Annotated in this window: 49 protein-coding genes and 1 tRNA gene (2 of these 50 cut by a window edge); 22 read left to right on the forward strand and 28 right to left on the reverse strand. The window is 66.0% G+C overall.

Going from position 1 to position 57,671, the window contains the following annotated elements; translation table 11 throughout:
* The 4 genes from VT03_RS08470 to VT03_RS08485 form a co-directional block, all read right to left on the reverse strand.
* On the reverse strand, nt 1-171 hold the start of the coding sequence (locus VT03_RS08470; RefSeq protein WP_075092585.1) for a single-stranded DNA-binding protein. Its footprint begins 351 nt before the window's first position; the window shows 171 of its 522 coding nt (coding positions 1-171); the start codon lies at nt 169-171; its stop codon lies off the left edge, out of view.
* A gap of 90 nt (nt 172-261) precedes the next feature.
* Nucleotides 262-636: a 30S ribosomal protein S6 gene (gene rpsF / locus VT03_RS08475; protein WP_075092586.1), complete on the reverse strand. Its 375-nt coding sequence runs from the start codon at nt 634-636 to the stop codon at nt 262-264.
* A gap of 108 nt (nt 637-744) precedes the next feature.
* A complete protein-coding gene (gene pth / locus VT03_RS08480; RefSeq protein ID WP_075097004.1) occupies nt 745-1,323 on the reverse strand; it encodes an aminoacyl-tRNA hydrolase in 579 nt (192 codons plus the stop codon).
* Nucleotides 1,324-1,346: 23 nt separating this feature from the next.
* Nucleotides 1,347-1,976 carry a 50S ribosomal protein L25 gene (locus tag VT03_RS08485; RefSeq protein WP_075092587.1) on the reverse strand — a complete coding sequence of 210 codons (630 nt, stop codon included), beginning with the start codon at nt 1,974-1,976 and terminating at the stop codon, nt 1,347-1,349.
* Nucleotides 1,977-2,498: 522 nt separating this feature from the next.
* Between VT03_RS08485 and rpsL the strand changes: the two genes are divergently transcribed.
* From rpsL to VT03_RS08515, 6 genes are all read left to right on the forward strand, one after another.
* Nucleotides 2,499-2,876: a 30S ribosomal protein S12 gene (gene rpsL, locus VT03_RS08490; protein ID WP_075092588.1), complete on the forward strand. Its 378-nt coding sequence runs from the start codon at nt 2,499-2,501 to the stop codon at nt 2,874-2,876.
* Between the two features lie 84 nt (nt 2,877-2,960).
* A complete protein-coding gene (gene rpsG, locus VT03_RS08495; RefSeq protein ID WP_075092589.1) occupies nt 2,961-3,434 on the forward strand; it encodes a 30S ribosomal protein S7 in 474 nt (157 codons plus the stop codon).
* Nucleotides 3,435-3,595: 161 nt separating this feature from the next.
* On the forward strand, nt 3,596-5,671 hold the full coding sequence (fusA, locus tag VT03_RS08500) for an elongation factor G (RefSeq protein WP_075097005.1): 2,076 nt from the start codon (nt 3,596-3,598) through the stop codon (nt 5,669-5,671).
* Nucleotides 5,672-5,749: 78 nt separating this feature from the next.
* Complete coding sequence (locus VT03_RS08505; RefSeq protein WP_075092590.1) at nt 5,750-7,129, forward strand: hypothetical protein; 1,380 nt, start codon at nt 5,750-5,752, stop codon at nt 7,127-7,129.
* Nucleotides 7,130-7,843: 714 nt separating this feature from the next.
* Nucleotides 7,844-8,386 (forward strand): peroxiredoxin, encoded by a 543-nt coding sequence (locus tag VT03_RS08510; protein ID WP_075092591.1) that lies wholly within the window; start codon nt 7,844-7,846, stop codon nt 8,384-8,386.
* Between the two features lie 146 nt (nt 8,387-8,532).
* Nucleotides 8,533-9,153 (forward strand): carboxymuconolactone decarboxylase family protein, encoded by a 621-nt coding sequence (locus tag VT03_RS08515; protein ID WP_075092592.1) that lies wholly within the window; start codon nt 8,533-8,535, stop codon nt 9,151-9,153.
* A 38-nt stretch (nt 9,154-9,191) separates the two neighbouring features.
* Here the strand turns inward: VT03_RS08515 and VT03_RS08520 are convergent, their stop codons facing one another.
* Complete coding sequence (locus VT03_RS08520) at nt 9,192-9,692, reverse strand: DUF421 domain-containing protein (protein ID WP_075092593.1); 501 nt, start codon at nt 9,690-9,692, stop codon at nt 9,192-9,194.
* 489 nt (nt 9,693-10,181) lie between these two features.
* Here VT03_RS08520 and VT03_RS08525 point away from each other — a divergent pair, with 489 nt between their 5' ends.
* Entirely contained in the window at nt 10,182-10,952 is a 771-nt protein-coding gene (locus tag VT03_RS08525; protein WP_075092594.1) for a hypothetical protein, read from the forward strand.
* Nucleotides 10,953-11,108: 156 nt separating this feature from the next.
* Here VT03_RS08525 and VT03_RS08530 read toward each other — a convergent pair whose 3' ends face one another.
* Nucleotides 11,109-11,396, reverse strand: a complete 288-nt coding sequence (locus VT03_RS08530; protein ID WP_231870630.1) for a Rieske (2Fe-2S) protein — start codon at nt 11,394-11,396, stop codon at nt 11,109-11,111.
* Between the two features lie 67 nt (nt 11,397-11,463).
* Nucleotides 11,464-12,465, reverse strand: a complete 1,002-nt coding sequence (gluQRS, locus tag VT03_RS08535; protein WP_075097007.1) for a tRNA glutamyl-Q(34) synthetase GluQRS — start codon at nt 12,463-12,465, stop codon at nt 11,464-11,466.
* 137 nt (nt 12,466-12,602) lie between these two features.
* Between gluQRS and VT03_RS33290 the strand changes: the two genes are divergently transcribed.
* Nucleotides 12,603-12,791: a hypothetical protein gene (locus tag VT03_RS33290; RefSeq protein ID WP_156514358.1), complete on the forward strand. Its 189-nt coding sequence runs from the start codon at nt 12,603-12,605 to the stop codon at nt 12,789-12,791.
* Between the two features lie 348 nt (nt 12,792-13,139).
* Nucleotides 13,140-14,399: a glucose-1-phosphate adenylyltransferase gene (gene glgC / locus VT03_RS08540; protein WP_075092595.1), complete on the forward strand. Its 1,260-nt coding sequence runs from the start codon at nt 13,140-13,142 to the stop codon at nt 14,397-14,399.
* Nucleotides 14,400-14,508: 109 nt separating this feature from the next.
* On the opposite strand, the gene VT03_RS08545 is transcribed toward glgC, so the two are convergent.
* The 3 genes from VT03_RS08545 to VT03_RS08555 form a co-directional block, all read right to left on the reverse strand.
* Nucleotides 14,509-14,838, reverse strand: a complete 330-nt coding sequence (locus VT03_RS08545; RefSeq protein ID WP_075092596.1) for a HesB/IscA family protein — start codon at nt 14,836-14,838, stop codon at nt 14,509-14,511.
* A gap of 146 nt (nt 14,839-14,984) precedes the next feature.
* Nucleotides 14,985-16,271: an aminopeptidase P family protein gene (locus tag VT03_RS08550; protein ID WP_075092597.1), complete on the reverse strand. Its 1,287-nt coding sequence runs from the start codon at nt 16,269-16,271 to the stop codon at nt 14,985-14,987.
* A gap of 49 nt (nt 16,272-16,320) precedes the next feature.
* A complete protein-coding gene (locus VT03_RS08555) occupies nt 16,321-16,884 on the reverse strand; it encodes an NfeD family protein (RefSeq protein ID WP_075092598.1) in 564 nt (187 codons plus the stop codon).
* A gap of 657 nt (nt 16,885-17,541) precedes the next feature.
* On the opposite strand from VT03_RS08555, the gene VT03_RS08560 reads away from it, so the two are divergent.
* Both VT03_RS08560 and VT03_RS08565 read left to right on the forward strand, forming a co-directional pair.
* Entirely contained in the window at nt 17,542-18,936 is a 1,395-nt protein-coding gene (locus tag VT03_RS08560) for an MBL fold metallo-hydrolase (RefSeq protein WP_075092599.1), read from the forward strand.
* A gap of 651 nt (nt 18,937-19,587) precedes the next feature.
* A complete protein-coding gene (locus tag VT03_RS08565) occupies nt 19,588-20,601 on the forward strand; it encodes a DUF1559 domain-containing protein (protein WP_075092600.1) in 1,014 nt (337 codons plus the stop codon).
* A gap of 30 nt (nt 20,602-20,631) precedes the next feature.
* Here the strand turns inward: VT03_RS08565 and VT03_RS08570 are convergent, their stop codons facing one another.
* The 5 genes from VT03_RS08570 to VT03_RS34125 all read right to left on the reverse strand — a co-directional run bounded on the left by VT03_RS08570 (nt 20,632) and on the right by VT03_RS34125 (nt 26,246).
* Nucleotides 20,632-22,059, reverse strand: coding sequence for a UTP--glucose-1-phosphate uridylyltransferase (locus VT03_RS08570; protein WP_075092601.1), 1,428 nt, complete (start codon nt 22,057-22,059; stop codon nt 20,632-20,634).
* Between the two features lie 186 nt (nt 22,060-22,245).
* Entirely contained in the window at nt 22,246-22,554 is a 309-nt protein-coding gene (locus VT03_RS08575; protein WP_075092602.1) for an FmdB family zinc ribbon protein, read from the reverse strand.
* A 393-nt stretch (nt 22,555-22,947) separates the two neighbouring features.
* On the reverse strand, nt 22,948-24,303 hold the full coding sequence (locus tag VT03_RS08580; protein WP_156514359.1) for a hypothetical protein: 1,356 nt from the start codon (nt 24,301-24,303) through the stop codon (nt 22,948-22,950).
* A 91-nt stretch (nt 24,304-24,394) separates the two neighbouring features.
* Nucleotides 24,395-25,351, reverse strand: a complete 957-nt coding sequence (locus VT03_RS08585; RefSeq protein WP_075092604.1) for an SGNH/GDSL hydrolase family protein — start codon at nt 25,349-25,351, stop codon at nt 24,395-24,397.
* Nucleotides 25,352-25,814: 463 nt separating this feature from the next.
* Nucleotides 25,815-26,246, reverse strand: a complete 432-nt coding sequence (locus VT03_RS34125; RefSeq protein ID WP_082846045.1) for a hypothetical protein — start codon at nt 26,244-26,246, stop codon at nt 25,815-25,817.
* 279 nt (nt 26,247-26,525) lie between these two features.
* Here VT03_RS34125 and VT03_RS08590 point away from each other — a divergent pair, with 279 nt between their 5' ends.
* The 7 genes from VT03_RS08590 (at nt 26,526) to VT03_RS08620 (ending at nt 34,219) form a co-directional block, all read left to right on the forward strand.
* On the forward strand, nt 26,526-27,464 hold the full coding sequence (locus VT03_RS08590) for a hypothetical protein (protein WP_075092605.1): 939 nt from the start codon (nt 26,526-26,528) through the stop codon (nt 27,462-27,464).
* Between the two features lie 175 nt (nt 27,465-27,639).
* The gene (locus VT03_RS08595; RefSeq protein WP_075092606.1) at nt 27,640-28,149 is read left to right on the forward strand and encodes a hypothetical protein; all 510 of its coding nucleotides are present in this window, start codon (nt 27,640-27,642) and stop codon (nt 28,147-28,149) included.
* Between the two features lie 6 nt (nt 28,150-28,155).
* The gene (locus VT03_RS08600; protein ID WP_075092607.1) at nt 28,156-28,542 is read left to right on the forward strand and encodes a hypothetical protein; all 387 of its coding nucleotides are present in this window, start codon (nt 28,156-28,158) and stop codon (nt 28,540-28,542) included.
* A gap of 450 nt (nt 28,543-28,992) precedes the next feature.
* The gene (locus VT03_RS08605; protein WP_197489256.1) at nt 28,993-30,813 is read left to right on the forward strand and encodes an ArnT family glycosyltransferase; all 1,821 of its coding nucleotides are present in this window, start codon (nt 28,993-28,995) and stop codon (nt 30,811-30,813) included.
* Between the two features lie 404 nt (nt 30,814-31,217).
* Nucleotides 31,218-32,411 (forward strand): EAL domain-containing protein, encoded by a 1,194-nt coding sequence (locus VT03_RS08610; protein WP_075092609.1) that lies wholly within the window; start codon nt 31,218-31,220, stop codon nt 32,409-32,411.
* Between the two features lie 609 nt (nt 32,412-33,020).
* A complete protein-coding gene (locus VT03_RS08615; protein WP_075097008.1) occupies nt 33,021-34,004 on the forward strand; it encodes an NAD-dependent epimerase/dehydratase family protein in 984 nt (327 codons plus the stop codon).
* 32 nt (nt 34,005-34,036) lie between these two features.
* On the forward strand, nt 34,037-34,219 hold the full coding sequence (locus VT03_RS08620; protein ID WP_075092610.1) for a hypothetical protein: 183 nt from the start codon (nt 34,037-34,039) through the stop codon (nt 34,217-34,219).
* A gap of 625 nt (nt 34,220-34,844) precedes the next feature.
* Here VT03_RS08620 and tilS read toward each other — a convergent pair.
* From tilS to VT03_RS08635, 3 genes are all read right to left on the reverse strand, one after another.
* Nucleotides 34,845-35,954: a tRNA lysidine(34) synthetase TilS gene (gene tilS / locus VT03_RS35060; protein ID WP_197489257.1), complete on the reverse strand. Its 1,110-nt coding sequence runs from the start codon at nt 35,952-35,954 to the stop codon at nt 34,845-34,847.
* Nucleotides 35,955-35,971: 17 nt separating this feature from the next.
* Entirely contained in the window at nt 35,972-36,925 is a 954-nt protein-coding gene (locus tag VT03_RS08630; protein WP_082846047.1) for a DMT family transporter, read from the reverse strand.
* A 173-nt stretch (nt 36,926-37,098) separates the two neighbouring features.
* Complete coding sequence (locus VT03_RS08635) at nt 37,099-39,723, reverse strand: hypothetical protein (protein ID WP_075092613.1); 2,625 nt, start codon at nt 39,721-39,723, stop codon at nt 37,099-37,101.
* Nucleotides 39,724-40,114: 391 nt separating this feature from the next.
* Between VT03_RS08635 and topA the strand changes: the two genes are divergently transcribed.
* The 3 genes from topA (at nt 40,115) to VT03_RS08650 (ending at nt 45,173) form a co-directional block, all read left to right on the forward strand.
* Nucleotides 40,115-42,754, forward strand: coding sequence for a type I DNA topoisomerase (gene topA, locus VT03_RS08640; protein WP_082846048.1), 2,640 nt, complete (start codon nt 40,115-40,117; stop codon nt 42,752-42,754).
* A 634-nt stretch (nt 42,755-43,388) separates the two neighbouring features.
* Nucleotides 43,389-44,678 (forward strand): DUF1570 domain-containing protein, encoded by a 1,290-nt coding sequence (locus tag VT03_RS08645; protein ID WP_075092614.1) that lies wholly within the window; start codon nt 43,389-43,391, stop codon nt 44,676-44,678.
* A 421-nt stretch (nt 44,679-45,099) separates the two neighbouring features.
* Nucleotides 45,100-45,173 (forward strand) — tRNA-Met (locus tag VT03_RS08650).
* 97 nt (nt 45,174-45,270) lie between these two features.
* Here the strand turns inward: VT03_RS08650 and recQ are convergent.
* On the reverse strand, nt 45,271-47,541 hold the full coding sequence (gene recQ / locus VT03_RS08655; RefSeq protein WP_075092615.1) for a DNA helicase RecQ: 2,271 nt from the start codon (nt 47,539-47,541) through the stop codon (nt 45,271-45,273).
* 652 nt (nt 47,542-48,193) lie between these two features.
* Between recQ and VT03_RS08660 the strand changes: the two genes are divergently transcribed.
* A complete protein-coding gene (locus VT03_RS08660; RefSeq protein ID WP_075092616.1) occupies nt 48,194-48,838 on the forward strand; it encodes a DUF4291 domain-containing protein in 645 nt (214 codons plus the stop codon).
* Nucleotides 48,839-48,914: 76 nt separating this feature from the next.
* Here VT03_RS08660 and VT03_RS08665 read toward each other — a convergent pair whose 3' ends face one another.
* The 9 genes from VT03_RS08665 to VT03_RS08705 form a co-directional block, all read right to left on the reverse strand.
* A complete protein-coding gene (locus VT03_RS08665) occupies nt 48,915-49,988 on the reverse strand; it encodes a Gfo/Idh/MocA family protein (RefSeq protein WP_075097010.1) in 1,074 nt (357 codons plus the stop codon).
* A 201-nt stretch (nt 49,989-50,189) separates the two neighbouring features.
* Complete coding sequence (gene lpxA, locus VT03_RS08670; RefSeq protein ID WP_075092617.1) at nt 50,190-51,038, reverse strand: acyl-ACP--UDP-N-acetylglucosamine O-acyltransferase; 849 nt, start codon at nt 51,036-51,038, stop codon at nt 50,190-50,192.
* 188 nt (nt 51,039-51,226) lie between these two features.
* Nucleotides 51,227-52,117 (reverse strand): UDP-3-O-acyl-N-acetylglucosamine deacetylase, encoded by an 891-nt coding sequence (locus VT03_RS08675; protein WP_075092618.1) that lies wholly within the window; start codon nt 52,115-52,117, stop codon nt 51,227-51,229.
* A 225-nt stretch (nt 52,118-52,342) separates the two neighbouring features.
* On the reverse strand, nt 52,343-53,026 hold the full coding sequence (locus VT03_RS08680) for an OmpH family outer membrane protein (protein ID WP_082846050.1): 684 nt from the start codon (nt 53,024-53,026) through the stop codon (nt 52,343-52,345).
* A 743-nt stretch (nt 53,027-53,769) separates the two neighbouring features.
* On the reverse strand, nt 53,770-54,759 hold the full coding sequence (gene plsX / locus VT03_RS08685; RefSeq protein ID WP_075092619.1) for a phosphate acyltransferase PlsX: 990 nt from the start codon (nt 54,757-54,759) through the stop codon (nt 53,770-53,772).
* Between the two features lie 5 nt (nt 54,760-54,764).
* Nucleotides 54,765-54,944, reverse strand: coding sequence for a 50S ribosomal protein L32 (gene rpmF, locus VT03_RS08690; protein WP_075092620.1), 180 nt, complete (start codon nt 54,942-54,944; stop codon nt 54,765-54,767).
* 276 nt (nt 54,945-55,220) lie between these two features.
* Nucleotides 55,221-55,940 (reverse strand): fatty acid desaturase, encoded by a 720-nt coding sequence (locus VT03_RS08695; RefSeq protein ID WP_082846051.1) that lies wholly within the window; start codon nt 55,938-55,940, stop codon nt 55,221-55,223.
* A gap of 173 nt (nt 55,941-56,113) precedes the next feature.
* Nucleotides 56,114-56,956 carry a hypothetical protein gene (locus tag VT03_RS08700; protein ID WP_075092621.1) on the reverse strand — a complete coding sequence of 281 codons (843 nt, stop codon included), beginning with the start codon at nt 56,954-56,956 and terminating at the stop codon, nt 56,114-56,116.
* Nucleotides 56,957-57,076: 120 nt separating this feature from the next.
* Nucleotides 57,077-57,671: the 3' end of an alpha-2-macroglobulin family protein gene (locus VT03_RS08705; protein ID WP_082846751.1), read on the reverse strand. The gene runs 5,699 nt beyond the window's last position; only the last 595 of its 6,294 coding nucleotides appear in the window; its start codon lies beyond the right edge, outside the window; its stop codon occupies nt 57,077-57,079.

Here is a 57,671-nt window from a genome sequence, read left to right on the forward strand (position 1 = left end):
GGTCACGTCGACGAAGGTCACCTCTTCCTTGCGCTCGTTCGCCTTCTGGTCAAACCACGTCCGATTAACGGCAAGTCCGACTTCCGCAACCGCCTGTCCGCCGGCGGTGTACTTGACTTCCGGATCCCGCGTCAGATTCCCGACCAGGATCACCTTGTTGAAGCTCGCCATCTCTCGCTCCCAGTTCTCGCCAGGGTCAAATGTTCACCGAGGCCAAGCCCCAGCACTGAACAGGATAACACCTGTCGTCGGGACTCTCTACTAGAACACCGCCGGAGCTTCGGCAGCGGGGGTTCCGCCCGCATGGTGCTCGCGGCAGGCTTCGACCATCGCGTTGAAGATCTGCGACGGGTGCTGAATCAGCAACTGGCGAATGACGACTTCGCTGAGCTTGCAGAGGCGATTCAGCTCGGTGACCTGGCCGCCATCCATCGTGAACAGCGTCAGATAATGCAGGCCCTTCTTGTGCCCGTCGACAGGGTAGGCCAGCTTCCCTTCCTGCCACGGCATCTTGAGGATGACTTCCGCGCCGCAGCGGTTCAGGATCTCGCCGATCGCCTCTTCGGTCCCGCGGGCATCCACGGCAAAACGGCCGCTGTCCACGAGAAACATGCACTCATAGTTCTTCAGAGCCAACTTCCCTCTCCCTCAATCGCGCGGGTTCAAGGTTCAGAGCCTTGCGGCTCGATCAGCGAACTGGCCGGCACCACAACGGCGCCACAACCACTCCGCCGGCAGTACGGATCAGACCGAGCCTTCCGGTGCCGCGTTGACGCGATTCATCGCGGCGGTCACCCCTTGCTCGACCCAGAGCCGAACGGCATCCACCGCTCGACCCACTGCCAGGTCCACATCGTCGGTTTCCGCCTTGGCGAACCGCCCCAGGACATAGTCCGTGGCGGCCATCTGCCCCGGCGGGCGACCGACTCCAAATCTCAGCCGGGCGAACTGATTCGACCCGAACTGATCAATTGCATTCTGCAGGCCCTTCTGCCCCCCGGCCGAGCCAGCCGCCCGCAGGCGAAGCTTTCCGACCGGAAGGTTCATGTCGTCACAGACGACCAGCAGGTCCACCAGCGGCACCTTGTGAAACCCGACCATCTGCCGGATCGCGTTGCCGCTCAGGTTCATGAACGTTTGCGGACAGGCGAGAAGAACCGTCTCACTTCCCATCCGGACTTCACAGCACTGGCTGCTGAACTTGAGTCGCCATCCGGCGGCCGGGTCCAACTTCGCACAGGCCTCAACAACCACAAACCCAATATTGTGACGGGTCCCCAGATACTGCCGGCCAGGATTCCCGAGACCGACCACCACCTTCACGGGAACCTCCCCAGGCCCGACCACTAGGCCGAAGCCGCACCTTCCTTAGGCTTCCCAGCCGCGTCCGCCTCGGGGGCCGCACCGCCGCCCGAACCCGGATCCGCCTTCGGCTTCGCAATGTGAACGACGACAAGGTCCGGAGCGTTCTTGATCACGACACCGGCAGGCAGATCGGTCAAATCCTTGACATGCAGGGACTGGTCGAGCTCCAGAGCGGCAATCTTGACGATAATCTGATCCGGAACCTCGAGGGCCGGACACTCGACATGCAGCGAGTGCAGCGGCTGCTCGACGTGGCCGCCGGCCACAACGCCGGGGGCCGTACCGCGGAGCTGGATCGGCACTTCGACCAGAACCCGCTGCGTGGCGTCGACCCGCTGGAAGTCGACGTGGTAAACGTGATTCGAAAACGTGTCCCACTGGACATCGCGGACAAGGACGCTTTCGACCTTGCCGTCCACGTCCAGGTCGACAACCTTCACGCCGGCATTGATCAGCGGGCGGACCTTGTCGGCAGCCACCTTGACGGGGACCGGATCCTGGCCGTGACCATAGACGTTACAGGGGACGATCCCCTGAATGCGGAGATTCCGGCAAGCCCGGGTCCCCTCTTCCGTCCGCTTCGACACGCTCAGCTTGACCGCTGTGGACATGACCAATCCTGCAACAACACAAACCGACAGATCCGCAACCGCCCGCCAGAACCGCCACCGGAATCGCAACTTGCGGCAAACATCGCGCCGACAAATCGAGACACCGGTCCCGCGGTCCAAAAACGGGAAGCGGAACAAGATATCGGTGCGGTCCCGTTGTTGCAACTCCGCCAGCGAAAAAAGCCGGTCGAAGCATTGCGCCATCGCGGCCTCGGGCTATAAACTGCCGCCCGCAGACCGGAAGACCCGCCGCCAAGGGACCAAGGCGCACCGCGAACTCCACCTTGGACTGCGCCGACACGGGAACCGCCCGTCCCCGAAGAAGAAGACGGCACGCCAGGGGCAGCGACGCGAAGCGCCGTGCCCGCTGACTGGAAATTCGCTGCAAACAGGATCGTACGCGATACAACTCCGAATGCCGCGCCAGTTCCTTGACGCGTTTTTTCCGGACCGCTACAGTTCGCGTTTCCCCTTCGGACTCCCAGGGGATTTTGTCGGCTTTTGCTCCTGATATTTCAGTCCATGCCCACGATCAATCAGCTGATTCGCAAGCCCCGGAAGAAGCAGGGGAACCGCACCAAGACTCCCCTCCTCGAAGGGTGTCCGTTCAAGCGGGGCGTCTGTCTGATCGTGCGAACGATGACCCCGAAGAAGCCGAACTCGGCTCTCCGGAAGATCGCCCGCGTTCGGCTCTCGAACGGCAAGGAACTGACTGCTTACGTTCCCGGTGAAGGCCACAACCTTCAGGAACACAGCATCGTCCTCGTCCGCGGCGGTCGTGTTCGCGACCTTCCGGGGGTGCGGTACAAGATCGTCCGCGGGGTGCTCGATACCCTCGGCGTCCAGAACCGGAAGCAGGCCCGCAGCCGCTACGGTGCCAAGCGCCCCAAGGGCAAGTAATTCTCGCTCGCAGCATTCGGCTTCGTGTTGTCTCTGAGTCGATCGTTTTCGCACATTTCCTTTTGAAGGCCTCCTGAGTTAACCATGGCGAAGAGCTTTACCGCCAGCGCAACGCAACTGAAGCCGGATCCCCGTTACGGCTCGCTCCTGATCTCGAAGTTCATCAACTGCCTGATGTACGACGGTAAGAAGGGCGTGGCGATGGGGGCGTTTTACGAAGCCATGGACATGATTGCCAAGAAGCTGCCCGACGTGGAGCCGTCGGAAGTCTTCACCCGGGCCGTGGAAAACGTCCGCCCGAGCATCGAAGTCCGCTCGAAGCGCGTCGGTGGTGCGACGTACCAGGTCCCGACTCCGGTCGGTCCGAAGCGTCAGCAGACCCTCGCCATCCGCTGGATCCTCGCTGCCGCCCGCGGCCGCAAGGGACGCGGCATCGCCTTCTCGCTGGCCGACGAGTTCATGGCCGCCTTCAAGCGGGAAGGAACCGCGATGACGACTCGCGAGAACGTCCACCGCATGGCCGACGCGAACAAGGCGTTTGCTCACTTCGCATGGTGAACCGCAAGGTTCACTTCGAAGATCAACCGAGATTTCCGAACGAGAGGTTTTCCCATACGGGAAGACCTCTCGTTTTTCGTTGAACACCGTTCTTTGTTGAACGAATGCCGGAGGGGATTCACTCCGGCCCCGCGCATCCCATCCAGCCGTCTGGCGATCCCATGACACCCATCGAAACGCTTCGCAATATCGGCATCGTGGCCCACATCGATGCCGGCAAGACGACGACGACGGAACGGATCCTGTTCTACACCCATGCCATCCACCGGATGGGGAACGTCGACGACGGCAACACGACGACCGACTTCGACCCCGAAGAGGCGAAGCGGGGGATCACGATCTACTCCGCGGCGATCACCTGCCGCTGGAAAGACGTGACGATCAACATCATCGACACCCCCGGCCACGTCGACTTCACGGCCGAAGTCGAGCGCAGCCTGCGGGTCCTCGACGGCGCGGTGGTCGTGTTCAGCGCCATGGAAGGGGTCGAGGCCCAGAGCGAGACCGTCTGGCGGCAGGCGAACCGGTACGGCGTCCCGCGGATGTGCTTCATCAACAAGATGGACCGCATCGGCGCCAGTTTCGAGCGGGTTCTCGATCAGATGCGGAAGCGGCTGGGGGCCGATCCCTGCCCGCTGTTCATCCCCATCGGGGCGGGGCAGGCCTTCGAAGGGATCATCGACCTCCTGGACATGAAGGCGATGTACTTCGACTTCGAGTCCAAGGGGGAGAAGATCGACATCCGCGACATCCCCGAGGAGCACCTCGAATCGGCGAAGCAGTGGCGGGACAAGCTCGTCGAGACGGTCGCCGTCATCGACGACGCGGCGATGGAGACCTACCTCAACGACGGCGACCTCCCGATCGAGACGATCCACCAGCTTCTCCGCCGGGGAACGATCGAGCGGCGATTCCAGCCCCTCTTCTGCGGAACGTCGCTGAAGTACTGCGGCGTCCAGCCGCTCCTCGACGGCGTCGCCCGCTACCTCCCGAGCCCGCTCGACCGTCCGCCGGTCAAGGGGATCAACCCGAAGCCGAAGAAGAACGAGCCGGCCGAGACCGAGCGGAAGCCGTCGGTCGACGATCCGGTCGCGGCGCTCGTCTTCAAAATCCAGGCGGACAAGCACGCCGACCTGTGCTTCGCCCGCGTTTACTCCGGCGTCCTCAAGAGCGGCTCGCGGATGCTGAACCCGCGGACGGGGAAGATGGAGCTCATCAGCCAGCTCTGGCACATCCAGGCGGACCAGCGGGAGAAGCTCGAGACCGACCAGGTGCTGGCCGGGGACATCATCGGGATCGTCGGCCCGAAGGAAGTCGTCACCGGGGATACGCTGTGCGACCAGCGGAACCCGGTCCTGCTGGAGTCGATCACGTTCCCCGAGACCGTCATCTCGATGGCGGTCGAGCCGGAGACGAGCGGCGACCGCAAGAAGCTCGAAGACGCTCTCGGACGGCTGGGGCGGCAGGATCCGACGTTCAAGGCCAAGGTGAGCGAAGAGACCGGCCAGACGCTCATCAGCGGGATGGGCGAGCTCCACCTGGAGATCATCCGCGAGCGGCTGCACCGCGACTTCAACCTGAACGTGCGGGTCCACAAGCCCCGCGTCAGCTACCGCGAGACGGTCACCAAGATGGTCCGCGGGGAAGGGGAGTACAGCCGGGTCAACGGCGGCGAGACGAACTACTGCAAGGTCCGCATCCGGATCGAGCCGACCGACGGGGCCGAGACGATCGCGGTGAAGAGCGAGCTCAAGTTCGACGCCCTGCCGGCGGAAGTCGACCGCCTCATCAACCAGGCGGTCCAGGAGGCGGCCCAGTCGGGCGGTCTCGTCGGTTACCCGCTGCTGCATGTCCGCTTCGTCATCGAAGCGGTCGATTACGTCCAGGGGCAGTCGACCGAGGAGGCGATCCGGGCGGCGTCCGCGATCGCGGTCCAGAACGCCCTCAACGGCGGCCAGATCGCGCTTCTCGAGCCGATCATGAAGCTCGAAGTCGTGACCCCGCCGGAGTTCCTCGGCAACATCCAGGCGGACCTCAACCAGCGGCACGCCCGGATCGTCGGCAGCGAGCCCCGCGATCACCTGACAGTCCTGTCCGCCGAAGCCCCGCTGGCGAAGATGTTCGGCTACTCGACCCACGTCCGCAGCCTCTCGACCGGCCGCGCGTCGTACTCGATGGAGCCGCTCAAGTACGATCTGGCGCCGAAGGACGTCCTCGACGAAATGCTCGGGCGGTAGTTTTGCGATCGGCGGTCAGCAGACGTCGAAGGAAGCGGTCGGTTCCCTGAGGCCGGTTGTGCGCCTGTTCCGCGGAGCATGATGTCGACCGTGACGCCCCCGCCGAAAGCTGAAGCCCGCCGCCCCGCGACCGACGGGTGGCTGTGGGGGATCGTCGTCCTGGCGATCGCGCTGCGGATCGCCGCGGTCTGCACGTTCTCCGGCGAGCTGAACAAGGATCGCGACGCCTACCTCGGCATCGCCCGGGCTGTCGCGGCGGGAGACGGGTTTTCGACGCCAGGATCGACGCGTCCGACCGCCTATCGTCCTCCGCTCTACCCGCTGCTCCTCGCGCCGATCTCGGGGACCGACCAGCTCTGGCTGCGGGCCGGCTTGCAGGTCGCCCTGGGGGCGGGGACGGTCCTGCTGACCTGGGTCGCCGCACGGCGGCTGACGGAGCCGGCGTGCTCCCCTTCTCGTCACTCTGCCGCCTGGACGCACCGGATCGCCGCCGGGATCGTGGCGATCGATCCAATGCTGCTGCTCTACACGCCGCAGATGATGACGGAGACGCTCGCGACGTTCCTGGCCGCGGCGGTCCTCGCGCTCGGCATGTCCCCGCCCGTGAGCTGGTCGCGGTCCCGGCAGATCGCGATCGGCGCCGGCCTGGGACTGGCCTGCCTCTGCCGCCCGACCTTTCTTCCCGGCGCCGCGCTGTGGGCCCTGTGGATTGCCTGGACGGGCCTGCGGCCATCGCGTCGAGAAGCCGCCAGTTCGCCGCTCGCCAATGCCCCCGCCGCCGAGCGGCTCCGCCGGCTGCCGTGGCTCGCGCTTCTCGCCCTCGGGCTGACGATCGCCCCCTGGCCGATCCGCAATCAGCTCCGGTTCGGCCGTCCGATCGTGACGACGACCCACGGCGGCTACACGCTGCTGCTCTCGAACAATCCCGTCTACTACGCCGAGGTCGTCCGCGCTCCCTGGGGGACCGTCTGGGCCGCCGACAGCCTGGATCGCTGGCAACGGGAGCAGACGGAGCTGGCCGCCGCCGCGGGCGCCCGGGGAGAGATCGCCGAAGACCGCTGGTATTCCGATCAGGCCCGAGCCTGGATCGGAACTCACCCCCGGGAGTTTCTCGAAGCCTCCCTGCATCGCGTGCGGAGTTTCTGGAAGCTCGCTCCCTCGGGAGAAGGGGCGGGGCAGGGGAATGCGGTGCGGAACCGGATCATTGCGGTCTACTACGGCCTGCAGTTCGGCGTCGCGCTGTGCGGACTGGTGGGAGTGCTCAGGCGGCGAGACGGGCGGTTCGCGCTGCCGCTCCTCCTGATCCTGTCTCTCACGGCCCTGCACGCCGTCTATTTCAGCAACGCCCGGATGCGGGCACCGCTCGTCCCGGCCCTGGCCCTGCTCGCCTCCGGATGCGGTCTCTTCCGCCGATCCGAGAGCGCCGCCGCCCCTTCGGACGAAGCGCGAAACACCTGAAAGCGGTCTGCTGCAGCGGTCCGCCGGCGTTGCTCTGGTGTGTGTATCCCGAAAGTCGGTGGAACATTCCGACAGGCGGATCGGGGGGACGACATCGGGAGGGCGAGGCTCCAGCCGAGCCGCGGCGGTGGAGTACGTCTCCAGTCTCGCCCGATGAGAACCGTGCCGTTCCCGGAAGATGGGGCGGGAGGTCGAGGCGGCAGAGGGAGGGCGTTTGCGAACCTTCGCGGCTCAGCAGGAGCTTGGCCCTCCTGAGGGCTTTCCCTGTTCATCGGTGGACTCCTCGTCCCCTGTTCTCCGTGCCCTCTGTGCCTCTGTGTTTCCTTCTCCCCGAAGAGTTTTGAAACGCAGAGAAACGGAGAACACAGAGAAGACGAGGAGGAGAGGGCGGGGATACAGATCGGGTACGGGGTCAACGCTGCGGGTCAGCTGGCGCTTCGCCCTCCCAGTCCCCGACGATCAGGCCTCTCCCACTCGAGCGACGCCACCGACTTTCCAGGCGCACACACTCGCTGTACCGCGCGATTCCCACCGCTCGTTCGATCATCAAAACCGTGTAGCCACTCACCCGATCCATTGCAATCGCTTATGGGTCGCATTCGCCTCCCCGCCTCTTTGATTCGCGCGGGGCGCCTCATATACTCCTCGCAGATTTGCTCGCGGCGCTGGGACATCACCCTCGCCCTACCGTTTCTGAGGACAGGTTCACCGCACATGAGCGCACAGGTTGGCAAGCCGGCACCGAACTTCTCCGTGCTCGCATACGATCGCACCAAGAACAACAGCGACCAGCAGTTCCGCACCATCAACCTTTCCGATCTCCGCGGAAAGTGGGTTCTCCTCTTCTTCTACCCGCTCGACTTCACCTTCGTCTGCCCGACGGAAATCGTCTCCTTCAACAAGGCCCTCGGCGACTTCCGCGACCGCAACTGCGAAGTCCTGACCGCCAGCACCGACAGCGTCTACTCCCACAAGGGCTGGTGCGACGCTCACGGCGACCTCGCGGGCCTCAAGTACCCGATGCTCGCCGACACGACGCACGAGCTGTCGAAGGCCTACGGCGTCCTCAAGGAAGACATGGGAATCGCCTACCGCGGCACGTTCCTGATCGATCCGAACGGCGTCGTCCGCTGGACCTCGGTCAACGACCTCTCGGTCGGCCGCAGCGTGGAAGAGTGCCTCCGGATCCTGGACGCCCTCCAGACCGACAAGCTCTGCCCGTGCAACTGGAAGGCCGGCGAGAAGACCCTCAGCTAGTTTCAAGCTCGGGACCGCCGACGAGCTGGCTACTCGTCGGCGGCTCCTCTTCCGGGCTCCATTCCTCTCTTCCTGTTCTCTGCACGCCGCCGACACTCGCTCGGATCGGTCAGCGCTCTCCACTCCTTTCCGAGTCCGTCGCTCCCATGGCCCGTCTCGCTCCGCTTCCCAAGTCCGACGCTCCGGAAAACGTCGTCGCCACCTACGAACGCCTCGAAGAGCTCTTCGAGGGGCAGATTCCCGACATGTTCCTGCGGATGGGCCGGGTCGAGCCGTTCCTCAAGGACTTCTACATGAACTTCAAGAAGTTCGTGTACAACCCGGGCACGCTCGATGCGAAGACGAAGGCGATGCTCGGCCTGGCGGTCAGTCTGCACGCCAAGTGCGATGTCTGGATCGACTACTTTTCGAAGCGCTGCCAGGCCCTCGGTTGTCCGGAGCAGCAGGTCAATGAAGTGCTGGCGATCATCGCCATCAACTACACGTACAACACGTTCTTCAAGTTCCGCGACCTGAGCGGGAGCGCCCTGTTCGAGGGGATGGCGGTCGGCCTGCGGGCCCACACGTTCTCGAACACGTCGCTCGACGACAAGACGGTCGAGCTGCTGAACATCGCGATCAGCGACATCAACGCCTGCAAGCCCTGCACGAGCGGCCATGTCGAGAAAGCCCGGGCTCTCGGCCTTTCGGACGAGCAACTGCTTGAGTGCATCCAGTGTGCGGCGACTGTGTATGCCGGGGCCCAGTTCGAGAACTTCGGTTCGTAGCCGAATCCGATCATCGCCGACGATGCGACGCGCCCCGGTCAGCCGGGGCGTTTTCGTTCGATGACGCTGATGTGGCCGTCGGATTCGAGGCTGCAGAGTTTGACTTCGGCGATGTCTTCGATGCCGTGCTGTCGGAGGTGGCTCATCAGTTCGTCCTCGGAGATGAGTTCTTTCCGCATGTTCCGCCGCTGCATTTCGCCGTCTTTGACGAGGGGGAGGGTTGGTGGCTGCAGGATCGGGCGGAGGCGGGGGTAGCGGGCGCCGAGCCAGTCGAAGAAGTAGTCCCAGCCGACGATCGTGGAGATCAGGACGACCCCTTCGGTGATGGATTTGTACTCGCTGGCCATCGCGTTCTGTGCGGCGTCGGCAATGAGGGTCACGACGAGCAGGTCGCCGAGGCTGAGGGCGCCCGCTTCGCGGCGGAGCATGCGGAAGATGACGAACAGGAAGAGGTAGATGAGTGTCCCGCGGAGGACGATCTCGCCGAGGTGGATGGTAGGGACGAAGGTGGAGTTCCAGTCGAATGCGACCGCGAGCATGAGTGCCCCCGTGGGAACCGGGAATTCAAACCAGAGGCTTCATCATACAGGTGAGTGGGCACCATCGCTGGGCGGTGATCGAACCCCGTCCTCGCCGGCACGACTCCCATAGCTCAAACCCATCGTGCTACGGCAGCCTGGGGTCAAGGGGGCCACGCCCCCTTGCCGCCGGAGGCATTTCGGTGAGGAACCGTGGTACACAACGGACGTCCGTTGTGTGGTACCCGCTATGAGGACTCCCTCAACCTGTCCCGCTGGCTTTGCAATCCCCGCGGGTTGGTGAGGGGGCATCCGGCACGTTGTCCTCGCTTGGAGACGTGCTCCTTCAGACAGCTCTCGACGAGAGGGCCTCCGGCGGGCAAAGGGGATTCTCCCCTCTGCACTCCCCGACCAGGGTGCCCCTGGACCCAGTCAGGTGTCGCGTTTCGCGATGACAGACGCGATGATCGCCCCGTCCCCCATCGCTCTTCCCGCTGACCGGAGTCTCCCGTGTCGAGCCGCCATCTGCTGCCCCTGCTCCTCGGACTCGCGCTGCTGTCCCCCAACACAGCCATCGCCAACGATCCCCCCATCCCCACCGCCCACACCCGAAAAACGATCGAAGGCTGGACCGTCGAGGTCGACAACCGCCTCCTCACCGGCGAACACCACGAACTCGGCACACGGGCCCTCCACCTCCTCGAAGACCGCCTCTTCGAGATCGCCCTCATCCTCCCCGCCGACAAGGTCGAGCGGCTCCGACAAGTCCCGATCTGGCTCGACGCCACCCACGGCTCGCTGAAGTCAATGCAGTACCACCCCAGCGCCGGCTGGCTGAAGAGCCACGGCTTCACGGAAGCCCTCGAGAAGTGCGTCCACATTCCCGACGCCGCCCAGTTCGCAAGCGCCCGCCACCACCACCAGCAGCCCTGGGCCGTCCTCCACGAGCTCGCCCACGCCTACCACGACCAGGTCCTCGACTTCGACCACGCCGGGATCCGCGCCACCTGGGAACAGGTCCGCGAAGGGAAACGGTTCGAGAAGGTCCGGCACATCGACGGACACGACACCAGGCATTACGCCCTGACAGATCAGAAGGAGTTCTTCGCCGAAATGACCGAGGCCTACTTCGGCCTGAACGACTTCTTCCCCTTCCATCGAGCGGACCTGAAACAGTCCGAGCCCGAAGTCTTCGCCCTCATGAAGTCGATCTGGGGCGACATCCCGCACGACCGCCGCGAACCCCAAGGAGCAACGCCGGAGAAGGTCGCGGCCCCATGAGTCCGCTCACCCCCCACGCCCCAATGGACCTATTAGGCTCTGTTTGAATACGAACCTCGGAGGCGTTCCGCCCACACCAGCCCGAAGCGCGAGCGAGGGAATTTCCGCGTCGTCCCTCGCTTGCGCGTCGGGCTGGTGTGCGTTTCCAAACAGGACCTAAACCTCCACCTCGACCGCGTCGTCGACCACCCGGACCGGAAACCTGTCGAGGGCCAGCCGCGGCGTGAGGCAATGCTTCCCCGTCGTGACGTCGTATTGCCAGCCGTGCCAGGGGCACGTCACCACGCAGCCCGTCACCTTCCCCTGGGCCACCGGGCCTCCGGCGTGCAGACAGATCCCGTCAACGGCGTGGAACGCCCCGTCGAGATTGAACACCGCCACGATCCGGTCCCCCACGGTGAACTCCCGCCCTTCGCCGACGGGAACCTCGGAGACGCTCGCCACTCGCTTCCACTCCGCCATCATCAACCTCACTGACTCGATCTCACCATCCTCATCGCCGGGGCCCGATCTACGTCTCCGCCGCCGGCCGCAGTAACCACTTCCAGTCCGCATCGGCCATGACGAACGGCTCCGCCGGGACCGTTCGGATGTCGAAGTCCGGAAGGAGACGCCGGGCCGCGATCGGCTCGCGCGTCGGCCGCAGTCCGCAGGACCACGCGAGGAATCCGATGAGCCGCTCGGCCGGAACGCCTCGCTCGCGAAGCAACGCAATCCGCGTGTCCCCGTGCCGCTTCGCCAGCCGCCGCCCGTCCGGGCCGACAACGAGCGGGACATGAACGAACTCCGGCGGCGTCCATCCGAAGGCCCGATACAGGAGCCGCTGCCGATGGGCGCTCGGCAACAGGTCATCCCCCCGGCAGACCTCGGTGACTCCCATCGCCTGATCGTCGAGGACCACCGCCAACTGGTACGCCGGACCGCCGTCGGTTTTCCAGACGACGAAATCCCCCAGATCCCGCCCCACATCACACACCCGGTCACCCAGAATCCCGTCGGCGAACTCGTCGACCGTCCCCGCCGTCCGGAAGCGCCAGCAGTACGGTTGGCCGGCCAGGTCCCGAGCGTCGTTCGCGGTCCGCCCGGCACACGTTCCGGGATACACCGGCCCCTCCTGGCCAACGTGCGGCGCGCTCGCCGCTGCCGCGACATCGGCCCGGGTGCAGCGGCAGGGATACACCGCCTCCATCGCCTGGAGACGCTGCAAAGCCTCCGTATAGGAGGCTAGCCGCTCCGTCTGGATGTATGGCCCATGAGGTCCGCCGAGATCCGGTCCTTCATCCCAGTCCAGACCGAGCCACGCCAGATCGTCGATCGCCTGTTGAGTCGCCCACGGCTTGATGCGGGGGGAATCGATGTCCTCGATCCGCAGCAGCACGCGCCCGCCGCGCGAGCGGATCGACAGCCAGGCGAGCAGATAGGTCCGCGCGTTCCCGACATGCTGAGCCCCGGTCGGCGACGGCGCCAGCCGGCCGACAGGGACCGTACGGGGGTAAGCCGGTGTCGCCATCATGCCGGGCATCTTGAGGAACCGCCTGGACTCCGACAAACGAGACCGGAGGCTTTCCCTCCCGCGGCTTGCCACCCCCAACGCACGTTGTCACAGTCTCGGCGGCCATCTTCCAACCCTCTCCCCTCGATCGTCCGCCCGTGAGTCAAAACGCTCCGTCGCCGATTCCGTCCCTCCTCCCGGCTTCACGTCCGGCCGCCGCTGCGCCGCAGAACTGTCAGCGGGCCTGCCCGGTCTGCGGCGGGTCGCTTTACGAGATCCGCCACAAGCTGCACTGCCAGCGGTGCCATACGATTGTGGAGACGTGCTGCGAAGGGGGCCGCGGCTAGAGGCGGACCTGCGCCGTGTTGCGAACCGGCGACGAGGACTCCCTCAGGACACACCGCTCGCTTTGCAATCCCAGCGGGTTATGTGGGGGGGGCATACGGCACATTGTCCGCGTCTGGACACACACTCCTTCAGACAGTTCTCGACGGCCAGGCCTCCGGCGGGCAAGAGGGCGTCGCCCCCTTGCATCCCCTACCAGGGGTACCCCCTGGACCCCGGTTCTGTTGCTCGGGGGATGGCCTACGAACGCCCCCGGAGCCCCCGTTCTTCATCTTCGGTTGCCATCCGACCTCCATCCGGTTCAACTGCCACATGAGACCGATCGGACCGGACTCAAAGAGGAGTGCCGCATGCGCGACGTGCTGACGCTGGTTCTCGCCGGCGGAAAAGGGACACGCCTGGAACCACTCACCATCGAGCGTTCCAAACCCGCCGTCCCCTTCGGCGGGGTCTACCGGATCATCGACTTCACCCTCTCCAACGCCGTCAACAGCGGCCTGCGGCGGATCCTCGTCCTCACGCAGTACAAGGCGGCCAGCCTCGACCGCCATCTGCAGCGGACCTGGAAATTCCTCTGCCGCGAGTTCGGCGAGTTCATCGACGTCCTCCCCCCGGAACAGCGGCTCGGCGAGCAGTGGTATCAGGGAACCGCCGACGCCGTCTACCAGAACATCTTCAACCTGGAACGGGTGCCGGCCGAACACATCCTGATCCTCTCGGGCGATCACATCTACAAGATGGATTACAGCGAGATGATCGCGGCCCACGTCGAGTCCGGAGCCGATGCCACCATCGGCTGCCTCCCGGTCTCGCTCCCCGAAGGCCGCAGCTTCGGGATCATGGGGATCGACGACCAGCACTGGGTCCGCCGCTTCGCCGAAAAACCCGCCGAGCCCTTCCCGATCCCCGGCGACCCGGACCGCTGCCTGGCGTCGATGGGAATCTACGTCTTCAACGCTCGGTACCTCTTCGACCGGCTCTGCTCCGACGGGGCCCGCCGGGACAGCTCGCACGACTTCGGCAAGGACATCATCCCGTCGATCATCCAGAACGACAAAGTCCTCGCCTTCCCCTTCCACGACAAGAACACCGGCCGCACGCAGTACTGGCGGGACGTCGGGACGCTGGACGCCTACTTCGCGGCAAACATGGACCTCGTGGCGGTCCACCCGGAGCTGAACCTGTACGACCAGAACTGGCCCGTCCGCGCCTACGCGCCGCCGCTCCCGCCCCCCAAGTTCGTCTTCGCCGACCAGACCAGCGTCCCTCCCCGCTGCGGACACGCCATCGACAGCATGGTGTCCCCGGGCTGCATCATCTCCGGCGGACGGGTGAATCACTCCGTCCTCGGCTTCAACGTCCGGGTCAACAGCTACGCCGACGTCGACGAGTCGATCCTGTTCGAAGGGGTGTCGGTCGGCCGGTCGAGCCGGCTGCGGCGGGTCATCATCGACAAGGGGGTCCAGATCCCCGAACGGACGGAGATCGGCTTCGACCGCGACGCGGACCTCGCCCGCGGCTACACCGTGACCGACTGGGGAGTGACGGTCGTTCCGCAGTCCCACGCCGGAGTCTCGAACTCGGTCGCGTTCGGTGATCCCGACACGTAGGGCCGACGGCCAACACGGCCTGTCAAAAGCAAAACGGACGGTCGTTTCCGAGGAAACGCCGTCCGCTTGTGAATCAGTCGTCCGCGAGTCGCTCTGACGCGAGCGGAGATCAGACCGAAAAGCTGCTGCCGCAGCCGCAGCTCTTGGTCACGTTCGGGTTGTTGAACTCGAACCCGCGACGGTCAAGGCCGTCGTGGTAGTCGATCGTCGTGCCGTCGAGGTACAGGTCGCTCTTCTTGTCGACCACGACCTTGAGGCCGTGCTGATCGGACACATGGTCCTTGGCGGCGTCGAAGTTCGTATCGAAGCCGAGCTTGTAAGAGAAACCGCTGCAGCCGCCGCCGGCAACCGCCACGCGGAGGACCGTCGAATCCGCCATCTTGTTGTCGGCAATCACCCGCTTCACTTCGAGGGCGGCCTTTTCCGTCACATTGACCATCGCGTCAAAACTCCTCAATCTGGAAAGGACGAGTTGCCATAAGTATAGCAGTCGCAGCCCTGCCGCAAGGGCCAGATTTCGGCGGGACGACGGCCGCCCGTCGACGGGGCAGCTGCGGCACCCAGGACACTGTTCACACGAACAGGTCAGCGACGCATCAGGCTCTCGATTTCGTCTCCCTCAATGGGAATGTCCGCCATCAGGTCGACCGGACCATCTTCCGTGACCAGGATGTCGTTCTCCAGCCGGATCCCGAACTTCTCCTCGGCCACGTAAATCGCCGGCTCGCAGGTCAGAACCCAGCCCGGCTGCACCGGCCGGCTCGCCGCGCCGACGTCGTGAACGTCCAGCCCCAGCGAGTGGGCGACCCCGTGCATGAAGTACTTCTTGAAGAGCAGCTTGTCCGGATCCTGCTTCTCGACTTCCTCGGACTTGAGGATTCCGAGCGACAGGAGCTCCTGCTCGACGAGCTTCTCCGTGAGGGTCCGCAGGTCCCTGAGCAGCACCCCCGGCACCATCGCCGACGCGACCTGCCGGAACACCCGCAGCACGGCGTCGTAAACGCTCCGCTGCCGCGGCGTGAAACGGCCGTCGACGGGAATTGTGCGGGTCATGTCGGACATGTACTGCCCGTAGCCTGCCCCCACGTCCATCAGCAGCAGTTCGCCGCTGCGGCACTCCTGGTCGTTCTCGTTGTAGTGCAGGACGCAGTTGTTCTCGCCGGAGCAGATGATCGGCGGATAGGCGAAGACCCCCTTGTTGCGGATGAACTCATGGGCAAACTCGGCCTCGACCTCGGCCTCGTTCACCCCCGGACGGACGAACTCGAGTGTCCGGAGGAATCCCTTGCGGGTGATCCCGCACGCCTTGCGGATCAGGTCGACCTCGTCCGACGACTTCACCAGCCGCAGGTCGTAGAGCAGGGGAGCCAGCCGGCGGTAGGTATGGAGCGGAAAGTTCGCCTGGCACTCACGGATGAACCGCCGGTCGCGGGTTTCGACCGGACCGACCCCCTTGGCGTATTCATTCGCGTTCAGGAACAGTTCGTCGCTCTCGAGAGCGAGCTGCCGGAAGACGGAGGGAAACTCCGACAGGAACTTCACGTTCGCAATGCCGGAGACCGCCTTCGCCTCGTCCCGGGAGAGCTTGTGTCCCTCCCAGATCCTCAGAAGCTCGCTCGACTCGCGGATGAACAGGACTTCGCGGAGCTTCTCGTCGAAGGCCCCCGGGGCGAGGAGCAGGACCGTCTCCTCCTGGTTGACCCCGGTCAGGTAGAACAGGTCGGCATTCTGGTGGAACCCCATCGTGCCGTCCGCGTTGGTCGGCATGATGTCGTTCGAATGGACGGCGGCCACGGCGTTCATGCCGAGGCGAGCCGCCAGCCGGCGGCGGTTGTTGACAAAGAGCTCCGCGGGAATGGGGACGGACTTCATTCCAGTTCCTTGAACGATCCGGTCGCTTCGCAGTCAAAGCCGGAGCGTATCAGGTCAGGAACGGATCGTCTTCGGGAGCGGTCGCCTTCCGGTCCTCGTCCGTCTGGATCGGGCTCGTGCAGCGTTTGACCAGAACCCGCGTTCCGCGGACGGCGACGACCTCGATCGGCTCGCCCATGTTGATCAGGATCCCTTCCGTGAAGGCGTGCAGCCGTTCCTCACGGACCCGCACCATCCCGCCGGGGCTGAGGAGCGTGATCGCCACTCCCTTTTCACCGACCAGTTTCGCCAGGTGATCGAGCTCATCCTGGTAGGGGAGAACCTCTTCCGGTTTGGGGGCCTGCAGGAGCACGCGGTTCCCCAGCGGCGAATTCGCGAGGACGCTGAATGCCGAGAATGCGACGATGGGGACGAGCACGATCAGCCCGCCGACGAAGCTCCAGAAGGTCGTCGTCGACGTCATCCCCCAGGCCTTCCAGGCGAAGTAGATTGCCGCCGAGAAGGAGAGGAACACCATGATGCCGAGCGCTCCGCCGGTCGGGATGAAGACTTCCGCCACGAGGAGCAGGAAGCCGGCGACCACGAAGATGATGGCAAGCGTTTGCGGGTCCATGACCAATCAAACCATCCGTAGGAGAGGGTGGACACCCGATTTTAGGCAACGTCCTGGGATTGTGCAGTCAGCATGCCATAACGGGGGGGCCGGTGTTTCCCGGGAGAATTGACAATCGTTCGCCAGGGAGTCCCTGAGGGGGCAGTCGTCGAAGGGGGGTCAGTGAGGGCAATCGGCGAAATATCCTGTCCCGCTAGCTCGAACCGCGTCCTCGCCGGCACGACCCCCATAGCTCGAACCCAACGTGCGACGGCAGCCGGGGTCAAGGGGGCAACCCCTTGCCGCCGGAGGCACTTCCACGAGGAACCGTGGTAAACAACGGATGTCCCCTTTGTAGGACCAGCGTTGACGACTCCCTTACATCACATAGCTCGCTTTGCAGTCCATGCGTATTGGTGAGGGGGCACACGGCACGTCGTCCGCGCTTGGACACGAGTTCCTTCAGACATCTTCCGACGAGAGGGCCTCCGGCGGGCAAGAGGGCTTCGCCCCCTTGCATCCCCCACCAGGGTGCCCCTGGACCCGGTTGGGCGCAATTTCGGATCAGCATCCAGCAAACTCTTGCGTCCCCAAGGTTCCCCCACTCCGGACTTCTGGCGGACTGGACACACCGCTACCCTCAAAGGCTCGGTCGGATCGCTCAACTGGAGACCGCTCATGAAGATCACGTTCCTCGGAGCCGCCGGCGAAGTCACCGGAAGTCAGCACCTCATCGAGACCCGCAACCTCCGGCTCCTCCTCGACTGCGGCTTCTTCCAGGGACCCCGCTCCGAATCCCGCAGCAAGAACGAGCGATTCCACTGCCGGCCGCGCGATCTCGACGGCGTCATCCTCTCACACGCCCACATCGACCACTGCGGCAATCTCCCCGGCCTCTACCGCGACGGCTACCGCGGCGAAGTCTTTTGCACGGAAGCAACCGCGGACATCTCCGAGCAGATGCTCCTCGATTCCGCCAAGATCCAGGAGGAAGACGCCCGCTACCTCTCCCGACGGCTGAACCCGGGACACCCCCCGGTCGAGCCGCTCTACACGGAAGAGGATGTCCGCGGCATCCTGCGACGGTTCCATCCGGTCAGTTTCCACCAGTGGCACGAGCTCGCCAAGGACTGCCGGGTCCGCTTCGTGCCGGCCGGGCACATCCTCGGCTCCGCGATCACGGAGCTGGAGATCCTCGACGGTTCCGACTGGAAGAAGGTCGTCTTTACGGGGGACGTCGGCCGCCGCGGAATGCCCCTCCTCGTCGATCCCGAGCCGGTCGACGGCGGAAACGTCCTGATTATCGAGGCAACCTACGGCAACGAAGTCCATCCCGCGCCGGACGACATCAAGGTGGCCCTGAGGGACATCATCGCCGAAACGGTCCAGCGGGGCGGGCGGGTGATCATCCCCGCCTTCAGCCTGGGGCGGACGCAGCAGGTCGTTTACTACCTCAACGAGCTGTTCAACGAAGGACAGCTCACCTCGGTCCCGATCTACGTCGACAGCCCGCTCTCCAATCGGGTGACGAAGATCTTCCGTCGTTACGTCGAAGAGCTGGACGACGACGTCAAAGCGACGCTGCAGCGGGACAAGGACATTTTTGATTTCCCGAACCTGCGGTACACCGAATCGCAGCGGGAGAGTGCCGCACTGAATGGGCACACCGAGCCGTTCGTGGTGATCTCGGCGAGCGGGATGTGCGAGAGCGGGCGGGTGGTGCACCACATCAAGCATGCGGTCGCGGATGAGCGGAACACGATTGTGCTGATCGGGTATCAGGCGCCGGCGACGCTCGGCTGGCGGCTGCAGCAGCGGCAGCATTACCTGCGGATCTTTGATCATGAGGTGCCGCTGCGGGCGCAGGTGATTTCGCTGAGCGGCCTTTCGGCGCATGCGGACGCGGTCGATCTCAAGTGGTGGATTGAGCAGAGCGCCGCCAAGGGGAACTTTGGGCAGGCGTTCGTGGTGCATGCGGAAGCCCGTGGTGCTCAGGGGATGGTTGAGTTGCTCCGAGACAATTGCGACCAGGAGCCGATCATTCCGCGATTCCGTCAGACATTCACCGTCTGAAACAAGTTGCCAAAACGCGGCGCCCCCTTACCGGGTCCAGGGGCACCCTGGTGGGGGATGCAAGGGGGCAACGCCCTCTTGCCCGCCGGAGGCCTGGCCGTCGGGAGATGTCTGAAGGAGCACGTGTCCAAACGCGGACACCGTGCCGTATGCCCCCTCACCAACCCGCGGCAATTGCAGGGCAAGCCGTGAGGTGTGAAGGAGACCTCATAGCCGGTCCCCAAAAGGGGACGTCAGTTGTTTGCAGCGGTTCCTCGTGGAAGCGCCTCCGGCAGCAAGGGTCTGTGTTGTGCTTCTGGGCCCTTGACCCCGGCTGCCGTTGCAAGCTGGGTTGCGCGAATGGCCCGGTCCGGCAAAACGGCGGTTCACGCACCTGAAGGCGGTCTCTTTTTCGCCTTATTTCTTTCGATGTCGTCAGTTTTCTGCGACTCAACTCCAGAGGCCGGTCTCCCTGTTGACCTGCGCCAGCACGTCGCAACCGCCCCACGAAAAATACGCATCACCAATCACCACTTCATCTTAGAGAACATAAACCGAACAAGTTGACAAAATCGTAATGTACGCGGCATCATTTCAACTGACATTGCGTCTCAGTGTTCGCACACAAAACGGCGAATCGTTCGCCTTGGGTCTGACTCTCAACGACAGAAAATGACCACCACTCATCCCTACCGCCGCGGTTTCACCCTCATCGAACTGCTCGTCGTCATCGCCATCATCGCGGTGCTCGTCGCCATTCTCCTGCCGGCGGTCCAGCAGGCTCGGGAAGCGGCCCGGAAATCCCAGTGCCTCAACAACATGAAGCAGCTCGCCCTGGCAGCCCACAACTACCAGAGCACCTTCACGTTCTTCCCCCCCGCCACCTGCGTCGCCGGAACGTCCGTCAGCCAGCCCTGGTCCGGACAGGCCTTCCTGCTCCCCTACATCGACGGCGGAAATCTCTACTCCAAGATCGACTTCTCAAAAGGCTACGGGCAATCGCCGAATCTGGACGCCAACATCAAGACGCTCCGCGTCCCGGTCCTGATCTGCCCCAGCGACGTTAACGACCGCACCCGCCTGACGACGACCGCCCCGATCGTTCCCGAGCACTACCCGCTCTGCTATGCCCTCAACATGGGAACCTACCTGATCTACGACCCGGTCACGAACCGCGACGGCGGCGCCGGCTTCGGCCCCAACGCCAGCCTGAACCCGGGAAGCTACACGGACGGAATGAGCAACGTCCTCTGCATGGCGGAGGTCAAGGCCTTCACCCCCCGCTTCCACGACGCTCCGCCGCTCGGCTCCACGACGATCCCGACCTCCCCCGCCGACATCGCCACGCTCTTCGGCGGCGGAGCGTTCTCGAACGCCAACGGCCACACGGAATGGGTCTGCGGACGGGCCATTCACAACGGCGTCACGACGACCTTCACGCCGAACACCGTCGTCCCCTACACGACCGGCGGCGTGAAGTACGACATATCGGCCTGCACGCACCGGGAAGGGGCCCACGCCACGAACCCGACCTACGCCGCCATCACCTCCCGCAGCTACCACACGGGGATCGTCAACGTCAGCCTCATGGACGGCTCGGCTCGCTCCGTCGGCGAGAACATCGCCCTGGAGACCTGGCGGGCCCTCGGCACGCGGGCCGCGGCAGATAAGACCGGCGAGTTCTGATCGCCGCCGCATCCGGGATCGCGGCGCCGGTCAGGCCGGGCCGAGGATGGTGTCCTGCTCGATCGCCGCGGAGCCCGGACGCCGCGTCCGGGCCTCCTGCGGATCCATCGCAAACAGCGGACTGATCTCGACCTTCACGCCGTCACGGACCGCCACACCCGCTTCCCGCAGCAGGTCGGCCGCGTTGCGGCAGAGAGCAGCGCGCGAGGTCTCGGGCGAGTCCTTGCCGGTGGCGTTCTTCACGGGATTGAACTCCCGCTTCCGGTCCCCTTCGACGACAAGGGCCACGTCGGTCAGCGGCAGGACGTCAAAGATGAACTGTTCGAACTTGTAGGCATTCTTCTGGTCCGGACGCGGTTCAACGCGACTGCCAGAGGCGTCGACATACGGAACCGGCTTGTGCGCGATGTGGAACGGCAGGGCGTTCTCAACACTCGTGATCCGGGCCAGGAACGCGCGATCGAAGGCGTGAACCGCCGTATTGCCGGCCCACAGGAGCAGTCCCCCGGCGGCATCGACCGCCTGCGCCCGCTCCAGCGGAAGATCGCTGTACTCGATGATCTGGGTCCGTCCGTCCAGGCTGACCAGGACCCCCATCTTCTCCTCGGCCGACTCCTTGGCCACCACCTTCGTGGTCATCTGCGAGCCCAGCCGTTTGTGGAATCCCAGGAATGCCGGGTCGCACATCGGGGCGGTCGGATTGTCGACCTGATGGTAGTAGAGGACCTCGAGCCCGCGATGTTCCATGACATCGATCAGGCCGGAACGCTTCAGGGCCTTGAGGATCCCGCCGTGGCCGTCCGGACTCAGGCTGACCTGGTCCCTGGAAGCGAGCAGGACCCGCCCCGTGGCGTCGTCGACAGCGGGGAGCGCTCCCTGCTGGAAGAAGTAGACGTCCTTCGGGTCGAGCCCGAAGAATTTGTGCTCTTCAAAGAAGGCGACTGTGTCGGCGTGGGTCGCGTCGCTCGTCATCACGAAGTAGGGAATCGGCTTTCCGTACTTCCGGCCGAGAGCCAGGAGCTGCTCGCAGAAGATGTGGAACAGTGTCCGGTCCGACACCGGGCCGATCGGGAACATCCCCTTCGGCTTGTCGAAGCCGAGTCGGCTTCCCTGGCCGCCGGCGACGAGAATCGCTCCGACCCGGCCCCCCTGCAGCAGTTCCTCGCCGGTCTGGCGGGCCGCGTTCCACTCGGCGCGGTCGGCGTCGGTCTGCGGCTGCCGGATGACTTGGGCGGGCGGCGCCGCTCTCCCGGCCTTTGATGCAACCTCGGCCGCGTCCGACGCCTTCGCCCGCCCCTCGGCGGTCAGTCGGGAGACGAGCGGGAAGTCGATGCTGCGGAGCTGTCGCTCGAGCGACGCCTGCTGAGACGCGTCGAGTTCCTCCCACCGGGCGAGCAGATGCGCCTGACCTGCCCCCTCGACCAGGGCCTTCAAATCAGCGGGAGGAAAAGCAGCCATACCCTGGGGAACCTCGTTGTGCCGACGGAGCGGGAAACGCGTTATGCGTTGCCGCCATCCGGTTTGACCGCCCGGAAGACAGTTCTCAAGCCGATTCGCCGTGCCGGAAGCGACTCGCCTCCGCTAAGCACGAGGCATGCCGAATGGGGCGGCCTTGCGGTTCGCCCCTCACCGCGGCTGTGCTGTCTATTCCTTGGAGGCAGCCGGCTTCGATTTGGCCCCGCCCCCCTCCTTGCTTCCCCCGGATTCGGACTTGGCGGACGAGCCGCCGCCGGACGAGGAATCGGCCGCCGCGGCCTTCTTGTAGGAGTCGCTGCGGTAGTCGGTCAGGTAGAACCCGGAGCCTTTGAACAGGATGCCGGCGCCGGCGCTGATCTGACGCTCGGCCGACTGTTTGCGGCAGGCGGGACACTTCTTGGACGGCGGGGCCTTGATCGACTGGAATTCTTCCCAGACGTGGTCGCACTTTTTGCAGCGGTAGTCGTAAGTCGGCATAGCGTCGTCAGAAAAGCCAAAAGCTTCGCGGTCAGGAGCGCGGACGGCCATCCGCCCGACGGAGGATTATAGCCTGCTGGGCATCGTCGGGCACTGCGGCGGCGGCCATTCGCGGCAGTGCGAAGCCTGGCGAGTGGCCGATGCGCCCCCTTCAGTTGTGGTCCCCACCGGGTCCAGGGGCACCCTGGTGGGGGATGCAAGGGGGCAACGCCCTTTTGCCCGCCGGAGACCTGGCCGTCTCTCAACGCCGCCTCCACAAAGCGGACGTCCGCTGCATCCCACGGTTCCTCATGGAAGCGCCTCCGGCGGCAAGGGGTTGCCCCCTTGACCCCGGCTGCCGTCGCACGTTGGGATTGAGCTATGAGAACTGCGCCGGCAAGGACGCGGTTCCGGTCAGCGGGACCGGCCCGGAGTCGGCGGCGTTAGCGAGACCGCATACGCCCCCTCATTGTTCCCACGGCTGCTGGGATGATCATTGATCCGCAGATACAGCGTCCCGGACCGGGCAGCGGTCACAGTTCCTGCGGCTCCAACGCGAACCTGCGCCGTTCTCTCCGGATGGTCCAGCACCTCAGGAGAGTCCGGAAGAATCCATCCGACCAGACAACCGATCGGCACGCCCCCCTCGTATTCGATCGTGATCCCGCCCGGTTCGCTGATCCACGGCCGCGTCGTGGCGTTGAGCGTCACCCGCCCCTCGGCCGCTACGGCAATCGACTCCCCCTCCGCCAGCCGGACGCCGGTCGACTGCCAGCTCCCGCGCGAAGCAATCTGCACGGTCCGAGGTCCCTGCAACGGCTCCCCGTCCGCAAACGTCAGCCCCGCGTGCGAAAGCTCCAGGCCGTAACTCAAGTCCGTAATGAACCACTCCCAGTCCCATTCCAGCTGATCCGCGTCAGGCCCGTAGACCGACTCGAACGTCGCGGCGAACTCGCCATCGGTCCGATGGGCATGAAGCTGACGGAACCGCTCCCGGTAGCGCGGATGATTCCCCAGGAAGTGGCAAAGAGCCCAACCCCAGGCATAGGGATCCGACCGGGACTCGGAGAATGCCTGCCCGCCCAGTTCGCGGACCTGCCGGACCGAGTGAAAATCCCCACGCCCGACCGCCTTCTCGATCATCTCAATCCGGCCGATCCCCAGCACCTCCTCGGTCGACTGAGGCATGATGTCGAACGTGAGCTTCCCGTTCCGATCGAGGCGGTGCGTCCCGAAGATCTCCGCCATCCCTTCCAGGTACCACAGTTCCGGCCGGTCCTGCACTGTGGGACGCTCGGCCAGCATGAAACAGTGCGTGTACTCGTGCAGCAGAAGATGACGGCGGTAGTACGGCGACTCCTGGTCATCCATCCAGAACGCGTACCCCAAGTGCTGTCCGTGAAGGAATTTGCGGATGGCCGAAGGAATCAGCCCTTCGCCGAGAAACGTCTGCCGGTCCTTCATCAGAAAGGCGGTCACTCCGAACGGTTTCCCGTCCGGGTCGGGCAACGGCGGGCCGAAGGTCGCGACGAGCTGGTCATAGAGCTGGTCGGCGAGCGGCGGGAGCGTCCGGGCAATCTCGGGGTCGATGTCGGCATAGAGCGACAGCCGCTCTGACGAGTAGCCGCGGATTCCAGCGCGAGCGAGTGCATCCGCCTGAACCGCGGGGCGATCATCCGGAGGTCGGAACCGCCGTTCGGCGGCAATGCCCGTCACAGCCAGAGCGAAGACGGCGGCGACAGCCGTCAGCGCCGCAGCGGAGGACTGCATCGACGGCCGCGGAGATCGGGAACGGGCAGACCGCAGGGCAGAGACGGAGAAAACCACATCGACCTCCATCCCCGCGAGAGGCAACACCCTTTCAATTCCCGGCCGCACCGCTCGCCAGGTCGTGAATCTTGGTCTCGAGCTGTTCGACGAGCGGGTCGAACTGCGGGATCTCGACCGCGTTGTTCCCCTGCTCGTGCTTCCGGAACAGGAACAGGTAGGTCACGTTCTGCGGCCGCCAGCGGTGAAAGAAGAGTTCGTCCTTCCGCACGATGAGCTCCCGGATCTTTTCGCTCTGGCCGGACGAAGCCGCGCCCTGATCCGGAGTCGGCAACTCAACCGGCTTCGGTGTCGGAGCGAGAGCCTGCTGAACCTGCCCGGCCGTGGCCCAGTATCCCCAGCTGGTCAGATGCTGTCCGTTGTCGCTCGTCGGTTCCGGACGTCCGCCTGGTCCGGAAACCGTCGCGGCCGGGCGGGTCAGCGGAACGTAGACCCCGCCCCGCTCCGCGGCCAGCTTGCTGATCGCCTCGCCGTACAGAGCGGCGTTGACGTTGTAGGGAGCGGGATCCGGGAACGGCTTGCCCGGAGAGGAGATCGCCATCGGACCGAGGAAGACAAGCCGCGCACCGGTCGGCTTGAGATCGTCGAGGAGCTTCGCGTACTGCCGCAGGAACGAATCGAGTCCGGCCGCGCCGGCGAACGCCTCGTTTCCGCCATAAGCGAGCAGCAGGACGGTCGGCTTCTGCTCTTTGACGAGCTGGATCGTCCGGTCGTAGCCCGCCTGGGGCTGGTCGAAGATGCCGCGGGACTCGCACCAGACCGTGTCGCCGCTCCAGCCCAGGTTGCGGAAGGTCAGCTTCTTGTCGGGCCGGGCCAGCGTGAGGGCCAGTTCCCAATAGCCGTAGGACTGCTCGCGTTCGATGAGCGTGTTTCCGAGGAGGACGACCCGATCCCCCGGCTTGAACTCGAATTTCGTCTCATCGGCCGCAGCGGGCCGCGTCACAACGACGAGTCCGGTCAGCAACATCCCCGCCCAGATCAATCCGCGCATCGTTCTCTCCTCGTGTCTCCGAGAAGATAGCGGCCCCACCGACGTCCGGTCGAGCAACGACGCGATTGCGGCCTCAGGTGATACGGCATCCCACCGGGGTCCAGGGGCACCCTGCTGGGGGATGCAGAGGGGCCTGTGTTGTTTTCTTGGCCCTTTGCCCGCCGGAGGCCTGGCCCGTCGAGAGATGTCTGAAGGAGTGAGTGTCCAAGCGCGGACAACGTGCCGGATGCCCCCTTACCAACCCGCGGGGAGCGCAGCGCAAGCGGCGTGATGTGAGGGAGTCCTCAACGCGGGTCCCACGAAGGGGACGTCCGTTGTGTCCCATTCACGTTTCGACTCAAACTCTCCACCAAAAAAGCAAAGACGCCGGTCCTCTTGCGAAGACCGGCGTCCGAAGCTTTCACTTGAGGTGCCGGACTTCGTTCAGGAGAACTCCTGAGCGTTGTCCGTCACGCTACAAGATTCAGTTGCAGGCGTTGCCGCAGGGAGCAGCGCACGTCGGGCCGCAAGGAGCGGCACACGTCGGGGCAGCCGGAGCGCAGCAGCTCGGAGCAGCCGCACAGCAGTCGGCCTTGTGGCCGCAGTGACGGTGCTTCTTGAACCAGCCGAGGAGGCTGTGACGCTTGCCGCAGCAGCCGTGGCTGACCGGAGCACAGCAGTCGGCCGGAGCCGGAGCGCAGCAGGCCGGAGCACAGGCCGGAGCGGCACAAGCCGGGGCACAGGCCGGAGCGGCACAGGTCGGATCGCAAGGAGCCGCACAGGTCGGATCGCAAGGAGCGGCGCAGCTCGGGCCGCAGTCGTTGCAACCATGTCCGCCATGGTGCCGGAACAGGCCAGCCGAAGCGGTGTTCACGCCAGCACACAGAACGAGAGCGAGGGTCGTCCACTTCATCATCTTGAATTCTCCTAGACTTTCCCGGGTTGGAAACGTGGGGGACTTTGGTGGTCGTGGACCGTCCATCACTGCGGCCTCGACCGAAGTCCGCCACTCACTACAGTGTGGGTCCACACCCAAGGTATTCGGATTCAGGCCGAGGCAAAGTTCCGTCGTTCTGCGGTCGAATTCCGCGCCATCCCGTTCGCTCGCTCAACAAACAGGTTGTGCCGGATATGGCGAGCGGTTTCGAGAATCCGGTTCGGCGCCGCGGGTTTTGACTCAACCTTCACGCAGTCCATGACGCCGCTGGGAACCCTTCTGCTGGCGGGAACACTGATTCCCGGCGTCGTCCTTGCGACCGCCCGTCCCGCGCTGCGTCAGACGACGCTCCTCACCGCCTGGTACTGGATGCTGGCCGCGTGGCTCCTGTGGGTGGCCAGCGCCGTCGCACTGGCGCGGGCCACGACCTCGCCCGAAGCCCGGGCCCAGTGGCTGTACGTCACGGCGGTCGTCTCGCTTTGCCCCGGGATTGCGGTCCTGGGAGCGAAGCGGCCCGGCAGCGGCGTGTGGGCCCTGTTCATTCTCGTTCCGCTCGTCTTCGTTCTCGGCTGGCCTGCCCTGACGGTGTGGCGATGGGATGGCCCGCGGCTCCTGGCGGTGGAGGCGCCGGTGCTCGTCGGCTTCGGCCTCGTCCTCGTGATGGGAACGGGGAACTATCTGGGAACGCGGTTCGGACTCGCGGCCGCCCTCTATGCCGCCGCGGTCGTGCTGCTGGCCCTGCCCGTCGCAGCCCACGGGCCGGGGTGGTTCCATTCGACCTGGAGGGGCGTGCCCGTAACGGTCCTGGCGGCCGTCCCGCTCTTCCTCGGCGCGAGTCTGTCCGCGCGGCAACGTGCAGCGGGCACGGTCGCAACAGATCCTCTCGACGGTCTGTGGGGGGAGTTTCGCGACCGTTTCGGGATCGTATGGTCCCGCCGCCTGCAGGAACGTCTGCATCAGGAGGCTCTGCGGGAAGGCTGGTCCGCCCAGGTCGGCCCGTTCGGTCTGGAATGGGCGGACGGGGTGACGGCGGAGCAGCGGTCCCGGACGCGGGAGCGGTTCGAGCATCATCTCCGCTGGCTGCTGCGGCGGTTCGTCGAGGAGCCGTGGATCGACGCCCGGCTGGCCGGCCCGGCTGAGGGGGCAGCAGACCCGAAGGCGGAATTTCCGCAGATCCCGCAGAGTCGCCCCAGCTGATTCCAGCGAGCGGAACGGTCTGTCATCGGCAGAAAACGCCTGATTCGCTTTCGAAGGGATTTGACAGACGCCGATCTCTAGGGACGGGCACATCGCCCGCAAGGGAATGCGAAGACTGTCCGAGGGACCGGACCGAGCGTGTCTGCCAACGCGACCATTCGGGAGTCGGTCCTCCATGCGGAAGAGCCTGCCCTGCCGTTCGACCCTTTTTCTTGCCGCCCTGAGCCTGAGCACGCTCAGCGGGTGCGGCCTGGCCCGCCAGTGGGGTTGGTATCAACCCGCCGGTCAGCCGGTCCCGCAGGACTACGCGTCCCCCTCACCTGAGTACAACCCGGCTCCCCTGGCGACCGATCCGTTCCGGGATCTCGACCAGCAGACGCCGATGCCGGCCCCCGCCCCGGCCGATCCCCCGCCGCCGAGCTTCCAGAGCGGTCCCCCCGCGCCGCCGGTCTCGGAGTACCTCGCCCCGCCGGGCGACGGTCATTCGACCAGCCCGACGTCGAAGCCGGGGCTCATCGCTCCGCAGAACGCGCGGCGGCTCGCCCCGGGATTCGGAGCGGAGCGACCGACTTCCGCGGGCACGAAGAAGGGGGCGGAGCCGAACTTCGCTGACGGCCCGGTGGCGATGGTCCCCGGGGGCTACTCGGTGTTTCAGCCGGTGAGCCAGTCGACCGTGGGCGAGTGAGGCGTCGTGAAGCCAACTCTGCTTGTCCTTGAGGATGCCCCCTACTGGTTTCCGGAGTGCCAGCGGGCGTTCGGTCCGGCGGTCGAAGTTCTCGCGCGGCCGCTGGACCGCGCCGCGATTGCGGAGCTCACTCGCTCAAGGCCGAGCCTCGCGCTGGCCGATCTGTCGGGGGGTGGGTCGGGCGAAAGAGTGCCGACGCCGCATCTCGTCCGAAGCCTGCTCGATGGTGGCGCTCCGCTGATCGCGATCGTTCCTGGGAACTCGCCCGGGGCTTCTGCGCCCGTCGACGAGTGGTGGCTGCGCGAACTGGGAACCGCAGCGGTCTTCGTTGATGACGTCCCGCGCGAGACGGTGATGAGTGCCTGTCGCCGGATTCTCTTCCCTGGCGGCTGAAACCGATCTGACCTGCCGCTTCCCGGCTCAATCCACGTTCTTGCCGGCGCAGCGATGCTCGCTCAAACCCATCGTGCGACGGCCGCTGGGGTCAAGGGGGTCTCACCCCCTTGCCGCCGGAGGCACCTCCATGAGGAACCGTGAGACGTAACGGACGTCCGTTTTGTGGAACCGGCGTCGAGGACTCACCGCTCGCTTTTTGATCCACGCGTCTTAGGTGAGGGGCATACGACACGGTGTCCGCGCTTGGACACGTACTCCTTCCGATAGTGTCCGGCGAGACGGCCTCCGGCGGGCAAGAGGGCGTTGCCCCCTTGCATCCCCCACCAGGGGTGACCCCCTGGACGCCGGCTGGCCGTCGATGAATCAACGCTCGCTCGCGTTTCTTCCACGTTCCCTATGATGCGCCCGGTCCCGGCCTCGTCCGTCTCCGGATCCCACGCGCGCGTCATGACATCGCGACAAGCCCCTCCCCCCACATCGCCCTCCCTGACCGCGCCCCTCCAACCCGGGCCCGTCACCATCCGGGAATGGCTCGTTCTCGCCATCATCCTCGCCGCCGCCATCGCCGTGCGGTGCGCATGGCCCGCACGAATGGACGTCGAACACTTCGACGAAGGGGTCTACGCCGCCAACCTCTACGCCGCCGACACCGACGGCAAGTACCCCTACCGCGACCTCTACGCTCCCCCGCTCTTTCCCGGGATGGCCGAACTCGGCATCTCCTGGCTCGGCGCCCCCTCCGGCGCGGTCTGGGTTTCGCTCCTCGGAGGAATCCTGCTCGTCCCCGTCCTGTGGTGGACGACCCGCGAATGGTTCGGCCCCGCCGCCGCCATCCTCACCGCCGCGCTCGCGGCGACAAGCGACTACCACGCCTGGTTCTCCCGGGCCGCCCTCACCGATGCCTGGCTCTGCCTGTGGATGACCGCGGGGGCCTACTGCGGATGGCGGGCCATGCTCTCCGGCCGGCCGCTCACTCTCCTGATGGCGGGAGGCTTCGCCGCGCTCGCCTGGTGGACGAAGTACAACGGCTGGCTCACGCTCGCCGTCATCGGCGGCGGATGGCTGACGTCGTGGGTGATCGGAAAGGGACTGAGACTTCCATCCACCCGACTCGTCTCCCCGCTCCGAGCGGCCCTCTGCCTCGTCGGAATCGCCGCGATCGCCGGCGCACTCTGGTACCCCGTCTGGTCCGGGCTCCGGCCGATCGGCGGCTACGCGACCGTCGCTAAGAACCACGCCGGCTACTTCGTCGGCCTGTCGGGATGGTGGGGATCGTTCATCCAGCAGGCGAGCGCGCACGCCTACGCCACGGGGCCGCTTACCATTCTCGGCGCCGCGGGAGCGATCTCCGCCAGCCTGTGGCTGGCGGAAACGGAAGCCCCCCGAGGGCTCGGCCGCATCCTCCTCGCCACAATTCTCGGCCTCCTCCTCATCGCCCTCGGCGGGAGCGCGGCGCTCGCCGGGGGAGCCTTGGCGAGCCTGATCCTCGCCGCGCTCAAGGCCGCGGAGCCGACGATCGCTCGCCCGGACGACGAGCCCGACGAGCGCTGGCTGGCCTGGGGTTTCGCCGCCGCCTGGCTCGCGGGTCTTTCGCTCGCGGTGCCGATGTACCGCGCCTATCCCCGCCTCTCGCTCCCTTGGCTCGTCGGCGTCTGGCTGGCCCTCGCCTCCGGCTGGAGCCTTCTCACGCGGTCGACGGGATCCGCCGGGCGGGGCCGGTCTCTCGCGGCCATCGTCCTGATTCTCGTTCTCTCCCTCGCTACCAGCGGTCTGGGGATCACCCCCTTGCCGTCGCTGCTGAAGGGACGGACGGTCGCCTGGGAGAACCGGACGGCGATGCGGGCCGCCGCCGGTCAGGTCCGTTCGGCGATTCGAACCCACTTCGCCACGATCCCTCCCTCACGTATGCCAGAGCTGGACGCGGTCTACTACGTCGTTGGCGAGCCCGCGCTCTTCTGCCAACTTGCCGCGCAGCAGCCGCAGGACTCGCTGCGGTACGGCGTCCTGCCGGACGCGAGCCTGGGCGCCCTGGCTCCGGGAGAGAACGACGCCCGACTCCCGACCTACCTTCTGATCGGAGGCCGTTCCGCCATCGACCTGAAGCCGGACCTCGACCGCGCGGCAACGCGACTTGAGCGGGTGGCAACGGTCTCGGTCCCGGAGAGCTCGCTCGTCCTCCTGGACGAACTTCCGGCCTGGGAACTCGACCGCCTGCCGAAGCCCCCGACGAACGACATCGAGATCTACTACCTCAAAGCCGACCGCTAGACAGCGTCCCGAATGCTCAGCCGGCCAAGAGGACGGGACCAATCGTGCGATTGCCGGGCACCCCGCCCACCAGAGGCGGAATCAAAGATCGCTTCACCGACGGCGTTGATTCGAGCCCGGAACGGCTCTCAACGCCCCTTTCGCCGAGTCGTTGCGGCGCCGGGCAAACTGCTTTTGGCTAAGCCCTCTCTCTTCGGTCTGCCATCGGGCCACACATCCAGCACGACCAAAAGAATCGCTACGTTCGGAAATCTTGGCTAAAAGAGAACCAGTTGCATCAGAAAGCTGCAGGATTCCTCTTTGACTCGACGTTGCGGAACCACATCGTTCCGCGTGATCTAGAGTTGGGCACCCCTCGATTCGCACGCTACGTGCGACGCAGTCCCGCGTCCGGAGTGTCCTGCATGGTTTCCTCGGCAGTCGATCAAATCACGGGATCGCCTCCGACCCGCGCCCAATCCGCCTGGTTCCTCATCGGATGCACGGGACCGGAGCGGAACCTGTCGGTCATCGAAGTCGATTCGGAGACGTTCAGCATCGGTCGTCGTCCGGGAGTGAACCTGCAGCTCTCTTCCATGCGGGTTTCGGGACGGCACGCTGAGCTCCTGAAGATCGGCGAACACCTCTTCATCCGCGACCTCGGAAGCACCAACGGGACCTTCGTCAACCGCCGCCGCGTCCGCCAGCCGACCCCTCTCGCCAGCGGCGACCATGTCGAGCTTGCCGACCTGGAGTTCCGGATCGAGCACCGCGTCACGCAGAGCCTCTCCGGCCTGACGAGCGTTCCGGGACTCAAGCAGACGATGCACTGCGTCGACTCCCTCGAGTCCGACTGGGTCATGAGCCAGTTCGACCGGCTCATCAAGGAGCAGGCGATCGTTCCGAACTATCAGCCGATCATCACGCTCTCGGACCGGGAGCGGATCGGTTACGAGGCCCTGGCCCGCAGCAGCATGGTCGGGCTCGAGACTCCCGCGACGATGTTCCAGACCGCGGAGCTGGTCTGCCGTCAGGTCGAGCTGAGCCTGATCTGCCGGAGCCGTGCGGTCGAGATGGCGGCGGATCTCAGCGGCAATCCGAAGCTCTTTGTGAACACGCACCCCCAGGAGTGTCTGGAGGTGGATGTCCTGCCGCAGCTCATCCGGCTGCGGGCGGCCTACCCGCGAATTAACCTCGTCGTCGAGATCCACGAAGGGACGGTCCAGCATCCGACGATCTTCCGGTCGTTCGCCGACAGTCTCCGGGAACACGGGATCGAGCTGGCTTACGACGACTTCGGTGCCGGGCAGGCTCGGCTGCTTGAGCTGGTGAAGGCTCCGCCCGACTATCTGAAGTTCGATTCGTGCCTGATCCGTAACGTCCATCGCTGCACTTCCAACCAGTGGAAGATGCTCAAGATGCTCGTCGACATGGCCCGCGACTTTCCGACCACGACGCTGGCGGAGGGGATCGAGACTGCCGAGGAGGCGGAGGCGTGCCGGGATCTGGGCTTCGATCTGGGGCAGGGATTCTTCTTCGGCCTGCCGCAGGACGCGGGGACGATCGTTCGTGAAGAGGCCCGGAACCCGCAGATCTTCCGTTATCGCAATGGGAGCTGACCGCGGACCCGCGCTGTTTCGGGCCGCGTCCTTGCCGGCACGACTCCCATAGCTCAAACCCATCGTGCGACGGCCGCTGGGGTCAAGGGGGTCTCACCCCCTTGCCGCCGGAGGCACTTCCATGAGGAACCGTGGTACACAACGGGCGTCCGCTTTGTGGTACCAGCGTGGGACTCACCGCTCGCTTTGGACTCCTCACGGGTTGGTGTGGGGACATACGACACGTTGTCCGCGTTTGGACACGTACTCCTTCCGACGGTTTCCGACGAGACGGCCTCCGGCAGGCAAAGGGGCGTTGCCCCCCTTGCATCCCCCCACCAGGATGCCCCTGGCCCCGGTTGGGCGTGAGGCGCAGTACGAACTGAGCGCCCTCCAGCGAAGGCACCCGTACCCCAATTCCACGCCGGGCGACGCTTCGCGCCCGCACCCGTTTTCTTCAGACTGACAACTTCATCAACCTGGTGTGCGGCACTGCCCCCGCGGGAACCGGAGCGACGTCCCCAACTCGCACCGTCGCTCCCCCCCTCCTGTCCCGCACGGGCACACCCTGGAGCATCACGCTCTGGAACAACTGCCCCCGCCATAGGGATGGAAGAAGGCTCAGTCGTCATGCCCCATTGTCTCGTCACCGGCGGAGCCGGGTTCATCGGCAGCCACCTCGTCGAACGGCTCCTCGCCGCCGGTCACCAGGTGACCGTCCTCGACAACCTCTCCACCGGCCGCTCGGAGAACCTTCAGGCGGTTGCCGACCACGAGCGGCTCCGGATCATCTCCGGCTCCATCACCGACCAGCCGCTCCTGACCGATGCCGTCCGCGGAACGGACGTCATCTATCACCTCGCCGCGGCGGTCGGCGTGAAGCTCGTGGCGGAGAACCCCGTCCACACGATCGAGACCAACATCTACCCGACGGAGCTGTTGCTGCGGCTGGCGGTCCAGGGGGGACAGCGGTTCTTCCTGGCCTCGACGAGCGAGGTCTACGGGAAGAACGCCAAGGAGGTCTGGACCGAGGAGGACGACATCCACCTCGGCCCGACATCCCGGCCGCGGTGGGCCTACGGCTGCTCGAAGGCGATCGACGAATTTCTCGCCCTGGCCTACCACCGTAAGTACGACCTCCAGGTGGTCATCGGCCGGTTCTTCAACGTCGTCGGTCCGCGGCAGGTCGGGAACTACGGGATGGTCGTCCCGCGGTTCGTGGACCAGGCGCTCTCCGGCGGGCCGCTCCAGGTTTATGACGACGGCTCGCAGGTCCGCTGTTTCGCCCATGTCAGTGAGGTCGTCGACAGCGTCATCGCCCTCACGGAGTCTCCGGCCGGTCCGGGGCGGATCTTCAATATCGGGGGGGATCAGCCGGTCTCGATCCGGGAGCTGGCGGAGGAGGTGATCCGCCGGACCGATCCTTCCGTTTCGATCCGGTACCTCCCGTACAGCCAGGCGTATGGCGACGACTTCGAGGATGTCCGCCGGCGGGTTCCGTGTGTCGACCGGTTGGCCGAGACGATCGGTCGGAAGCCGGGGATGACGCTCGGGGCGATCCTGGACGACATCATCCGATGGAAGCAGGAGGTCCGATCGCGGGCCGGCAGCTGACCCGCCTGGGTGGTGGGGCGGGGAGAACAAAGATGCAGACACGCGACTATGCCGTTGGTTGGTTCACGCTGGCGATGATCAACGGCGGTCTGGCTCAGGCCAAGAACCGGAGCGCGGTGGGGTGGTCGTTCGCCTCGTTGTTCCTGGGTCCGATCGCGACATTCGTGATCGTGTTCTTACTGGACGCGCTCCCGCCGCGAATCGAGCGCTATTGAGCTAGCCCCTCACCGGGTCCAGGGGCAGCCTGGTCAGCGGATGCAAGGGGGAGAATCCCCCTTGCCCGCCGGAGGCCTGGCCTTCGAAGGATATCTGAAGGAGTGAGTGTCCAAGCGCGGACAACGCGCCGGATGCCCCCTCACCAACCCGCAGGGCTTCCAAAGCGAGCGGGGCGTTCTCACCGCCGGAAGTCCCGCAGGGACGGCCGAAAGTAGCCCACCCTTTCCAAGGGTGGGTCCACGCCCCCCGGCCGACCGCGCAGTCCCGTCAGGGACGAAAGAACCTGCCCTGCTCCCAGCACGCCCAACAGGACAAGACACAGACTGCACCCTGGAGAGGGAAACCTCTTCCACGCCGGTCTCCTCAAGGCGTACTCATCGCCTGCCACGGTTCCTCACCGGAGCGCCTCCGGCGGCAAGGGGGCGTGGCCCCCTTGACCCCCAGGCTGCCGTGGCATGTTGGGTTTGAGCTATGGAAGCCGCGCCGGCGAGGCCGCGGTTCGACCGGGCCGACCTGCGTCGCGTTTCACGTGAAACATTCCCCCAACTCACCAGCCGGTGCTGATGGGAGACTCTTCGCGCGAAGCACATCGTCCGCAAGCGGAGTCCCCCTCCCGATCCCGTTTCACGTGAAACGCGAATCCGCCTGCCCAGGTTCCGGAAGCCCCACTTCGCCGCGTGTGATCCGGACCCACTTCTGCCGCCGGCGGGCCTGGATTCCCTCCGGCAGTTCGACCGCCCGGTGAACCCGGACGAGGACATCCACCAGCCGCTCCCAGTGGCCAAACGTCATCCGCTGCCGCGGCCAGCCCCGGTCGGTCCAGAGCTCGACCATCGCTTCCCGCACCAAGACCCGCGGCGCCAGCTCCAGGGTGCGGGTCTTCAGAACCACCTCCCCCTCCCCCTCCCCCTCCCCGGTCTCTACGAGCGCCCCCGCGAGAAGCTGCCGGGCCTCCCCTCGGAGGTAGTCCGAGACCTCCCGCGCCTGCGCCCCGAGCTGACGAAGTTTGCTGTCGATGTCAGGCTGATGCTCGCCGCGAAGGAGAGGGAGCAGGTCGCGGCGGAGACGGTTCCGGGTGTAGACCGCGCTCTCGTTGGACGAGTCGGTCCGCCACGGCTGGCCAAGCTCCGTGAGCCAGGCGGTGATCTCGGCCCGCGAGACGTCGAGGAACGGGCGGACCAGAAGCAGGCCAGATGACGGTGAAAGAAGCCTACAGGCGGGAATCCCTCCAAGACCGCGAAGCCCCGTTCCCCGCAGGAGATGGTGCAGAATCGTCTCGGCCTGGTCGTCCGCCGTGTGGGCGGTCAGAACAACCGGGGCGCCGGCGACCGCGGCAGTCCTCTCGAGAAAGCGATATCGCTCCCTCCTCAGCGCCTCCTCCGAGGGGGACGCGCTCCCCTCGTCACCGCTTCCAGCCGTCCGCGGCGAGGGAGCGGGTGCCGACTCCCCGACAAACCGGATCCCGTGGGACGTCGCCAGTGCCCGGACGAAGGCCGCGTCGCCATCGGACTCCGCCCCCCGCAGCCGGTGGTTGAAGTGGGCCGCGATGAGGTCGCCTCCGGGGCGAAGCTCGCCCATCGCCCTCAAGAGTGCGGTGCTGTCCGCTCCACCGGAGACCGCCACCACGATCGGCGCCCCCTCGATGCCGTGACGCTGGACGGCTGCCTCGACCGCCCGGACGATCGGTCCGCGTCGCGGGGCGGACGGCGGGCGTAGCGGCAGCGGCGGAGACACGGTGTGAATCCGTTCCGTCACGAGGGGGAAGCGGGACCGGCGGCGGGCTCGACCGCCGGGGGGAGTTCGCGGTCGCGGAAGAGAGTGTAGCGCAGCACCAGCCCGGTGAGAATCAGTCCTCCGCCGACGATCGTCGTCAGAGGCGTCGTCTCGCCGATCAGCAGGTAGACCCAGATCGGGTTCAGCAGCGCCTCCAGGATCGTGATCAGGATCCCGTCCGACGCCGAGACGGTCTTCATCCCCCACCCGAGCAGCAGGTACGGGATCCCCATCTGAAGGACTCCCAGTCCGGCGATCAGCCCCCACTGCGTCGGGTCGAGCGACACCGGGAACGTCGCGACCCACGGCAGGAGGACAAGGCCGCTCACCACGTTCATGCACAGGACCACCCACGGGGCCTGCTCGTGCCGCAGCGCCCGCATCCCGATCACGACCCCGGCATAGGCCAGGCCGCTGGCGAGAGCGAGCAGGTTCCCCAGCCAGTTCGCCCCCTCCCACTCGCTGGTGACGATCCACCCGATCCCGAGCCCGGCGAAGACGATCGCCACCAGGCTCCCCAGCGACGGCCGCTCACGGAGCAGCAGCCACGCCAGCAGATAGCTCCAGCCAGTGCTCGTGTACTGGAGGAAGATCGCCGCAGCCGCCGTCGTCCGGGTCACGGCCGAGACGTAGAGGACGTTCATCAGGGTGTAGGCGACCGCGGTCGCCAGCAGCGGCCCGGTCCAGCAGAGACGGTTCCACCGGATCAGCGGCAGGACGCAGACCGCGGCGAACAGGACGCGGTAGCAGGCCAGCAGCGGCCCCCGGTAGTCGAGCGGGATCGCCTGGAGCGCGGGCGCCTTCATGAACAGCCCCCCGGTGCTCCACAGGAGCGCGGCCAGCAGCAGCAGGACGCGCCCATCCAGCACGGGCGAACGCCTCGTTGCCTGAGCGGTCGCGGGGGGAGCGGCAGGGGGATCGACGGTGCTCATGGAGAGGGAACGACCGCGGACGACGAATTCGGAGGATCGCTGACGCGGATCGGTTCAGGCAACGGCGGCCGGGGACGGGGGGCGGGGGCGGGGGCGGAACGAACGCGGCGAGCGCAAAAAAAGACGGGGACGAACCTTCGTCCCCGTTCATGACACCGCGTGACCGGACCGGGTTACTCCTCGACGAGTTCCGGTTCCCCCTGGGGGATCAACCGGGTGAACGGGTTCCCCCGGTACATCGAGGTCTCGGCTTCCGCCATCGCCTGGGCCGAGGTGGAGGACATCCGGTCCTTCACCATCCGCTCGCGGAGGGCCATGACCTCTTCCGGCTTGGCGTCGTCCCGGGTCTCGACCTGGACCACGTAGTAGACCGACTTGTCGGCGTTCGTGGCGACCCCCACGTCGCCCACCTTGATGTCCTTGAAGACGGTCTTCATGAAGCTCTCGCCCGGCTTATCCACGCCGGCGACGGTCGAGATCCGCGGGGGCGGAGTCTGGAAGCCACCGCCGAAGAAGAAGAAGGTCATCCAGGAGAACGACCCGGTCGGCTTCACGTCGACGAGGAGCGTGTCCTTCTGACCGGTGACGGTCTCGTTCTGCAGGGCCTCACCCAGCGGCTTCGCGGCTTCCTTGGCCTTGGCCGCCAGCTCCTTGGCGCGGGCTTCGGCGAGCTTGCGGGCCTGCTGCGAACGCCAGGCGGTCGCGACCTGATCGCGGATCTCCTCGACCGACTTCGGCTCGTGGGCGTCGACCTGCTCCGACTTCCAGATGGCGAACTCGAGACCGTCCTGCGGGCTCGAGGCCAGGACCATCGTGTTGAGCGGCGTCCCCGGAGTGAACAGGGCTTCCACCACGCGGCCGCCCGTCCGCCAGTCGCCCCCTGCGACGGAGGCGTTCTTGAAGGGGTGATCCTTCCCTTCGATGATGTCCCGCGCGGCCACGGCCGGCAGTTCGATTACCTCGAGCTTGAGATCCTGGGCCGCCTTGGCGATCGCCGCCTTGGCCTCTTCCGCGGTCAGGTAGTCCGAATCCTCTTCCTTGGTCGGCGGCGCGGGAGGAGTCTCGCCCGGCTTCGGGGCGACCTTCGGTGCCCGGTTCCGGTTGAGGAACGACTGGACCAGTCCGCTTCCCTGCTGGATGTTCTTCTTCGCCAGCTCCTCGGCGCGATCGCGGATGATCTGCTCCTTGATCGTCTGCCGGAGATCGTCGTCCAGGGGACGGACGGTCGACGAGGGGGGCGCCGGATCGTCGGTCGCGCCGCCGACGGTCGAGGCCGCCGGAGGGGGCGGGGGAACCGCCGGATCGTCACCCTTGGCGGCGGCGGGAGTCTCCGTTGCGGGCTTCGCATCGTCGGTCTTCGGCGCGTCCGTTTTCGGGGCGTCTGCCTTCGGAGCTTCGGCGGCCGGCTTGGCTTCCTCGGCCGGCTTAGCCTCGGCAGCGGGAGCCGCGGCGGGCTTCGCCTCGCCATCGGTCGCCTTGGCGGCGTCGTCAACGAGGGCGACGTCCACCGTTCCATCCGCGCGGCGGTTCAGGCTCGACTTCGGGTCCTGAGCGGCGGCGTCCGGCTTCTTCTCTTCCGGCTTGGCTTCCGGGGCGGGCTTGGCTTCCGTGGCGGACTTCGCGTCCTCGGTCGGCTTGTCTTCGGGCTTCTTCTCTTCAGCGGTCGGCTTGGGAGCATCGGCAGCCGGCTTCGGAGCGTCAGCCGCGGGATCCTTCTTCTCCGGCGCGGCAGGCTGGTCGGCCGGCTTGGCGGGGGCTTCCGCGCCCGGCTCTCCCTTCGGAGCGCCCGGCTTCGGCATGTCGAGTTCCGGAAGGACCGGAGGATCCAGCGATGGGAGAGCGGGGCCGCCCGGGATCATCCCGCCCTTCGGAGGAAGCGGCTGGGCGTAGCTCTGCTTGTAGCGGGCCTCGATCTCCTCCTTCGTCGGCTCGGGAACGAGCTTCTCGAAGTCCTCGATGTTGGCGACCAGGTAGCTCGCCTTCACGCGCGGCGGCTGGAGGAAGCCGGGACGCCCCTCTTCGAGCCGCCCCTCGATCGTCAGGTTGGGATAGTTCTTCTTGTGCTCCTCGAACAGGGAGATCAGGTCCGCTTCCTTCGGCGCGGCCATGGCGTCGACGAACGACTCGACCGGTACCGCGGCGACCAGGGCCGACTCGCGGACGTTGAGCTTCTGATAGGCATCCCACCAGTCGAGGGGGGACGCCATGACGTCGCCCTGCCCGTAGAGCCGGAGCATGATGTCGACTTCGGCGGCGTTCTTGAGGGCCGAGGTGATCAACGAGTCCGACACGCCGAGCTGGCGCTTCATCGCGTCGTAGTCTTCGCGGGTCATCCCGGCCGCCTTGAGCTGCGACAGGCCGACGTCGTCGCGAAGCTGGACCCCGTGCTGCGCCGCCTCGTCGAGAAGCAGGTGACGGAAGTTGAGGTTGTCGATCACCCGCTCGCCGCGGCGCTGGGCGACGGTCCCGGCGACATAGATCTCCTTCATGGCCCGCTGCTGCTCACCGCGCGACACCCCCCGCGCCTCGGGCCGGTAGGCGTTCACGACGAAGCCGAGCAGCAGGCCGATCACCGCTCCGACGAGTCCGAACTCGGAGGCCTTGTCCTTCGACAGCCCGACGATCCAGGCCGCCCCGCCGACGAGGATCGTGGCGGTCACGACCACCAGCATCGGCGGCATATTCTGGATCTGGCCGTTCGTGGAGTCGGAGACGACGAACGACAGGATCGCCAGCCCGGTGAGCACGGCCAGAAACACCTTCTGGTTCCGGCGAAAAAATTCAGCAGGACCTCGCATCCGGGACTCTCGCGATCGTTGAGTTCTGACTCGAAATTGGCCCCGTAACCGGCGACGGCCGGGAGGGCGGCGCTCCCCGACTCGCTTGACAAGGCTTCCGCAGACTCCGTATGGAAGTCCGCACCCACCAGCCGGGAACGGGAAAAGCAAGCCGCATTTTAGCTCACCCCCCCGGAGTGACAAGGCGAGGTTCCGCCGCCAAAGCGCGCGGCAACTCCGCTGGGGGAAATGAGTTCAGAGGGCGGGATGCCGCCTCGGCCGCGGAGCGGTCCGGACGTTTGGAAGTGGGAGAGCGGAGCGAGCCCGGAAAGGGGCGACCGGCTTCCCGGTCGCGACGACGCAGTGAACAAAAGTGAACATCTCCTGCCGAGCGGGGGATGACGGAGGACTTGTGGCAGGCAAGAAGAAAAAGGGACTGGTGATCGTCGAGTCTCCCGCGAAGGCCAAGAAGATTGGCGGCTTCCTGGGGAAGGACTACGAAGTCCGCGCCAGCATGGGGCACATCCGCGACCTCCCCGAGAAGGCGGCCGACATCCCGGCGGAGGTCAAGAAGCAGGGATGGTCCACCCTGGGGGTGAACGTCCGTGAGAACTTCGCTCCTCTTTATATTGTCCCCAGCGGGAAGAAGGCCCTCGTCAAGGAACTGAAGGGGCTGCTCAAGGACTCCGAAGAACTCATCCTCGCGACCGACGAAGACCGCGAAGGAGAGAGCATCGGCTGGCACCTCATGGAGCTCCTCGAGCCCAAGGTCCCGGTCAAGCGGATGGTGTTCTCCGAAATCACGAAGGACGCGATCCTCGACGCGCTCGACCACACCCGCCAGCTCGACATGAACCTGGTCCGGGCCCAGGAGACGCGGCGGATCGTCGACCGCCTCTACGGCTACACCCTGAGCCCCCTCCTCTGGAAGAAGATCCGTCCGCGGCTCTCCGCCGGCCGGGTCCAGAGCGTCGCGGTCCGGGTTCTCGTCCAGCGCGAGCTGGAGCGGCTCGCGTTCCGCAGCGGTACCTACTGGGACCTGAAGGCCGACCTGGCGACCGCCAAGAGCGAAAAGTTCGCGGCGGAGCTGACCGCCCTCGGCGGGAAGCGGATCGCCAGCGGGAAGGACTTCGACGAGCAGACCGGCCGGATCAAGGCGGGGTCGGACGTCCTGCTCCTCGACGAGAAGACGGCCAAGGACCTCCAGACCCGGCTGCAGTCGACCGGCTGGGCGGTGACCGCCATCGAGCACCGCCAGCAGGTCCGCCGCCCTCCCCCGCCCTTCACGACGAGTACCCTCCAGCAGGAGGCGAACCGCAAGCTCGGCATGTCGGCCCGGGAGACAATGCAGACCGCCCAGCGGCTGTACGAAGACGGCCTCATCACCTACATGCGTACCGACAGCGTGACCCTCTCCCAGGAGGCGATCTCGGCGACGCGGAAGCGGATCGGCGACAGCTACGGCGACAGCTTCCTGAGTCCGCAGGTCCGGCAGTACAGCACCAAGACCAAGAACGCCCAGGAGGCCCACGAGGCGATCCGTCCCGCGGGCAAGGAGATGAAGACCGCCGACGAGCAGGGGCTCGGCGGGCGGGAGAGCTCGCTGTACGACATGATCTGGAAGCGGACGATGGCTTGCCAGATGGCCGACGCCCAGCTCCGGTTCACGACTGCGGTCATCACCGCCGGCGACGCGGAGTTCCGCGCGACCGGCCGGCAGATCGAGTTCGCCGGTTACTTCCGGGCCTACGTTGAAGGGCATGACGATCCGGAGTCCGCCCTCGAAGACCAGGAGTCGTCGCTCCCCCTGATGCAGGAGCGGGACAAGCTCGACTGCCAGAAGGTCGACGCGATCAGCCACGAGACGAAGCCCCCCGCCCGCTACACGGAGGCGACGCTCGTCCGGAAGATGGAAGCGGAGGGGATCGGCCGCCCCAGTACGTACGCCAGCATCATCGGGACGATCCAGGACCGGGGGTACGTCCGCAAGGCGAGCAACCAGCTCATCCCGACGTTCACGGCGCTGGCGGTCAACAAGCTCCTCGAGAACCACTTCTCGAACCTGGTCGACTACCAGTTCACGGCCCAGATGGAGCAGTCGCTGGACGACATCTCAAACGGGCAGGTCGAGTTCGTCCCGTACCTCTCGAACTTCTTCCTCGGGGACGACGGTCTCGAGAACCAGGTGAAGACCCGCGAGGAGGGGATCGATCCCCGCTCCGCCTGCACCCTGGAGCTGGACGGGCTGACCTCCGCGGTCCGGGTCGGGAAGTTCGGGCCGTACCTCGAAAAGAAGGAAGGGGAAGCGACCGTCACCGCCTCGCTGCCGGACGACATCTCGCCCGCCGACCTCAACGACGAGATGGCGACGAAGCTCCTCGAAACGAAGAAGCAGGGGCCGCAGGCGCTGGGGATGCACCCGGACGAAGGGGTGCCGGTCCTGGTCCTGATCGGGCCCTTCGGTCCGTACGTGCAGCTCGGCGAAGTGACCGACGAGAACCCCAAGCCGAAGCGGGTTTCGATTCCGCGCGGGACGGCGGTGGAGTCGGTCGACCTCGACATGGCCCTCAAGCTGCTGACCCTGCCGCGGACGCTGGGCGAGCACCCGGTCAACGGGAAGCCGGTCCTCGCCGGGATCGGGCGGTTCGGTCCGTACGTGCAGAACGAGAAGACGTACAAGTCGCTCCAGAAGACGGACGACGTCCTGACGGTCGGTTTCGACCGGGCGCTGGAGCTCTTGAGCCAGGCCCGCGTGAAGACGGGACCGACGCCGATCCGCGAGCTCGGCAAGCATCCCGAGGACGAGGAGCCGGTCAACGTCTATGAGGGGCGGTACGGCCAGTACGTGAAGCACGGGGATGTGAACGCGACGATCCCGAAGGACAAGACGGCGGAGTCGATCACGCTGGAAGAGGCGATCGCTCTGCTGAAGGAGCGGGAGGCATCGGGCAAGCCGTCCAAGAAGAAGAAGGTCGCGAAGAAGAAGGCGGCTCCGAAGGCGGCGAAGAAGAAGTCCCCCAAGAAGAAGCCCAAGTCCGGCGAAGCCGAATAAGCAGCCAGCCAGCGTCCCGCTGGACCGGGTGGCCGTGGCACGATGGGATTGAGGTAGCAGCGTCCGTCCGGCGAGAGCGCGGGCGCGAGGGTGCTTGGAAATCGCGCCCGGCCGACGGGTGTCCTTCGCGCCGCCCACCACCGTTGGCCCACCGGGTCCAGGGGCACCCTGGTCAGGGGGTGCAGGGGGCAGAATGCCCCTTGCCCGCCGGAGGCTGGCCGTCGGACACTGTCTGAAGGAGCACGTGTCCAAGCGCGGACACCGTGCCGTATGCCCCCTCACCAACCCGCCGGGATTGCTAAGCCAGCCGTGTGGGGTGAAGGAGTCCTCAACGCCGGTGCCACAAAGCGGACGCCCGTTGCGTCCCACGGTTCCTCGTGGAAGTGCCTCCGTCGGCAAGGGGGCATCGCCCCCTTGCCGACGGAGGCTGCCGTGGCACGTTGGGTCTGAGCTATGCGCGCCGCGCCGGCCAGGACGGTCTTTCGGCGGAATGCCGGTCAGGAAAACCGGAGCGGCGGACCGCTCACAGCGACCCCGGAAATCCCCCTCCGCAGCCAACGGACCACCGTCCGGGCTACCGGATGAGGTAGGTTTGAGGTGCGAACGACCGCGCCCCCGACCCGGACACGCCGCAATGGTCTGCCTCCGCCCCCTCTTCTGCCTCCTGATCCTCGCCGCAACGAGTCAGGCCGGAGCTCCCCTCGTCCAGCTCACCACGCCCCAGCGGACGTACGAAGGCCGGATCCTCGTCGGGGACGACGTCCGCTGCTGGCTCGCCGAAAGCGACGGACAGGTCCACCAGCTCCTCCTCGGAACCGTCAGCTCCTTCAAGAGACTCCCCGGCGAGTTCCGTCCCGACACACCAGCCCAACTTCGCGAGAAGCTCCGAGCCGAGTTCTCCGGGAAGTGGGAGTTCGAACTGGTCGGCAATCAGGTCATCTGCGCCGGACAGAAGCGGGCGAAACCGTTCGCCGCAATTCTCGATTCTACTTCGAGGGCCTTCGCCGGATACGTCAGCCGCCGCTCCTTCCCCGTCCAGAAGGCGGAGTTCCCGCAGGCGACGATCGTCTTCCCGAGCTTCGAGCTGTTCCGGACCTACGCCGAATCGGAAGGGGTCAACGCGACACCGATCCTGCGGGGCTACTACAACCCGGGCACGAACCGCGTTGTCCTCTATGAAGGGACGCCGGTGACGGGACAGGCGGAGACCGCGTCGCATCGGACGGCTCTGCTGACTCGCCTGGACCGGTCGTCGCGCCCGGGACGCATCGCGGCGCCAACTCCGTTCGATCCTCCGCAGTCTCCGCCGACCTCCCTGTTTCACGTGAAACATTCCTGGCTCGATCGCCGGGAGGAAATGGTCGGGACGCCGAGCGAGGCTGGGTCCATCGCCTCGTTTGGAGCGGTCGCGGGGGCGTCATTGAAGGACACGCTCGTCCACGAAACGATCCATCAGCTGGCGTTCAACGCCGGTCTGCACAGCCGGCTGGGGAGCGAGCCGCGTTGGGTCGTGGAGGGATTCGCGATGCTGCTCGAAGCGGAGTCGACTCTCCGGGACGACCGGGGGGGCGGCGCTGGGGATCGCGTCGATGTCGAGCGGTACACCACGTTCCAGAACGCCCGTCCTTCCCGCCCCAAGACCATGCTGCGGGACATCGTGACGGGCGACGGCGTCTTTTTGACGAACCCGTTGAACGCCTATGCGGAGGCGTGGGCGACGACCTTCTTTCTGTCGGAGACGCGGTCCTCTCAGTACGCCGACTACCTCAAGCGGCTGTCGAAGCGAAACCGTCTGGACGAGTACCCTGCCGATGCCCGCCAGCGGGATTTCGAGCAGTCGTTCGGGAAGGACTTCGTGATGCTGGACGTGCAGCTGCGGGAGTTCATGGACCGGCTCAAGGTCCGAACGTCAGGCGGCAAGTGACGCTCGCAGTCCCACTGGGTCCAGGGGCACCCTGGTCGGGGGGGGCAGGGGGGCGAAGCCTCCTTGCCCACCGGAGGCCTGGCCGTCGAGAGATGTCCGAAGGAGCCCGTGTCCAAACGCGGACACCGTGTCGTATGCCCCCTCACCAACCCGCGCGGATTCCGAAGCCAGTGGTGAGTCCTCAACGCCGCCTCAACAAAGGGAACATCCGTTGTGTCCCACGGTTCCGCTACAAAAATGCCTCCGGCGGCAAGGGGGCGTGGCCCCCTTGACCCCAGCCTGCCGTGGCACATTGGGTTTGAGCGAGCACCGCCGTGCCGGCAAGGACGGCGTTCGAACGCCCCGACCGGACGCTGGGGGTTGCAGCGGGAAACGGAACTCGTAGAATCTCGCGTCCCGGCAAACCTCGTTCGCCGGACCGGCCGGAGTAGCTCAGTTGGTTAGAGCAGCGGATTCATAAGCCGCGGGTCGGGGGTTCAAGTCCCTCCTCCGGTACTTTTTTTACCCGCCTCCCCGGCTGCCCCCCTCGGGCGAAAAACGGTCAACACCCGTCCGGCCACGGGCTCGCTGACTTGGACCGCAGGGCGAAATCTCACTGCGAGTCGGCCGTCTCTCCCAGCCGCGCCCGCTCGGCCGCGATGACCACCCGAATGACGTTGTAGCTGACCTGCTCTTCGAGGTGCAGAAAGATCGGCTTGAGCCGCGCCAGGCCGACGACTTCGATCGCCCCCCGCACGCGGACAACGTCGGCCTCGTCCACCCACGGGCTCAGGTCAGACGAGTTCTTGAACGCCAGGTACTGCTCCAGATAGTCCAGCACCGTCGACTGGACGCGCCCCAGTTTCGACGCGATCTCCGCCAGCGGCAGCCGCTGATCGAAAAACGGGAACGCCTGAAGCGCGTTCGACGTCGGAGCCTTTCTCGCGGAACCGCTCTCCGAGTCCACCCGCGAAGCGGGCCGAAGCGGCGTCGGCTCGTCGCTGACGTCCACCCCCACGCCGGTCTCGCTGCAATAGCCCACGATCTCGGAGACGAAGGCGGCCCCGAAATCCTCCTGCTTCTTCCGACCGACACCGCTCACGAGCAGGAACCGGTCGACGGAGGAGGGCCGCTGCCGGGCCATATCGCGGAGCGCGGAGTCCGAGAAGATCGTGAAGGCCGGCACGCTTCGCTCCGCCGCGAATCGGGCCCGAACCTCCCGCAGCCGTTCAAAGAGGTCCCGATCGACCCCCGCCCACGACTCGGGAGAGGTCGCCGGCGACCGGCGGCGCTCCCGTCCCGCGCTGGGCTCCGGATCGTCATTGTCGGAAGCGAGGTTCCCGACGACAAGACGCGGGATGACCTCCCCCTTCAGGAGCCGGCGTCCTTCCGCCGTGATCCTCAGAACGTCGAATTCCCCTTCCTTGAGGAGGAACCCCTGCTCGACGAGTTGGGCGATCCATGACACAACGGCTTCCTTCGGCTCCGACCGCAGCAGGCCGAACGTCGAGAGCCGGTCGTGTCCGTTCTCCAGGATCCGCTTCCCGCGCGCGCCGACGAGAACCTTCGCCGTGTACTCGGGCCCGAACCGCTGCTCCTGGCGATGGACCGACGAGAGGATCTTCTGCCCCAGAACCAGCGGTTCGGTCACGGGCTGAAGCTCGGCCTGACAGATGTCGCAGTTCTTCCCGCAGTCCTCCTCCAGCTCCTGCCCGAAGAAACGGACCAGCGCGCGGTGCCGGCAGAAGGTCCCCTCGCAGTAGGTCTGGACGCGCTTGAGGGCATCGAGCGACGCCTGCCGCAGATCGGGAGGCTGGGCCTCGTGGATCCGCTTCCAGGTCATGAGGTCGTCGCCCCCCCAGAAGAGGCAGCACTCCGCCTCCAGCCCGTCGCGCCCCGCGCGGCCGCTCTCCTGCTGGTAGTGCTCGATCGACTGCGGCATCCCGGCGTGGATGACGTAGCGGACGTTCGACTTGTCGATCCCCATCCCGAAGGCGACGGTCGCCACGATGATCGAGACGCGGTCCTGGATGAAATCCTCCTGGCTCTTCTGCCGCGCCCCGTCGTCCATCCCCGCGTGATACGGCGCGACGGAGTAGTTGAGGCTCGCCAACGCCGCCGCCACCCGTTCGACCTCCTTGCGAGTCACGCAATAGATGACGCCGCTCTCACCCGGATGCCGGTCGATGAACCGCTGAATCTGGCCGAGGAGGCGGTCCTTCCGCTCGACACGGTACTGAAGATTGGGTCGGTCGAAGCTCCCGACGAGGACTTCGGGATCGCGAAGCTGAAGCTGGTCGCAGATGTCGCCCCGGACGCGATCGGTCGCGGTGGCGGTGAAGGCATGAACCGCGACGTCGGGGAATCGGTCCCGGAGCTCGGACAGCATGCGGTAGTGCGGGCGAAAGTCGTGGCCCCACTGGCTGACGCAGTGCGCTTCGTCGATGGCGAAGAACGAGATCGGCACGTCCGCGATGGTCTCGAGGAACTGCGGCGCCATGAGCCGCTCTGGAGCGACGTAGAGCAGTTTGAGTTCGCCGGCGCGGAGCCGGCGCATGACCTGGGTCTTCTCGGGCCCGGTGAGCGAGCTGTTGAGGAGAGCGGCGGCGATGCCGGACGTGCAGGCGGCGTCGACCTGGTCCTTCATCAGGGAGATCAGGGGGGAGACGACGATCGCCGTTCCCGGGACGCAGAGGGCGGGAGCCTGGTAGCAAATCGACTTTCCGCCGCCGGTCGGCATGACGACGAGGGAGTCCCGTTGCCGGAGGCAGGCGAGCATCGCCTCCCGCTGGAGGGGGCGGAATTCGGTGTACCCCCAGTCGCGTTGGAGGACTTCTCTGAGGGTCCGTGTCTGCTCGTCCTCCTTCAGGTGTGTGGCTGCCATCATCAACTCCGGCCCGAAAACTCAGTTCCGAATCGAAGGTACCGGACTCCGCCGATGTGAACAAGAATACACCTGCACTTTGTACTCTCATTAGCAGTGTTGTCTGGTCGAGGCGTGTCATCGCCGGTACGACCGAACGAGTGGCTGAAGGTGCCCATTACCGGCACCGCCCGACCGGGTCCAGGGGCACCCTGGTCAGGGGATGCAAGGGGGAGAATCCCCCTTGCCCGCCGGAGGCCTGGCCGTCGAGCGATATCTGAAGGAGCACGTGTCCAAGCGCGGACACCGTGCCGGATGCCCCTCGCCAACCCGCGGGGACTACGGAGCGAGCGTGGAGTCCTCAACGCCGGCCGGTACCACAAAGCGGACGTCCGTGGTGTACCACGGTTCCTCATGGAAGCGCCTCCGGCGGCAAGGGGGCGAGACCCCCTTGACCCCGGCTGCCGTCGCACGTTGGGGTTGAGCGATGGAGGTCGCGCCGGCGAGGACGCGGTTCGAGTGCCCCTCACCGAACTCATCCGCGGCACACGGTGTCGAACGAGTGACACCTATATATAAGGAGAACACTCGCCAACCGATCACACGCCGCTCCACCACCGGCGACAGCGCCGCGACGGGTCGAATCCGAGATCCACCGCCACGGCAAGCCACCATGCCTCTACTGACCGAGAGCTACCAGGAGCAGACCCAGATCTGGCCCGCAGACGGCCGCCACATCCTCGCGCAGTTCGACGACGAATCGATCGTCCTCTACCAGGCCTACACGCCGGCGATCGGCCACTTCGCCGCGGCGAACGGCGTCCTCGGCGGCCCGTTCCGCTACACCCGGATGAGCTGGGTGAAGCCGAACTTCCTGTGGATGATGTTCCGCTCCGGCTGGGGAACGAAACCGAACCAGGAAGTGACACTCTCCCTCCGGGTCCGTCGGACCTTCTTCGACGCCCTGCTCGGGGAAGCGGTCCCCTCGACATGGAACCACGACCTTCACCCGTCGCGCGAAGCGTGGTCTCAGGAGGTCGAGCGATCCGACGTCCGGCTACAATGGGATCCTGATCACCACCCCAGCGGAGCCAAGCTGGAACGACGCGCGATCCAGCTGGGACTGCGCGGTCTGACCCTCGAGGCCTTCGGACAGAGGGAACTGCTGGAGGTCCAGGACATCTCAGAGTTCGTGGCGGAGCAACGCCACGCACTCGCCTCGCGCGGGGTCACCGCGCTGCAGACTCCCCGCGAGCGCGTCTACCGCCCGGCCGATCCCGCCATCGCGGCGCGCATCCGGCTCGCCGACCTTCCGTAGTCAGTCGCGGTCCGATGGCAGCCGTCCCCAATGGCACGGCCATCAGAGCCGAACGCGAACCCGGTCGCCCGTTCGATCAGGCCGCGGCCTTCGCGGCCGGGCTGAACAGAGCCTGAATGCCCATCGGCCCGGCAGCGGTGCCGTTCCAGGCGTGGGCTTCCATCGACTGGAGAATCCCCTCGGCGACCTCGACCGCCTTGAGAGCGTCTTCGCCATTGACCACCGGACGGCGGCCCGTCCGCACGCAGTCGAGGAAACTGGAGAGCTCGAGCGTCAGCGCGTCCCCTTCGGTGACGGAGACCGTCTCCATCGGGAAGAACTTCGTGAACATCTCTTCTTTGAGCTGGGCGATGTTCGCACCCTTCTGGAGCGAGAGGTCGAACGGCAGCTGGCCGGCCAGGACCGGAACACCCGGCTTGATGCGGGTCACCGAACGGGCCTGCAGGTCGGCGGTCGCCCACCCCTCCGCGGACCACGCCTGGATCGACCGCTTCGTCTGCGGGCAGAGCCGGCTCGCCGAGAGGTCGGCGATGCAGCCGTTCTCGAACCGGAGGCGGGCCTGGACGCAGTCCTCATGGCCGCCGACGAGACAGAGTCCGAACGCCTCGATCCCCGCGACGGGGGAAGCCGCCAGGTGGAGCACCAGCTCGATGTCGTGAATCAGGAGATCGTGCACCGCGCCGATGTCGGTCGACCGGAACGGATAGGGGCTGTGCCGCTCGGTGCGGATATAGCGAGGAGAGCCGACGCTGTTCGCCAGCTCGACGAAGGCCGGATTGAACCGTTCGATGTGCCCGACCTGGAGCGGGATCTTCTTTTCGTTGGCCAGCCGGACGAGCGCGCGGGCTTCGACCGCCGTCTTCGCCAGGGGCTTTTCGATCAGGACCGGGACGCCGCGCTGGAGAAACTCCTCGGCGACCTTCTGGTGGAGGAACGTCGGGACGACGATCGATGCGGCGTCGACCTGGCCGGCCAACGTACGGAAGTCCGGAGTCCATTCGCACCGGCAGGCATCGGCAACCGCCTGTCCCTGGGTCGGATTCGGGTCCGCCACGGCGACGAGTTCGACACCCGGCATCGTCGAAAGAATCCGGGCGTGATGCCGTCCGAGAGCTCCGACACCCACCACCGCCACGCGCAGCCGATCCATGACCTGTTCCTCGAGAATCCGCTCCGGTCCATCGGAGTGGGAGGAAATGTCGCGTGGCAGGCGCATACGGAGCAAGAGCAGTTTTCGCGCGGTGAATCCGGCCCCCCCCTTCTCCCCGCCAGGAGACGGCCCGGAAAACGAGAAAGGCGGCCGTTCACGGCCGCCTTTCCGAAGTCCTTTGTCGCCGCATTGAGCAGGCCGTTACGCCGCTTCCCGCTCTTCTTTCGGAGCGGCGGGAGCCATCCGGACCGCCTCGCGGCCGCGGCCCATCTTCCCCTTCCGCTGGGTCTCGATGAAGCTCAGCAGGTTCGCCAGCTCGATCGGGAAGACGCCGTCGCACTCCTCGGCCAAGAGCGCCCGGGCCTCGTCGATCTGCTTGTGCTCGCGGAAGAAGAGCCGATGGGCCCGCTTGATGATCCCGATCGTCTCCCGGCTGATGCCGGACCGCTGCATCCCGACGATGTTGATCGTCTTGATTTCGGGATTGTCGCTCCCGGCGGCGAGCATGAACGGCGGGATGTCGTGCGGCACGCGGCAGCCGCCGCTCACAAAGGCCAGGGTGCCGATCGTCGAGAAGTGGTGGACGACGGTGTTCCCCGAGACGATCGCCCGGTCCTGGACGTGGACGTGCCCGCCGAGCAGGACGCCGTTCACCAGGATCGTGTCGTTGAAGATGTGGCAGTTGTGGGCGATGTGGGCGTTCGACATCACCAGGTTGCGGTGCCCAACTCGTGTGACGCCGTCTTCCTTGTCCGCCCCGCGGTTGATCGTCACACCCTCGCGGAACTGGTTGTCGTCGCCGATTTCGACCCGCGTCGTCGAGTTGTGGTAGGTCTTGTCCTGCGGCTCGCCGCCGATGACCGTGTTCGGCCAGAAGTGGTTCCGCTGACCGATCGTCGTGTGGCCGCAGAGCACGACGTGCGAATCGAGACGGCAGCCATCGCCGATCGTGACGTCGGGGCCGACGAGACAGAAGGGGCCAATGTAGACATCGCGGCCAACGCGGGCGCGAGGATCAAGGTGAGCGAGCGGTGATACGTAGGTTGCCATTGGAGACATCCCATCCTTCACACGGACCGATGCGCTGAACTCAGTCCGACAGCCTCCATCGGCGGCGGGCGGCGCGACCCGGGTCCGTCGAATCTATTCGTCCACTCCTGACTGTTTCTTGCGAACAACCGTTCAATTTTGCCAATTCCGACTCTCCGGACCATCCGGAACCTTCGGAACGCCGCCGATCAGGCCGCCGCAGTGGCAGAATCGGCCGCACCCCGGAGGAGCTGCCTGACGACTTCGTGATTCGCGTGGTGTCCCGAGCGGTCGGCCCGGAAGTCCCCGGAGAGCCCCGAACCGATCAGCGCGAAGTCGCCGATGCAGTCGAGGACCTTATGCCGCGCGCACTCGTCGGGAGCCCGCAGGCGGTTGTCGATCACGCCGCCGGGGCCAAAGACCAGCAGGCTTTGCGGCGTCGCCCGCAGACCGATCCCTTGCGCCTGGAGAAACTTTACCTCCTCTTCCAGGATAAATGTTCGCGCAAAGGCGACCTGTTCGATGAAGGATTCCGGCGTCAGGACGACGTCGAACGACTGCGGGGGAATGGCACACGCCCCGTAGTCGAGCGAGTAGCTGACCCGATAGGACCCATCCCGCGTCGGAGCGACGGAGATCCGGCTTCCGGACCGCTCCTCGACCACGACCGACTGCTGCACGGCGTGGATCGACCGCGGCGCGGACTGGGACTCAAAGCCGGCTTCCCAGAGGGCGTCCGCCAGGAAGAGGGCGGAGCCGTCCCCGCCCGGGGGTTCCGGGGCGTCGAGCTGCACGAGGCAGTTGTCGACCTGCAGGCCCGCCAGGGCCGCCATGACGTGTTCGATCATCTGGACGCTCGCCCCGCCGGAGGCGATGGCCGTCCGCCGCGGCATTTTGACCAGGGAGGCGATCGTCGCCGGAATGCGGACCGGCGCAGCGAGGTCGACACGCTCGAAGACGATGCCGTGGTTCTCGTCCGCCGGAAGGAACCGGAGGGTGACGTCGGCGCCGCCGAAGAGTCCATGACCGTGGACCACCGCGGGGCGGCGGAGCGTGCGCTGTGAGCGGAAGGAGTGAGGGACCACGAGGAGGGATTCCATTCCGTTGCGAGTCGACCGCGGAGGGTCCCGGAGGAGGGAGACCGGCCTGCGGCGACTGCGGCCTATGACATGCAACGAACACGGATGATCGTCGGCGATCACCCGTGTCCGGAGACGATCAGTGGAGTCAGGCCCGTTGGGGCGAGGCCCGGGCGGAGCCGGGGACTCGTCGCCCTGAACGGAGAACGCGGCTGGCCGCGTCCTCCGCCAGAGCTTGTTCACGGACTAGCGGGGAGCGCCAGCCGGGGCGGAGGCGGACCGGGCCGGGGCGGCCGCGGGGGTGGCGACGCCGCCGTTCTTCTTGAACTCGTCGTTGAGGTAGCTGAGGATCGGCTCCGTGACGTCGTCCTGCTTCTTGTAGTAGACGACCTGGCGGCCGAGGTTGTTGAGGATCTGCTGGGGATTCTCAGCTTCGGCGACTTCCTGGCGGTTGAACCGCAGGATCAGGGTGTACTTGTAGTAGTTGGCGTAGTCGTTGACCGCCTGCTGGACTTCCAGATAGATGGTCTTGTAGATGTCGGCTTCCTTGCGGAGGAAGTCGCGCTGCGAGACCTTGCGGTAGGTTTCGAGGTCGGTCTGCATCTTGAGGAGCTGACTCTCGATGCGGACGTAGTCCGGGCTCCCTTCCTGGAGGTCGCCGCTGGTGATCTTGGCCTGGAGACTCTTCATCTCCTCGATCATCGCGTCGGCCTTCTTCTGGGCTCCCTGGGCTTCTTCCTGGAGGGACTTGGTCATCGTCTTGAACTTGTCGTAGTTCTTGAAGACGTGGGCCATGTCGATGAGGCCGACCTGGTGCTGGACCGCGCTCTTGGCAGCGGCCGCCGGCTGTTGAGCCGAGGCCGGCGCCAGCGACAGGGCGACGCTGGCACAGAGGGCGGCAGCGGAAACGGACATCAAGAGCTTCTTCACGGCGTTTGCACTCCTTTGCGGTGCCGATTTGTCCCGCCGCGAATGGGCTGGGGAACGGGGGACGGTATTCACCGAACAGTGTTTTGAGCGAGTTGTCGTCGCATTGGTGCTCGCCAATCCTGGGCGAGTGGGTCGGAATGTCTCACAAATTCGCGAGATGGGTCAATACGACTGTTTTGGGGAATTGTTTTGGCCGAGGGGGGTGCGGGTGATGATCAGGATGCACTGCAACGGACTGCCCGTTAATCACTTACGGGAAATTGCCCAGTGGGTAGGAGTCCGTTTTGACCGCATGTTGGGGCCCTTCCCAGCGGCGGAAGCTGCCGATGGGCCCCATCGGGTGGCCCTTGCGGCGGTACTCTCGAAAGCTCGAACCGCCCGCTTGCCGGCACGGCTCTGCCAGCTCAAACCCAACGTGCCACGGCAGCCTGGGGTCAAGGGGGCCACCCCTTGCCGCCGGAGGCGCTTCTATGAGGAGCCCGGGGGACACAACGGACGTCCGCTTTGTGGAACCGGCGTCGAGGACTCACCGTTCGCTTTGCAATCCCCACGGGTTGGTGAGGGGGCATACGAAACCGTGTCCGCGCTTGGACACGCTCTCCTTCAGGCATCTCTCGAAAGCCAGGCCTCCGGCGGGCAAAGGGGCGCTGCCCCTCTGCACTCCCCACCAGGGACGAGCCCCTGGACCCCGGTCAGCCCATCACGAGCGAACGAATCTTGCCCCAGAACACCCGCCGCAGCCCTCAGCCGCCCAGATGCTCCGTGATCCGCTCATTGATCTTCCGAGCATGCAACATCACCGCCGTCGCCAACGCATTGTTGATCGCCCGGGCATCGCTCGACCCATGACAGATCAGACAAATCCCGTCGACACCCAACAGCGGAGCCCCACCGACTTCGTTGTACTCGAACCGCTTCTTGATGCCGTGGAACGCCTTCGCCGCGTGGTGCTTCTCCGTCTCCAGCGACTCCATCACGGTCGACGAGATGGTCGTCATCATCATCGACGCCATCCCCTCACTGACCTTCAGCACCACATTCCCGACAAACCCTTCGCAGATAATGACATCCGCTTCGCCAAGGTACAGCCCGCGCCCCTCGACATTGCCGACGTACCGGCCGGGAATCGTCGACTTCGAAATCAGCTCGTGAGTCTCGAGGACGTCCTGCGTCCCCTTCCCCTCTTCGCTGCCGATGTTCATCAGCCCGTAACGGGGATTCTCAATCCCCAGCACATGCTCGGCAAAGACCGAGCCCATGATCGCATACTGGTGCAGGTGCTCCGGACGCGCGCCGGGATTCGCCCCGACATCCATCAGCACAGCCCGTCCCCCCATCGTCGGCAGGACCACCGCAATCCCGGGGCGCTTGACCCCCTTGAGAAAGAGCCGCGTCCGCAGCCCCGACGCGACAACGCCGCCGGTGTGGCCAGCGCTGACCACCGCATCGACTTCCCGATCGGCCATCAGCTTCCAGCAGACGGCAATGGAGCAGCCCGGTTTCTTGCGAAGGGCGTCCATCGGCTTCTCGTCCATGCCGATGTAGCCGTCGGACGGCACGATCCGCAGCCGCTCGCCCGAGTAACCGGCCGCCGCAATCTGGGCATCAATGGCCGCGACGTCTCCGACCAGGAAGACTTCCAGGTTCGGATTGGAGCGCACCGCCTCAATCGCCCCCAGGACGTTGACGCTCGGCGCATGATCTCCACCCATCGCGTCCAGTGCGATGCGCATCGTCCTTATTCCTCAGGAGTGACCATCGCGCGGCCCTGGTACGAGCCGCAGTTCGGACAGACGACGTGCGAGGGGACCGCGGTGCCGCACTGGGGACAATACTGGAGCTTCATCGGCTTCACGCCGTCGTGGCTCCGCCGCATGTTGCGGCGTGACTTGGACTTCCGTCGCTTGGGAACGGCCATGGCTCAAGATTCCTGTCTACGTCTATTACCGTGCGCGACGGCGGAACACTCCGCAACTCGGACCACTACCCGGCAATTTCACCGCCAAAACGGATCGAAGATGGTACGGAAGACTGATTTTGAAAGTCAAGCAAAGCGCCTTACGGTCGCCGCCTGCCTCCAATCGCCGTCTCTCTCGGCGTTCCACGATCGTTGGCGTTAGCCCGACGACCGGAAACGCGTCGCACGTTCGCCCCTCACCATAACAGTTTACGCAAACGGATGTTACCGACCGTCTCACGGACTTTTCCGCGATCGCGTCCCGGACGCCGGCGGGAGCAGCCCCAGGGCGAGAAAGTGGGGATCGAGCCGCCGCGCCAGCGCCTTCCAGTGGTGGTGCGGGACCGCCGGATAGAGGTGATGCTCCAGGTGATAGAGGTGGTCGAGCGCGATCCACTGGACAAAAGGACCGCGGAAGAGCCGCGTGCGGGAGAGCGCGGAGCCGCCGCGGCCGTCGTGAGGGATGTAGGCGGTCACAAGCGGAAAGACCCAGCTCCCCGCGACGGCGAGCCCGACGTAGACGATCGGAATCGCGCTCCACCGAACGGCGAAAGCCGCCCCAGCAATCAGCGCCAGAACCCCCGCCGCCTCCCCCGCGAGCTGCGTCCGCGCGGCGGGATGCCTCTTCCAGGCCCATCGCCAGAGCCGAAGCTGCATCGGCGGTCCGCTCGCCAGCGCCTGCCAGAACGTCCCGTGGGCCGCCGCCCCTTCCAGGTCGTCCTCCGCGAGCAGGTGGCGATGGTGGTGCAGGTGCGAGAGCCGGTACGCCGTCCCGCTCCGCAACGACAGGAGCTCGATCAGGCTCAGGAGAGCATCGTTGACGCGCCGCGGCAGGTGCAGGGAGCGATGGACCAGATCGTGTGACGTCGAGCCGTAAGTGACGAAGGAGAGCCCCATCATCGACAGAACGGCGAGGTGCCACCAACCGCATGCCGCGAACAGGACGTAGGATCCCATCGCCAGAAAAGGGGCGGACAGAGTCGCAACCAGCCGGGTGGGCGAGACCGTCAGAAGGTCCGGCCCCAGCCCCTGGAGCGACGGCAGACATCGTCCTCCAGACGAAACGTCCGGTCGTCCCGCCGCCTGTCGTGCGCCGGAGAACTCCGTGTCCGTTGGTCCGCCCCTCGCCCCTACGGCTTGGGCGCCCGCTCCAGCCTCGTCCCGACGTAGTGCCCGCCGTTGCGGACCTCCTGGGACTTGAGAGTGAACACCCCCTCGGCGAACTGCCAGGACAGGTCGTCGATTCCCCCGACCGGCTCGACGAGCTGCAACCGGTCCCCCTGGAGCGCATAGGCCCCGAGCAGCACCAGTCCCGCCTTGGACGACCGCATCTCCAGCAGACCGTCCTCGCGCTGGGCGATGGTGATGTCGTAGACGAAGTTCCGCGGGAGCGTCATCGTCCACGCGCCGACGAACTCGCTGGCGGGCCCCTTCTCGTTCGCTTTGCCCCGGGCCGCCCGGATCACGTTCCACGCCTCCGCGGGAAGCTCGCGCGGCAGCCTTTCCACCCGTTCTTCTCCCAGTGCTCTCGCCCCACCGAGCAGCTTGATTCCAGGCATCCCCTCTCCGCCGGGTCCGTTCCAGCGAATGAACGGGGCGAACTGCCCCGGAAGACTCCCCGGGACGCTCCCCGCCGGAAGCGAAGCGACCCCCGCCTGCCAGCCTTCGATAAATCCGCGGACCGCCGCCGGATTCGAGACCTCGGGCTCCGCCATCCGGTCCGCCTGTCCCTCCGGCGTCCGCGCCCGCCGGTAGCCCCCCAGATATCCGCGGCGATAGGAGTTGCGCCGCTCGGGATCGTTCTCGAACGGCGTCTGCGGCGGCAGCGGGACGGCCGCGTCGTCGGCTGCCGCTGCCCCCGGCGCGAGAGTCTCTGCGCCGACGGGCGCTGCGGGACGGGAGGGGGCGTCGGCCAGGAGGCCGCCGGCGGCCAACAGGAAAAGACATGGCATCGTGATCCGGAGCCGCCGCATGGGAACCTCCTTCAACCACGTGTGGCACTATGACGTTTCGAACACTCGAGCTTCGAAACGTCCTCTCGGCCATACCGGATGGCCCGCGAGCGGACCATCCGGGGAGAAAACCCCTGCAGCTTACTCCCGATCCGCAATCCGGACCTTCATTTCATCCGAATTCGCCTTCAATTCCGGAGCATACATCGCCTCGGCCTTCGTCGGCAGGGCGCTGAACTGGCCGGGGATCTCCGCCCGGAGACGGTAGCTGACGCTGTGCTTGCCCCGCTTCAACTGCCGGACAAAGAACGCCACCTTCTCATCCCGGAACTCGACATAAGCTCCCAGGCCGCTCGGCAGGTACCCGCTCTGGAGGTCCACCGGCTCAAAGCCGGCCGCCTTGAAGTCCTCGAACACGAGATACTCGTAGTCGTTCTTCGAGTCGATCTCGAGCTCGATTTCGATCAGGTCTCCGCTCTTCACGATATCGAGGTTCGCCAGCTCGTGGCGGTCGTACTTGACCACCTTCTGCTCGACGACCTGACCGCGAGCCCCCTGGACGGTCGCCGTCGCGTCCTTCTGCTCGGTGAGCTTGTAGAACTTCCGCCCGACCTTGACCTCCAGGCCCGCGGCCTTGATGTCGTCCTCCAGCGAGAAGTTCGTCAGGTAGGCGTTCCAGTAGACCGGCCCCTTGCCGGACTTCCGCAGCTCGATCTTGTGCTCGCCCGTTTCGACC

Origin of the sequence: Planctomyces sp. SH-PL14 (genome assembly GCF_001610835.1) — a bacterium.
Classification (GTDB): Bacteria; Planctomycetota; Planctomycetia; order Planctomycetales; family Planctomycetaceae; genus Planctomyces_A.

Coding starts and splice junctions, on each gene's coding strand:
- VT03_RS08675 (WP_075092618.1), bottom strand. CDS start 52,117: ATGGAATCCCTCCTCGTGGTCCCTCACTCCTTCCGCTCACAGCGCACG.
- plsX (WP_075092619.1), bottom strand. CDS start 54,759: ATGCGCATCGCACTGGACGCGATGGGTGGAGATCATGCGCCGAGCGTC.
- lpxA (WP_075092617.1), bottom strand. CDS start 51,038: ATGGCAACCTACGTATCACCGCTCGCTCACCTTGATCCTCGCGCCCGC.
- VT03_RS08610 (WP_075092609.1), top strand. CDS start 31,218: ATGGTTTCCTCGGCAGTCGATCAAATCACGGGATCGCCTCCGACCCGC.
- gluQRS (WP_075097007.1), bottom strand. CDS start 12,465: ATGATGGCGACACCGGCTTACCCCCGTACGGTCCCTGTCGGCCGGCTG.
- VT03_RS08590 (WP_075092605.1), top strand. CDS start 26,526: ATGACGCCGCTGGGAACCCTTCTGCTGGCGGGAACACTGATTCCCGGC.
- VT03_RS08615 (WP_075097008.1), top strand. CDS start 33,021: ATGCCCCATTGTCTCGTCACCGGCGGAGCCGGGTTCATCGGCAGCCAC.
- VT03_RS08700 (WP_075092621.1), bottom strand. CDS start 56,956: ATGCGGCGGCTCCGGATCACGATGCCATGTCTTTTCCTGTTGGCCGCC.
- VT03_RS08510 (WP_075092591.1), top strand. CDS start 7,844: ATGAGCGCACAGGTTGGCAAGCCGGCACCGAACTTCTCCGTGCTCGCA.
- VT03_RS34125 (WP_082846045.1), bottom strand. CDS start 26,246: ATGATGAAGTGGACGACCCTCGCTCTCGTTCTGTGTGCTGGCGTGAAC.
- VT03_RS08665 (WP_075097010.1), bottom strand. CDS start 49,988: ATGGATCGGCTGCGCGTGGCGGTGGTGGGTGTCGGAGCTCTCGGACGG.
- VT03_RS08605 (WP_197489256.1), top strand. CDS start 28,993: ATGACATCGCGACAAGCCCCTCCCCCCACATCGCCCTCCCTGACCGCG.
- VT03_RS08630 (WP_082846047.1), bottom strand. CDS start 36,925: ATGAGCACCGTCGATCCCCCTGCCGCTCCCCCCGCGACCGCTCAGGCA.
- fusA (WP_075097005.1), top strand. CDS start 3,596: ATGACACCCATCGAAACGCTTCGCAATATCGGCATCGTGGCCCACATC.
- VT03_RS08585 (WP_075092604.1), bottom strand. CDS start 25,351: ATGCGCGGATTGATCTGGGCGGGGATGTTGCTGACCGGACTCGTCGTT.
- rpmF (WP_075092620.1), bottom strand. CDS start 54,944: ATGGCCGTTCCCAAGCGACGGAAGTCCAAGTCACGCCGCAACATGCGG.
- rpsL (WP_075092588.1), top strand. CDS start 2,499: ATGCCCACGATCAATCAGCTGATTCGCAAGCCCCGGAAGAAGCAGGGG.
- VT03_RS08580 (WP_156514359.1), bottom strand. CDS start 24,303: ATGCAGTCCTCCGCTGCGGCGCTGACGGCTGTCGCCGCCGTCTTCGCT.
- VT03_RS08570 (WP_075092601.1), bottom strand. CDS start 22,059: ATGGCTGCTTTTCCTCCCGCTGATTTGAAGGCCCTGGTCGAGGGGGCA.
- VT03_RS08565 (WP_075092600.1), top strand. CDS start 19,588: ATGACCACCACTCATCCCTACCGCCGCGGTTTCACCCTCATCGAACTG.
- VT03_RS08505 (WP_075092590.1), top strand. CDS start 5,750: ATGATGTCGACCGTGACGCCCCCGCCGAAAGCTGAAGCCCGCCGCCCC.
- VT03_RS08620 (WP_075092610.1), top strand. CDS start 34,037: ATGCAGACACGCGACTATGCCGTTGGTTGGTTCACGCTGGCGATGATC.
- VT03_RS08660 (WP_075092616.1), top strand. CDS start 48,194: ATGCCTCTACTGACCGAGAGCTACCAGGAGCAGACCCAGATCTGGCCC.
- VT03_RS08575 (WP_075092602.1), bottom strand. CDS start 22,554: ATGCCGACTTACGACTACCGCTGCAAAAAGTGCGACCACGTCTGGGAA.
- VT03_RS08485 (WP_075092587.1), bottom strand. CDS start 1,976: ATGTCCACAGCGGTCAAGCTGAGCGTGTCGAAGCGGACGGAAGAGGGG.
- VT03_RS08560 (WP_075092599.1), top strand. CDS start 17,542: ATGAAGATCACGTTCCTCGGAGCCGCCGGCGAAGTCACCGGAAGTCAG.
- recQ (WP_075092615.1), bottom strand. CDS start 47,541: ATGGCAGCCACACACCTGAAGGAGGACGAGCAGACACGGACCCTCAGA.
- VT03_RS08515 (WP_075092592.1), top strand. CDS start 8,533: ATGGCCCGTCTCGCTCCGCTTCCCAAGTCCGACGCTCCGGAAAACGTC.
- VT03_RS08635 (WP_075092613.1), bottom strand. CDS start 39,723: ATGCGAGGTCCTGCTGAATTTTTTCGCCGGAACCAGAAGGTGTTTCTG.
- VT03_RS08555 (WP_075092598.1), bottom strand. CDS start 16,884: ATGGACCCGCAAACGCTTGCCATCATCTTCGTGGTCGCCGGCTTCCTG.
- VT03_RS08550 (WP_075092597.1), bottom strand. CDS start 16,271: ATGAAGTCCGTCCCCATTCCCGCGGAGCTCTTTGTCAACAACCGCCGC.
- VT03_RS08695 (WP_082846051.1), bottom strand. CDS start 55,940: ATGGGATCCTACGTCCTGTTCGCGGCATGCGGTTGGTGGCACCTCGCC.
- glgC (WP_075092595.1), top strand. CDS start 13,140: ATGCGCGACGTGCTGACGCTGGTTCTCGCCGGCGGAAAAGGGACACGC.
- VT03_RS08645 (WP_075092614.1), top strand. CDS start 43,389: ATGGTCTGCCTCCGCCCCCTCTTCTGCCTCCTGATCCTCGCCGCAACG.
- VT03_RS08595 (WP_075092606.1), top strand. CDS start 27,640: ATGCGGAAGAGCCTGCCCTGCCGTTCGACCCTTTTTCTTGCCGCCCTG.
- VT03_RS08520 (WP_075092593.1), bottom strand. CDS start 9,692: ATGCTCGCGGTCGCATTCGACTGGAACTCCACCTTCGTCCCTACCATC.
- rpsG (WP_075092589.1), top strand. CDS start 2,961: ATGGCGAAGAGCTTTACCGCCAGCGCAACGCAACTGAAGCCGGATCCC.
- VT03_RS08545 (WP_075092596.1), bottom strand. CDS start 14,838: ATGGTCAATGTGACGGAAAAGGCCGCCCTCGAAGTGAAGCGGGTGATT.